Here is a 55,833-nt window from a genome sequence, read left to right on the forward strand (position 1 = left end):
TGAGACAGCGGATGCCACGCGCTGGCGAAGATCGACGGATAAGGTTGTCGGCATGGGCTCCTCCTTGCCCCATCAACCCCTAGCCGCCCAGCACAGCTTCCGATCGGACGAGCTCCGCTCTAGCGACATCGCTACATAGACTGACTGCACTAGAAGATCGTCTCCTGCGACGAGACGATCATTCCACAGGCGGCCGGAAGCGAGCAAAACCTCAAGACCCGCCTCAACCATCTGATCCGTCACCTCAATCTGACGAATAGGCTCTAATTCCTCGTTCGGCACAACGGAAAAATCCACGCTAAAGTGCTGTGCAGGCTACGCCTTTGGCGCAAAACGTCAATCACGAACCTGCTTTGTCAGGTATATAGTTGGGATTTTTATCGTTGACAGCGGGACGCTGGTTCGGTAGAAGGTACGCACGCTCAAGAAGTGTGGGGGCGGCCGATGCCTAACAAAGCCGGCCACCCGGCCGCATTGCGCGCCGAGGAGCAGCGTCTCCTTCAAGACAAAAGCCTTACCGTCGGGGCCATCGCGCGCCGGCTCGGCGTGCCCGCCGCGACGGTCGCGGGGTGGAACGTGCGCTGCGGCGCGCGTCCGCCGAAGCCCCATCCGCGCACTCTCAAGGAATGGCTTCCGTCGCGCCGGGGGGCGATGTCCCGGCTCCTCGCGGTGCCGGAGATCGACCCCGGCGACGTCGCGGAGGCGGCGGGCTATGCGCGGGACGCGGCGGACATGCTGCTCGCCGCCTTCGGCAAGGCGCCCTGGCGCGAAGCGGACGGCGACGTGGCCGACCCGCCGCACCTGCGGGCGCGGCTGCGGGCGCATATCGGCCGGCAGATCGCCGTGCTCGACGCTGCGCTCTCGGCGCCGGAGCGGCCGGGGCTCGACTCGGCCAAGGTCCTGCGCGACCTCGGCGGCCTCAAGCGGCTGCTGGACGATCTCGATGCCGATGGGGAAGGGGAGGGTGCGGTCCATGACGAGCCGGCCCGTTCCGACGACCCATCCTGTCCCGGCGACCCGGCCGCCCTCCGCGAGGAGATCGCGCGCCGCATTGATCGGTTTGTCGCGGGCGGGGAGGCTCCCTGATTTCCTGGCGGACCTGCCGCCGGACCTGCTGGCCGGACTCGATGCGGATTGGCTCTACCGGGCGCGGGCGGACCAGCTGCCGCCGGAGGACGATTGGACCACCTGGGCGGTGATCGGCGGGCGCGGCTGCGGCAAGACGCGGGCGGGGGCCGAATGGGTCGATGCCCTGGCGCGCGGCGATCCGGCCTTCACCGCCGAGGCCGTGGGGCGGATCGCCCTGGTCGGCGAAACCCTGCACGACGTGCGCGACGTGATGATCGAGGGGGAATCGGGCCTGCTCAACCTGCCCCGCAGGAGACGGGCGCGGCCGGTCTGGTTCCCGAGCCGCCGCAGGCTGGTCTGGGGCAACGGGGCGGTGGCGCAGGCCTTCTCGGCGGAGGAGGCGGATTCCCTGCGCGGCCCGCAATTCGGCGCGGCCTGGTGCGACGAGATCGCCAAGTGGCGGGAGGCGGAGGCCGCCTTCGACATGCTGCAATTCGGGCTGCGCCTCGGGGCGCGACCGCGCAGCCTCGTGACCACGACGCCCCGGCCGGTGCCGCTGATCCGGCGGCTGCTGGCCGACCCGCGCACGATCGTCACCCGGGCTCGGACCCACGACAACGCGGAGAATCTCGCGCCGGATTTCCTGTCGGCGGTGGTCGGGCGCTACGCCGGCACCCGGCTCGGGCGTCAGGAGCTCGACGGCGAACTCATCGCCGACCGGCCGGACGCCCTGTGGACGCGGGAGCGGATCGAGGCGGCCCGCGTCGCGGCGGCGCCGGAGCTGTCGCGGATCGTCGTGGCGGTGGATCCGCCGGCGAGTTCGGGGGCGCGCTCGGATGCCTGCGGGATCGTCGCCGCCGGGCGGCAGGGGGAGCGGGCCTATGTCCTGGCCGATGCGAGCCTGGGCCGTGCCACGCCCGAGGCCTGGGCGGCGGCGGCGCTGGCGCTCTACCACCGGCTCGAGGCCGATGCCCTCGTGGTGGAGGTGAACCAGGGGGGCGAGATGGCGAGCGCGGTCCTCGCCCAATGCGACCCCGCCGTGCCGGTCGTGCCGGTGCGGGCCAGACGGGGCAAGTATCTGCGGGCGGAGCCGGTCTCGCTGCTCTACGCCCGTGGCCTCGTCCACCATGTCGGCCCGCTGCCGGCGCTGGAAGACGAGATGTGCGATTTCGGGCCGGAAGGCCTGTCGAACGGGGCCTCCCCGGACAGGCTCGACGCCCTCGTCTGGGCGCTCACCGACCTCATGCTCGGCGCCCGCGCCGAGCCGAGGATCCGGCGCCTGTGACGGGATCCGCCAGGCGCCGGGTCGCGCTTACTTGGTGTTGCTGCCGCCCTGGGGCACGGCGCGCGACGGCTGGCCCGCATTGCCGCCGGCCGACGAGTTGGTGGTGATCGTGTCGGCGGGGTTGCCGTTCGGCGAGATGGTGGTGGCGCTCGGCGAGCCGGTCGAGCCCGATTGCGGGGCGACCACCGGGGCCGAGGATTGCGGCGCCGCAGGCGCGGTCGTGGCGGACTGCGCCAGGGCGGCGCCGGTCAGGCCGAGCGCGATGGTCGTGGAAGCGATGAGGGTACGGACGAGCATGTAAGCGAACTCTCTGTGCAAGATGTGTCGCTGTCCAACGTCCCCCGGCGTGAAGAGGTTCGCAGAAAAACGGCGCGCCCCGTCAAGGGCGCGCCGTCAGTGGGTCCGTGGTCTCTGGAACGAACCGTATTCCGAATACAGCATCATGCTGCGGCTCGCTGTGGCGAAAGCATCACGCAGGCCGGGCAATGCGTCATTGTTTCGCGCCTAAGTTTTATCGCCCGGCGCGTCGCCTTCCCCCCGCACGAGGCACACCATGCCCAAGCTTCTCGACCGGCTCGTCCGGGCGGCCGGACGCGCGCGCCCGGCCCTCGCCACCAAGGCAGCCCCGCCGGGCTTCGCCCTCTACGCCGATAGCCGGCCGACCTGGACTCCGCGCGATCCGGCCTCCCTCGCGCTCGCGGGCTACCAGCGCAACCCGGTCGTCTACCGGGCGGTGCGGCTCGTGGCGGAATCGGCCGCGAGCCTGCCCCTGGGCGCGGTCTCCGGCGACGGGCGGGGGCTGATGGCGCTCCTCGCCCGGCCGAACCTGCGCGAGAGCGGCGTGCAGCTGCTGGAGACGATCTATGCCGACCTGATGCTCGCCGGCTCGGCCTATCTCGAGGCGGTGAGCGTCGATGGCCGCGTGGTCGGGCTGCAGGTCCTGCGGCCGGAGCGGATGCGGGTGGTGACCGGGCCGGACGGCTGGCCGAGCGCCTACATCTACACGGTGGGCGGGCGCAGCCGCCGCTTCGACCTGATGGACGGGGTCGTGCCGCCGATCCTGGCGCTCAGCCTGTTCCATCCCGGCGACGACCATGGCGGCCTGCCGCCCGTCGCGGCGGCGGCGGCGGCGCTCGACATCCACAACGCGGCGGCGGCCTGGAACAAGGCGCTCCTCGACAACGCCGCCCGGCCCTCCGGCGCCCTCGTCTTCGCGGGTGCCTCCCTGTCCGAGACGCAGTTCGACCGGCTGAAGGACGAGCTGGAGGCAAATTACCAGGGGGCCGGCAATGCCGGGCGCCCGCTCCTTCTGGAGGGCGGGCTCGACTGGAAGCCGCTGGCGCTCTCCCCCCGCGACATGGATTTCGTGGAGGCCAAGAACGCGGCGGCGCGGGAGATCGCCCTGGCCTTCGGGGTGCCGCCCCTGCTCCTCGGCCTGCCGGGGGACAGCACCCACGCCAACTACGCCGAGGCCAACCGCGCCCTCTACCGGCAGACCCTGATCCCCCTCGCGCGGCGCACGGCGCAGACCATCGCCCACTGGCTCGAACCGGCCTTCGGCGCGGTGGAACTGGAACCGGACCTCGACCGGATCGAGGCCCTGGCCTCGGAGCGGGAATCCCTGTGGCGGCGCGTCCAGGCCGCCGATTTCCTCACCCAGGCCGAGAAGCGCGAGGCGGTGGGCTACCCGCCCGAGGCCCCCTCCCTCTGAGCCGTCATCGCGAGCGTAGCGAAGCGACCCAGGGCAGCGGGACGCCTCAAGTGGTGGCGCATCCCTGGATTGCTTCGCTGCGCTCGCAAAGACGGGTGGGTTCGAAGGCTCCCGTCGTCTCCTCAAGCAGGACAATCCCATGGATGGCCTCATCACCGGCTATGCCAGCCTGTTCGGCGTGCCCGATCTCGGCCGCGACGTGGTCATGCCCGGCGCCTTCGCCGGCACCCTGGCCCGGCGCGGGGCGGCGGGCGTGCGGATGCTGTTCCAGCACGATCCCGCCGAGCCCATCGGCCGCTGGATCGCGCTGCGCGAGGATGCGCGCGGCCTCTACGCGGAGGGCCGGCTCAACCTCGCCGTCCAGCGCGCCCGCGAGATCGCGGCGCTGATGCGCGAGGGGTCGCTCGACGGCCTCTCCATCGGTTTCCGCACCCTCAGCGCCCGCCCCGGCGCCGACGGGTCCCGCCGCCTGCAGGGGATCGACCTCTGGGAGATCTCCGTCGTGACCTTTCCCCTGCAGCCGGGGGCGCGGGCGAGCCCGAGCCCCAGCCCCGAGGCCCTGCGCGGCCTCGCCCGGCTCATCGCCCCCGCGCGACCCCTTCCCACCCCCCGCACCGAGGTTTGCCGATGACGTTCCATGCCGCCCTCGAAACCAAGGCCCTCGAAACCAAAGCCGTTTTGCCCCCGCTGGAAAACAAGGCCGCCGAGCCCGCCCCCGTCCGCTCGGCCGTCGATGACGTCGCCGCCGCCTTCGCGGCCTTCAAGGAGACCAACGACGAGCGCCTGCGCCAGATCGAGACCCGCTTCGGCGCGGACGTGGTGACGGAGGAGAAGCTCGCCCGCCTCGACGCCGCCATCGACGCCGCCCGCACCCGCCTCGACCGGATGGGCCTGGAACGCGCCCGCCCGGCGCTCGCCGACCCGCTGACCCGCGACAACGGCGCCGCGCAGGAGCACAAGGCGGCCTTCGACCTCTATGTCCGGGCCGGCGAGAGCGGGGGCCTGAAGCGGCTCGAATCCAAGGCGATGTCGGCGGGCTCCGGGCCGGATGGCGGCTACCTCGTGCCGGACAACCTGGAACGGACGGTGCTGCAACGGCTCGCCGTGCTGTCGCCGATCCGCGCCATCGCCAGCGTGCAGCAGATCTCCGGCGGGCAGTACAAGCGGGCGGTCTCGACCGGCGCTCCCGTCACCGGCTGGGTGGCCGAGACGGCGGCCCGCCCCGGCACCGACGCGCCGAGCCTCGCGCAGCTCGCCTTCCCGGCGGCGGAACTCTACGCGATGCCCGCCGCGACCCAGACGCTCCTCGACGATTCCGTGGTCAACGTCGAGGAATGGCTGGCGGGGGAGGTCGAGACCGCCTTCGCCGAGCAGGAGGGCATTGCCTTCGTCACCGGCAACGGCGTCGGGCGGCCGAAGGGCTTCCTCGCCTCCGACACGGTGGCCAATGCCGCCTGGGCGCCGGGCAAGCTCGGCTTCGTCGGCACGGGCAATGCCGGCGCCTTCGCGGCGGCGAGCCCGTCCGACGTGCTGTTCGATCTCGTCTACGCCCTGCGGGCCGCCTATCGCCAGAACGCCCGCTTCGTGATGAACCGGAGGACGCAAAGCGCCATCCGCAAGTTCAAGGACGCGGACGGCAACTACCTCTGGCAGCCGGCGCTCGCCGCCGACCGCTCCGCGACGCTGATGGGCTTCCCCGTGACCGAAGCCGAGGCCATGCCCGACATCGCGGCGGGCAGCCTGTCCGTCGCCTTCGGCGATTTCCGCCGGGGCTACCTCGTGGTCGACCGCACGGGCCTGCGGGTGCTGCGCGACCCGTATTCCGCCAAGCCCTACGTGCTGTTCTACACCACGAAGCGCGTCGGCGGCGGCGTGCAGGACTTCGACGCGATCAAGCTCCTGAAGTTCGCCTGATCGCAAGCCCGTTCCGGCCGGTGCGCCTCAGCGCCGGCCGGGACGGGCCATCCAGTCGGAGCGGTGGCGGCGGGGCATCGCCTCGCCCGGCTGGACCTGCTCCAGTTCGGCCGCCCGCGAGGCGATCCAGCCGGTATGCTCGGCTACGGGCGTCACGGCGGTGAAGCCGCCGCAGGCAGTGCGGCGCGCGCCCTGCTGGATGGCGCCGCTCGACCAGCTCACCACGCCCGCGATGCGGTAGCCGCCGGGGCCGCCGGTCAGGATCGGCCCGCCGGAATCGCCGAGGCAGGCGCCCGCGCCCGCCGTCTCCGCGAGGCGTCGGCGGTCCGTCACCACGGTGACGCGGTTGGCGACCTGCAGGGAGCCGATCGACACGAGCGGGGCCTGCCGCAACACCCGCGCGCTGCCGCGCCGGTTCTCGGCGACCACGCCGTAGCCGGCGATCTCGACGGTCTCGCCCGTGCCGATGGAGCCCGCGCTGCGCGGATCGAGGGGCATGTAGTCGGCCCCGAGGGGCTGGGCGAGCTTCAGCATGGCGAGATCGACGCCCGGCTGGTCCTCCGGCGTGGTGCCGGGGACGAATTCGGGGTGCATCGTCGCGGCGATGACGTCGACGCGGTGCTGCCGGAAGGCGCGGTCCACGCTCACCACGCGGTAGCCCGCCGGGCGCATCACGCAATGGGCGGCGGTGAGGACGAGATCCGGCGCAATCAGCGTGCCGGAGCAGATCTCGCCATCCGTGCTCTCCACGCGCACGACGAAGGTGCGGGTGCCGTTCGGATCGCGGGCCACCTCGCCCTGGATCACCGCCCGCGCCGGGGGCACCGACCCGAGGGTCAGGCCGGCGAAGGCCGCGAGCCCGGCGAGGATCTGGCCGGTCGTGCGGGGCAAACGGGCGGGCATCGGGGACTCCGGGGAAAGGCCAGCGCGACGCGATGCGAACCGTGCCCAGACAACGGTAGTTCAGACAAACCGGCCGGCCAAGCTGCGGTTCCGCAAGACGTCCCGCCGGGCAGGGTCGTCCAAGAGAATTCTAGGGTGTCCAACGGGCCTGGACGTTCCATCCGCCGAGGGTGCGGTCGATCCAGTCGCGCTGCGGGCCGAGGCGCATCGCCTGGGTCAGCCCGCCGCAGGCTCCGCCGATCCAGGCTGACACCGCCAGCACCGACCCGTCCGCCGCCGTCACCGGGCCGCCGGAATCGCCCTGGCAGCCGCCGGCGCCCTTGTTGCCTTGGAGCCAGACGAGGATCCCGCTCGGGCCGTAGGGCTCCACCACGGGGACAACGACGCTGCGATAGGTGCCGGTGGAGCGCGGGTCACCCGGCCGCGAGGCGCCGTACCCCGAAATCGTCAGGCTCTCGCCCGCCCGCGCCTCTTGCAGGCCGAGGGTCGCCGGGGCGAAGCGCGGCGGCAGGGGCTCGGCGGTGCGCACTAGCGCGAGGTCGATGGAGCGGCGGCGCTTGGCCACGGCGCCCGGATCGTAGCCCGGATGCACCGCCCGGGCCGCGACCTCGACGAGGACCGGCGCCCCGTCTGGGCCCCGGTAATGCACCCGCAGGGCGTGCGGGCCGGCGACGCAATGGCCGGCGGTCAGCACGGCGTCGGGGGCGAGCACGACGCCCGTGCACACGCCGCCCGCCGCGTTCAGCACCATCACGGCGCTCCCTGCGGGGGCGTCGGCCCCGCCCACGATGGCCGCAGCGGGCCAAGCCGGCAGCATCAGGCAGAGGGCGAGCACGGCTCTGGGCAATGGCATCGAACGTCCTGAAGGAGACCCGCGCGATGACCCCGATACGCGCCGCGACGCCCCCCGTCGAGCCGGTGAGCGTCACCGACCTGCGCCTGTACCTGCGCCTCGACCCCGACGACGGCGGCGTGGAGGATGCGCTCCTGGCGCAACTCATCGCCGGTGCGCGGGCGAGTCTGGAGAGAGAGGCGCGCCGGATCCTGGTGCCGGGCCGCTTCCGCATCGCCCTGCCGGGCTGGCCGCCGGAGGGCTGGCTGCCCGTGCCGCTGAGCCCCCTCGTCGGGCTGGTGCGGGCAGGGCTCTCGGCGCCGGACGGAAGCGTCACCGACCTTCCCGCAGGCCTCGTCAGCCTCGGGCCGGACCCGGTGGAGGCGCCGGCCCTGTGCTTCTCCGGCACGCTGCCCGACCTCGGCACGGCGACCCTCGTGATCGAGGTGAGCGCCGGCTACGGCGGCGACGGCCCGCCGCTGCCGGATGACCTTCGGCTCGCGATCCTTCGCCTCGCCGCCGCCCGCTACGAGCACCGGGGCGACGAGGTGGACGACATCCCCGCCGACGCACGCCGCCTCGCCGCGCCCGCGCGCCGCCTGCGGCTGTAGAGCCTGACCGACACGGTTCACCCCCCTCTCCCCGCCTGCGGGGAGAGGGCCGCGACGACCCCGTCGTCGGCGCGGCGAGGCGGCAGCCGAGGGTGAGGGGGCGCGCCGGACGGGACTCCTCCGGTGGCCCCCTCACCGCCGCTCCGGCTCCGCCTCTCGCGTCCCGCCGACACCGCCACCCGACACCCGGAGCCCGCCATGGCATCCCCCGACCGCCGCCCGTCGCTCGGCGCGCGGCGCCGCCGCTTCGTGCTCGAAGAGCCGGTGGAGCAGCCGGACGGGTTCGGCGGCGTGCTGCGCCGCTACGTGGCCGGCCCCACCCTCTGGGGCGCAATCGCGACAATCGGCGCCGTGGAACGCCTCGGCGGCGGCCGGGCCGACAGGCTCGTCACCCACCGCGTCACCCTGCGCGCCCGCACCGACCTGACCCCGGCCATGCGCCTCAGCGCGGGCACGCGTCGCTTCGCCATCCGCGCCGTCTCCGACCCGGACGCGCGCGGCCGCGATTGCGTCTGCGACGTCGAGGAACTGGTGCCGGAGGCCACCCCATGAGCGACCCGAGCCCGCTGCTGGCCTTCCGCGCCGGCCTCCTCACGCGCTTCGCCGCCGACGCCGCCCTTGTGGCGCTGCTCGGCGGAAGCGTCCGCCTCTACGACGAGCCGCCGCGCGGAGCCACGCCGGTCTATGCGCTGTTCGGCGCGGCCGAGATCCGCGACGATGCCGTCGACGGCGCCGCGCGGCATACCCACCGCCACGAGGTCGCGGTGATCGCCAAGCCCGGCTCCGTGCGCACCGCGCTGGATGCCGCCGCGCGGATGGCGGCGCTCCTGACCCAACCGGACATGCCGCTCCAGGGCTGCCGCCTCGTCACCCTGCGGGTGAGCGCCCTGAAGGCGAGCCGCGAGGAGCGCACGGGCGAGGCCCGCGCGACCCTGACGGTCGAGGCCGTCACCGAAGCACTTTGAAGGAGGATGAGATGGGCGCGCAGGCGGGCAAGGACCTGTTGATCCGGGCGAGCGACGGGGCCGGGGGGTACGTCGCGGTGGCGGGCCTGCGGGCGCGCCAGTTCACCCTCAATGCCGAGGCGGTCGATGTGACCAACGCCGATTCCGCCGGCCGCTGGCGGGAATTGCTCGCCGGGGCCGGCGTGCGCCGCGCCTCGGTCTCCGGTTCCGGCGTGTTCCGGGACCAAGCGTCGGACATCCGCCTGCGGCAGATGTTCTTCGATGGCCAGATCGCGGCCTTCCAGATCGTGATCCCCGCCTTCGGGACGATGGAGGGGCCGTTCCAGATCGCGAGCCTCGAATATCGCGGCGAGCATTCCGGCGAAGTCACCTTCGACATGAGCCTGGAATCGGCCGGCGCCATCGCCTTCACGGCGGCCTGAGGGAGGACGCCATGGCCAATCGCAGGCGCGGCGAGGTGCCCCTCGCCCTGGGCGGGCGCCGCTACACCCTCTGCCTCACCCTCGGGGCGCTGGCCGACTTGGAGGACGCCCTGCGCGCCGGCGACCTCGCCGGGCTCAGCCAGCGCCTCGCCGCCGGCCGCCCCCGCACCGTCGACCTGATCGCCCTCCTCGGCGCCGCCCTGCGCGGCGGCGGCCACGCCCTCACCGACGAGGACGTGAGCGCCTTGCCACTGGCCGGCGACATGGACGCGCTGGTCGAAGCCCTCGCCGCCGTGCTGGAGGCGGCCTTCGGCGCGGGGCCATCGGAAAATCCTCGTCCGCATCCTGAGGGACAGGCCGGAAAGGCAGCTTTATCCCGCTCAGGACCTCATCCTGAGGTGCCGCGGAGCGGCCTCGAAGGAGGGCTCCAGACGGCGCCGCGACCCATGGAGGCCTCCTTCGAGGCCTCCGCTCCGCTCCGGCACCTCAGGATGAGGTCGAGTGTGAAAGAACCACAGACTTCTCGGTCAGACACTCAGGATGAGGACGAGGGTAGGATCGGGACCGGGGAGCGTGTTTCGCAACGATCCCCCACCCCTCCACGGCCCTTCCCCTGGGATGACGCGCTCTCGCTCGCCCTCGGCCCGCTCGGCTGGCGCCCGGCCGATTTCTGGGCGGCGACGCCCCGTGAACTCGCCGCCGCCCTCGGACGGTCGGGCGTCCCCGAGGCGCTCGGCCGGGCCGAGTTCGAGCGGATGCTCGCGGCCTATCCCGATCCCCCCACCAGCAGGAGCGCCCCATGAGCGCCGAGACCGAGACCGACCGGCAGAACAATGCGCGGGCCGCGCAACTCGCGAATCTCGACCGGCTCTCCCAGAGCTTCGGCCGCAGCCTGAACGGCGCGCTCTCGCGCAGCGCCACCTCCGGGCGCGGGCTCGACGGGGTGCTGAGCACGCTGGGCGCCCGCCTCGCGACGCTGGCCGCCAAGGCCGCCGTCACGCCCCTGCGGAACGGCTTCAAGAGCCTGTTCGAGTCCTCGGACGGGCCGGATGCGGAAGACTCCAGCCCGACCTTCGCCAAGGGCGACGCCTTCCGGGGCGGGCGGGTCACGCCCTTCGCCTCCGGCGGGGTCGTGGCGGCACCGACCTACTTCCCAATGACGGGCGGCGCCGGGCTGATGGGCGAGGCGGGGCCGGAGGCGATCATGCCGCTCCGTCGCGGATCGGACGGAAAGCTCGGCGTCGCGGCGGGGGCCGCCGCCCGGCCGGTCTCGGTGAACGTCACCATCGCGACGCCGGACCCCGCCGCCTTCCGCCGCTCCGAGGCGCAGGTCGCCGCGACCCTGGCGCGGGCGGTCGCCCGTGGCCAGCGCGCCCTCTGACCCGGAGAGCGCCATGGCCGAGGACTTCCACGAGGTGCTGTTCCCCCTCGACGTCGCCCTGCGCGGCAGCGGCGGCCCGCAGCGGCTGACCGAGATCGTCACGCTGGCCTCGGGGCGGGAGCACCGCAACGGCCGCTGGGCCGATTCCCGCCGCCGCTACGATGCCGGGTTCGGCATCCGCAGCCTCGACGCGCTCCACGTGGTGATCGCCTTCTTCGAGGAAAGGCGCGGGCGCCTCTACGGCTTCCGCTACCGCGACAGGGTCGATTTCCGCTCAGGCCCGCCGGGGCAGGCGCCGGGGCCGTTCGACCAGGTGATCGGGCGGGGCGACGGCGCGACCACCGCCTTCCCCCTCGCCAAGACCTATGGCGGCGGCTTCGCGCCCTACCGAAGGGCCATCGCGAAGCCGGTGGCGGGCAGCGTGCGGGTGGCGGTGGCGGGCACCGAACTGGCGCCCGCCGCCTTCGCCTGCGACCCGGCGACGGGCCTCGTGACTCTCGCCCGCGCCCCCGCCGCGAACGCCCCCGTGACGGCGGGCTTCGCCTTCGACGTGCCCGTCCGCTTCGACACCGACGACCTCACCATCGACCTCGCCGCCTTCACGGCGGGGGAGATCCCGAAAGTGCCGCTTGTGGAGATCGTGCCATGAGGGACCTGCCCCCCGCCTTCGCCGCCCATTGCGCAGGCGGCGTCACCACCCTGTGCCGCTGCTGGTCGCTCCGCCGCCGCGACGGCGTCGCCCTCGGCTTCACCGACCATGATCGCGACCTGACCTTCGCCGGCCTCGTCCACGCCGCCCGCACCGGGCTGGAGGCGGCCGAGGCCAGCGCGGAGGCGGGCTTTTCCGTCTCCGGCGGCGACGTGGCGGGGGCGCTGTCTTCGCTCGGGCTCACCGAGGCCGACATCGCGGGCGGCCTCTACGATGGGGCGAGCGTCGAGACCTGGCTCGTGAACTGGGCCGATCCCGAGATGCGCCTCCTCCTCGACATCGGCACGATCGGCGAAATCCGCCGCGAGGACGATGCCTTCGTGGCCGAGCTGCGCGGGGTCGCCGCCCGCCTCGAGGCCGAGATCGGGCGCAGCTACCGCGCGACCTGCGGCGCCGATCTGGGAGATCGGCGCTGCCGGGTGGATCTCGCGGCGTGGCGGGGCGCGGGCCGCGTCCTCGCGCTGCCGGAGCCCGCGACCCTGCGCGTGGCTCTGGATGGAAGCTTCGCGGACGGGCTGTTCACGGGCGGGCGCCTCGCCTGGACCGGGGGCGCCAATGCCGGGCTCTCCGCCGACCTGCGCCTGCAGGCCGGGGACCTCGTGGAATTGTGGGAGACGCCCCCACGCCAGGTGGCCCCGGGGGACACGTTCACGCTCACCGCTGGCTGCGACAAGCGCCTCGCCACCTGCCGCGACCGCTTCGCCAACGCGGCGAACTTCCAGGGCTTCCCGCACATGCCCGGCAACGACACGCTGCTGCACGGCGTGCCGGGCTCCGAGCCCGTCCTCGACGGCGGGAGTTATTTCCGATGATCGGCGAGGAGGCCGTGGCGCAGGCGCGCCTCTGGCTCGGCACGCCCTATCGTCATCAGGCCTGCCTGCGCGGCGTCGGCTGCGATTGCCTCGGCCTGCTGCGCGGGGTCTGGCGGGGGCTCTACGGCGACGAGCCGGAGCGCCCGCCGACCTATTGCGCCACCTGGGCGGAATCGGCGCCCGCCGGCACCGACCCGTTCCGCGAGGCCGCTGCCCGCCATCTCCTCCCCGTCGAGGAGCCGCTGCCAGCCTACCGGCCCGCACCCGGCGACGTGCTGCTCTTCGCCTTCCGCGCGCATCTGCCCGCGCGCCACTGCGCCATCGCCACCGGGCCGGGCGCGATGATCCACGCCCATGACCGGGCGGAGGTGACGGAAGTCGCCCTCACCCCCTGGTGGCGGCGGCATCTCGCGGGGGCGTTCCGCTTTCCGCCGCGCCCCTGAAACATCCGCGCTGACCCGCTTCGGAGCCGTGCATGGCGACCCTGGTCCTCTCCACCATCGGCAATGCCATCGGTTCGGCCATCGGTGGCCCCATCGGCGGGGCGATCGGGCAGGCGGCCGGGTCGGCGCTCGGCGGCGCGTTGTCGGGCTCCGGCCGCAAGACGCGTTTCGTCGAGGGGCCACGCCTGTCCGACGTCGCGGGGCTGACCTCCACCGAGGGCGACCCGATCCCGCGCGTCTACGGCCGCGCGCGGATCGGCGGGTGCCTGATCTGGGCGACGCGGCCCCTGGAGGTCCCCAACACAACGGTGGAGCGCGCGGCCTCGCCATCGAAGGGGTCGAGCGGGCCGCGCACGGTGCGCACCACGTACGCCTATTACGCCAACGTCGCGGTGGGGCTGTGCGAGGGTGAGATCGCCTATGTCCGCCGGATCTGGGCGGACGGGACCGAGATCGACCGCACGCGCCTCACGCTGCGCGTCCACACCGGCGCGGCGGATCAGGCGCCCGATCCGCTGATCGTCGCCAAGGAGGGCGCGGAGAACGCGCCCGCCTATCGCGGCCTCGCCTACGTGGTGTTCGAGGCCCTGCCGCTCGCCGATTACGGCAACCGCGTCCCGCAATTTACCTTCGAGGTGGTGCGGCCGGTCAACGGCCTGTGCCCGTTGATCCGCGCCGTCGATCTCATCCCCGGCGCGGGGGAATTCGTCCTCGATCCCGCCGCCGTCACCGTCGATCTCGGCTGCGGGCGCACGCAGGCCGCCAACCGCCATCAGCAGACACATGCCAGCGACGTGCTCGCCTCCCTCGACGCGCTCCAGGCGCTCTGCCCCAACCTGCGCCGGGTCGCGGTCGTGGTGGCGTGGTTCGGGGACGACCTGCGCGCCGGCCGCTGCCGCATCGCACCGAAGGTCGAGACCGCGCCCAAGACGACGACGGGCGACGTGTGGAGCGTCGCCGGCCTGTCGCGCGAGGCGGTGGGCACCGTCTCGCGTCTGCCGGACGGCACCACCCCCGCCTATGGCGGAACGCCGTCCGATGCCGGGCTCGGGCGGCTCGTCGCGGAACTCTCCGCGCGAGGGCTCGACGTGGTGCTCTACCCCTTCGTGATGATGGACGTGCCGCCCGGCAACACCCTGCCGGATCCGCGCAACCCCGATGCCCGCCAGCCGCCCTATCCCTGGCGCGGGCGCATCACCTGCGATCCCGCCCCCGGTGTGAGTGGAAGTCCGGATGGCACGAAGGCCGCCGAGGCGCAGGTCGCGGCCTTCTTCGCCAACGGCTACCGCACCCTCGTCCTGCACTACGCCGACCTCGCCGCCGGGTGGATCGGCGCGGGCGCGCGGATCGCGGGCTTCCTGATCGGCAGCGAACTCCTCGGGCTGACGCGGGTGCGGGGCGCCTCCGGCTACCCGGGCGTCGCCGCCCTGCGCGACCTCGCCGCCGAGGTGCGGCGCCGGCTCGGGGCCGGCGTGCCCCTCGTCTACGCCGCCGACTGGACGGAATACGGCGCCCATGTCCGCGACGGCGGGGCGACGATCCGCTTCCCCCTCGACGACCTGTTCGCGGATGCCAACATCGCGGCGGTCGGCATCGACTGGTATCCGCCCTTCACCGACTGGCGCGACGGGCCGGGTCATGCCGACCTCGCGCTGGCGGGCGATATCCACGACCGCGCCTATCTCAAGGCGGCCGGCGCCTCGGGCGAGGCGTTCGACTGGTACTACCCGGACGCGACGGCCCGCGCCGCGCAGGACCGCCGCCCGATCACCGACGGCGCCTCCGGCAAGCCGTGGATCTACCGGCCGAAGGATCTCGTCGGCTGGTGGTCGAACCGCCATGTCGAGCGCGACAACGGCGTCGAGACCCGCGCTACCGCCTGGGTGCCGGGGGGCAAGCCGATCTGGCTCACGGAGGTGGGCGTGCCGGCGGTCGACAAGGGCACGAACGGCCCCAACGTCTTCCCCGATCCGAAATCCATCGAGAACGCCGTCCCGCCCTTCTCGCGCGGCGTGCGCGACGACCTGATCCAGCTCCGCGGCCTGGAGGCGGTGCTCACACGGTTCGACCCCGCCGCGCCGGGCTTCTCGGCCTCGGACAACCCGATCTCGCCGGTCTATGGCGGGCGGATGGTCGATCCGGCCCGCGTGTTCGTCTGGTGCTGGGACGCGCGCCCCTTCCCGGTCTTCTCCGACATGACCGCGACCTGGGCGGACGCGCCGCAATGGGGCCTCGGCCACTGGATCACCGGCCGGATCGAGGGCTGCGACCTCGACCTCCTGATCGCGCGCATCCTCGCCGAGTTCGGGTTCGACGCGCCCGTCACGGTGGAGGCCTCCGCCTTCTGCGACGGCTACGCCATCGACCGGCCGCTCACCGCGCGCGGCGCCCTCGAACCCCTGGCGCAGGTCTACGGCCTCGACGTCAGCGCCACAGGCGGCACCCTGCGCCTGCGTGGCCCCCGGCGGGACGGACCCCTCGCCCTCGCGGAGGCCGATCTCGTCCGGACCTCGGAGGAGGCGACGATCCTGCGCCGCGTCCGCGCCGAGGAGAGCACGCTTCCCCTCAGCGTCGGCATCGCGATCACCGACGCGGAGAGCCTCGATTACCGCCGGGCCGACGCCGCCGCGAGCCGGCCCGTCGGCGGCCGACGCGGCCAGACAAAGCTCGACACCGCCCTCGTCACCCGGCGGGAGCTGGGCGATTCCCTCGCGGAGGAGTGGCTCGACCGGCTGATCGCCGCCCGCGACAGCGCGGTTCTGACGCTGAGCCCGAGGCGGCAGGAGGTGGAGCCCGGCGATGTCCTCGCCCTGCCGGGGGACGGGACGATCATGCGCGTCGAGCGCATCGACGACAGCCCGGCCGGGCGGCGGATCGAGGCGAGCCGGGTGCCGCCCCGCGCCGGCCCGTCCCGCGCCCTGGCGCGACGCCGCGCGGCATCCCTGCCGGTGGCGTCCCCCGCGCCGGGGGCACCGTTCGCCGTCGCGTTGGACCTGCCGGTCGATCGGGGGAGCCCGACCGCTCTGCAATACCTCGCCGTCGCCGCCGAGCCCTGGCCGGGTTCGATGGTCGTCTGGCGCGCGGAGGGCGAGGGCGCCTTCGCCGTCCAGGGCAGTGTCGATTTCCCCGCCTGCCTCGGGCGCCTCCTCGCGCCCCTGCCGCCGGGGCCGCTCTGGCGCCTCGACCGGAGCACGCGCCTGCCGGTGATGCTGCGGCGGGCGGGGGCGCTCGCGTCGGTGCCGCTGCCCGCGATGCTGGCGGGCGGCAACCTCTTCGCCGTCGTGGCGCCGGACGGGACGGTGGAGATCCTGTCCGCCGCCGGGGCCGAGGCGACCGGCGCCGACACGTTCCGGCTGACGAGCCTGCTGCGCGGCCTCGCGGGCAGCGAGGCGGCGGCGGGCAGGGGCGCGCCGACGGGAAGCCTCATCGTGCGCCTCGACGACGGCGCGGCGATCCCCCTTGTGGACCGGCTCGACGAGGCGGGCCGCGCCTTCCGCTACCGGATCGGCGCGGCGGGGCTCGATCCGGCCGATCCGGCCATGGCCTCGCTCTCGGCGACGGCCGGGCTCGCGGCCTTGCGGCCCCTGCGGCCGGTGCAGCTTCGGGCCCGGCGGGTCGGCGGCGATGTCCGCCTCACCTGGATCCGCCGGGCGCGGCGCTCGGCCGATGCCTGGGAGCCGGCCGACATCCCCCTGGACGAGGCCGCCGAGAGCTACGCGGTCACGCTCTATGCCAACGGCGCGGCGATCCGCTCACTCACGGCGACCGGCCCCGCCCTGGTCTATCCAGCCGCCGCCGAGACCGCCGATTTCGGCGGCCCGCAGCGCGCCCTCGACGCCGCGGTGGCCCAGGCCGGGGCCTCCGCCGGCCTCGGACCCGCGACCCGCGCCCTCATTCCCATCCGCACCGCCTGATCCCGGAGGAACCCGGCATGTCCGACGTCACGCCCCGTCTCGGCCTTCCGCTCATCGCGGCGGGGCAGGCGCAGAAGCACGTCACCCACAACGAGGCGCTCACCCTGCTTGATGGCCTCGTGCAGCTCGCCTGCCTGGACAAGGATCTCTCGGCCCCGCCCGCGAGCCCCGCGGAGGGCGACCGCTACCTCGTCACCGCCGCTTCCCCGACCGGCGCCTGGGCCGGCCTCTCGGGGCAGGTGGTCCGCTTCACGGACGGGGTCTGGGTTGGCGCCGTGCCCTCGGTCGGCTGGCTCGCCTACCTGGCCGACGAGAAGCTCATCTACGCTTTCGACGGGAGCAGCTGGGCGGTGCTGTCGACCGTCGCCACGGCTCCGACGAACGTGGCCCGGTTCGGGGTGAACACGCAGCCCGATGCCACGAACCGGCTCGCGGTAAAGGCCGACGCCGCCCTGTTCTCCTGGGACGACGCCACGCCCGGCTTGGGCGACATGCGGATCACCGTGAACAAGAAGGCGGCGACCAGGGATGCGGGCTTCGTCTTCCAGACGGGCTTTTCCACCCGCGGCCTGTTCGGCACCCTCGGCAGCGACGATGTCGTGCTCAAGACTTCGGCGGACGGGCAGACCTTCCGCACGGCGCTCACGGCGAAGGTGGCCACGGGCGTGGTGGCCTTCGACGCGAGCCCCACCGCGCCGACCCCCTCGCTGGGCGACAATTCCACGAAGCTCGCGACGACGGCCTATGTCGATGCGGGCGCGGCGGCCTCGACGGCGCGGACGCAGGTGTCGGACGCCGCCTTCACGATCCGCGCGGGCGACCGCACCGTCGCGGTCATCCAGCTCACGGCGCCGCGCACGCTCACCCTGCCGGCGGCCTCGGCCTATCCGCGGGGCACGGTCCTCACCGTGATGGACGAGAGCGGCGCCTGTTCGCCCGCTCGCGCCGTCACCGTCGCCGCGCAGGGCAGCGACACGATCAACGGGCTGTCCGCCGCCGCCCTGGTGACACCCTATGGAAGCCTCGCGCTGCAGAGCAACGGCTTCAACAAATGGACCCTGGCCAGCCAGTCTCCGGCGCGCGTCGATCGCACCTTCGTGGACGTCATGGCCGTGCAGGCCGGGCAGGCCATCGGCGGCAGCTTCACCCGCATCCAGTTGCCACGGGTGAACAGCGATGCCGGCGGCAACTGGAGCACGACCGACAACTGGTACACGTGCCCCCGCAAGGGCATCTACCAGATCAACGCCACCGTGCGGCCGCGCGACGGAGCGGCGGCGGGTACGCAATACGGCGTCGGCGTCTACACCTCCGAGGTGGATGGGTCTTGGTTCCTGTGGCACGCCATGGGGGCTTCGCCGTCCACGCGCTCGACCTACCCCTACAGCCGGCTGAGCCAGCAGAACGCCGGCGACCGGCTGCGGATCTACAGCTACTCGGACCAGGGCATCACCCTGGACACGATCGGCCTACAGATCTGCCTCGTCGCGGACGTGGCCTGACCCATGGCGCGGACTTCCACTCCCGGCGCCTCCGCCGATCCCTTCGCGGCGCGCTGCGCCCGCCTCGGCCCGGCGCTGATGCGCGCCCTCGCGCTGACGGATGTCCAGGCCGCCGGCCTCCTCGGCAACCTCGGCCACGAGACCGGCGGCTTCCGCCACCTCCAGGAAATCGCCCCCCTCACACCCGGCTCGCGCGGCGGCTGGGGCATCGCGCAATGGACCGGCCCACGCCGGGTCGCGATGGAGGCATGGTGCCGGGAGCGGGGGCTCGATCCCGCCTCGGACGCCGCGAACGACGGCTACCTCGTCGCCGAGCTGCGCGGGCCGGAGGCCGCCGCCCTCGAAGCCCTGCGCCGCTGCCGAACCCTGGACTCGGCGACCGACACCGTCTGCCGCCTGTTCGAACGCCCCGCCATCCCCGCCCGGGCGCGCCGCCTCGCCTTCGCGCGCAAGGCCCTCGCGGTGCTTCGTCCCGACACCCTTTCCCACCCGCAAGGAGGTTCGCATGACACGCATCCCGCTCACCCTCGCCCTGGTCTGCGCCGCCGGTCCCGCCCTCGCGGACGCGTCGGGCACCGTCGCCGTTCCCTGGGGTGACTGGCTCACCTCGGCGCTGTCCGCCGCCTCCTCGGCCCTCGTCCCCGTCGCGGCGGCGGCGGTCACGGCCGGCATCGCCCGCACCGCCCCCTGGGCCAGCTCGATCCTCACCCGCGAGCGGGTCGAGGCGGCGATCCGCGCAGGCGTCGATTACGGCCAGAACGCCGTGGCCGGGGCGGTGCGCGGCCGCAGCGTCAGCGTCGCCGTCGCTCCGGCGGTGGTGGCGGCCGGCACACGGCACGTCCTCGCCACCGCTCCGTCCCGCGTCGTGCGCGGTGCGGGCGGGGCGGAGGGCGTTGCGGCGCGGATCTTCGGCGCGCTGCCCCTCGACGCGCAGGGCAGCGCCGAGACGGTCCTCGAACCGGCGCTGCGCCTCCTGAAGGCCGATCCGCCCCGCCGGGGCTGAGCACGGGCCGGGGGATCGGCCATCGGTCGGAGGAGATGCGATGACGGCCCGTTCCCCCGACCCACCGGAGGTCCCGGCGCACTGGCACGCATGGGCCGCGCGCCAGAGCGAGCAGAGGCTCGCCCTGCTCGACGAGATCGTCGACGAGCGCATCGAGCGGCGGGCGCTGCGCGCCGTCCTGCGCCGCCTGAAACACGCCATCGTCGCCGCCTTCCTCGGCGCGGCGGCGGTGGCGCACTGGTTCTCGGACCAGGCGGCCTGGATCGCCGAGCGGCTGCCGGCGCTCCGGCTGCTCTGGCACCTCGTGACGGGAGGGCATTGATGCAGGATAGGGCCGACCGCTTCCTCACCCGCCTCTGGCTCGCCGTCGCGGCGCCCCTGGTCCTGGCGGTGAGCCTCCATCTCGGAGCCGTGTTCGGCGCGGGGCTTCGTCCCCAGCCGGCGATGGAACCGGCGGCGAGCTCGACCGTCATGGTCTGCGGCCGACGATTCACCCATGAGAAGTTCTGCCTCCTCCCTGTCGAGAACTGAGACCCGCCGGGCAATCCCTGGTATTCAGGGCGCATTCAGTGCCTGGAGCACAAAGCTCGGCCCAATGCGCCACGCCATCGCCCTTGCTGCCATCTGCCTGACCGTCGCGGCCTTCGTCGCGGGCGGGATCGGCTCCATGGCCGAGGACGCTCCGGCGACGCAGACCGCCCAGGCCGCCCTGTCGCCGGCCCCCCGGGTCGAGACCTGCCTCTCCCCCGCCGACATGCGCGAGGAGGTGGGCGAGCGCCGGGTGATCGAGCCCATCGCCGCCATCCGCGCCGCGCGCACGGTGATCCCGCGCGCCGAGATCCAGCGGGCCAGCCTCTGCCGGCACGAGGATGGGCTCGTGTACATGCTGACGGCCTTGCGCCGGGACGGACATTTCGTGCACGTCATCGTGGACGCGCGTACCGGCAAGGTCGCGGGTCAGTACTGACGGGGTGCCGCCCGCCCCAAGGGACCCCAAGGGAGATGTGACGTGCGTCTGCTCGTCGTCGAGGATGACAAGGACATCAACCGGCAGGTCGTGGCCGCGCTGGAAGAGGCGGGCTACGTCGCCGACAAGGCGTATGACGGCGAGGAGGGCGGCTATCTCGGCGAGAGCGAGCCCTACGACGCCATCATCCTCGACATGGGCCTGCCTAAGGCGGACGGCGTCACCGTGCTGCAGAAGTGGCGCCGGGCCGGGGTGAAGACGCCCGTCATCATCCTCACCGCCCGCGACCGCTGGTCGGACAAGGTCGACGGCTTCGATGCCGGCGCCGACGACTACGTCACCAAGCCCTTCCACATGGAGGAGCTGATGGCCCGCGTGCGCGCCCTGCTGCGCCGCGCCGCCGGCCACGCCTCCAGCCAGATCACCTGCGGGCCCGTGACCCTCGACACCCGTTCCGGCAAGGTCTTCGTGGACGGCGCCCAGGTGAAGCTGACGAGCCACGAATACCGGCTGCTCTCCTACCTGATGCACCATACCGGCCGGGTCGTCTCCCGCGCCGAGCTGACCGAGCATCTCTACGACCAGGATTTCGACCGCGACTCGAACACGATCGAGGTCTTCGTCGGGCGCCTGCGCAAGAAGCTGGCGGTGGATCTCATCCAGACCGTGCGCGGTCTCGGCTACCTCGTGGACCCGAACCAGCCGGCGGCGCGGGTGTGAGGCGTTAGAGCTTTCACCGAATGCTTGCATCGTTCTTTGCGGGCAGCCACCATCGCGCGTGACGACGCTTGAGGGTGGCTCGCGGAGCGGTGATTACTTCGAAACATGCATACTACTACGCGTTGAAGACTGCCTCCAGGGAGGCGGTGGCGCGCAGTATGACGGCGAAGATCGGCGCGAGCCCGGGGGGCAGCGCCTGGGCCGGCGTGACCTTCGCCTCGATCGACGTGGCAGCGACCGACCATGCCAGGCTCGAATGGCCCCGATACTATTCCGAACGGACGCATCTGGGCTTCAGGGAGAGCTGGGAATCGCTCTGCCGGAGATTCCAGCCGATCCCGTCGTATTTCGATCTCGCGATTTGGCAGCGGATCGAGGGCAGGGATGTCCTGCAGGGTCTGGCGCTCGGAAAGCCGTCCGATGGAAAGACCCACCTGACCGTCAATTGGGTCGAGCGGTCCTTCGCGCCGACATACCTCGCCGGGGGCATCCTCCTGCCGATCCTGGCCTGCGCGGAAGAATACGCCAAGCTCCTCGGGTGTCGTCGGGTCCTCGTCAAGAACCCCGTTGACCCTTCAAAATACCAGCGATACGGCTATCGTTCGTACGCGTTACGCCGCGTCCGCGCGGCCTACCTGTGCAAGGAATTGTGACATGGCCAATCGAGACATGTCCAACCCCGACATGGCCACCAATGCGCCGAAGCCTGAGGCGACCATCGCCGTGCGCGACGAGATGACGGCCGCCCTCGATGCGGGCTTCGCCCATGCCGCGGCGTTCTATGCGGCCGGTCGCGACACGCTGATCGACCGCATCGCGCAGGACGAGTGGGCCGTGTGGGACGGCCGCGACGAGATGGCCCTGGTCACCGATCCTGATGGGGTCGATCTGACCGATGAGATGGTCCGCGATCTTGCGGCATAGGCCGTGACGGCACCCCTCGCGCGTCGGCCCCGCCACGGCGGGGCTTTTTGTTGCGGGCAGCCACGCCGGGACTAGCATGCGCCGCCTCATCGACCTCCTGGCCCTGCGGCGGCGCTCCATCGCCGTGCGCCTTGCCGTCTCGGCTTTCCTGTCGAGTTCGGCGATCCTGCTGATCGCGGCCTGGATCCTCACGACCCTCTACCGCGAGAACACCGAGCGCGCCTTCGACAGCCGGCTCCTCGTCTTCACGAACAACCTCGCCACCGACCTCGTCACCCCGAACGATCCCGAGAGCCGCACCTTCTCGCTGGGCGATCCGCGCTTCGATCTGCCCCTGTCCGGCTGGTATTGGCAGGTCGGCAAGCCCGATGCGAAGCCGCGCGACATCCGCACTTCGCGCTCCCTCGTCGGCGTGGCGCTGCCGCCGGCCACCGACGCGGACGGCAAGGTCGGCGTCGGGCAGATCCGCCAGGGCTACGGCAAGGGGCAGGATGGGCGGCTCCTGCGCATCATGGAGCGCGACGTCGATCTCGGCGACGAGGGCCGCTACACGGTGCGCGTGGCCGGGCCGGCGGACGAGATCGTCAACGACGTCGATCGCTTCCGCAACGCCCTGTACATGACCTTCGCGCTCCTCGGGGCGTCGCTGGCCTTGACCACGCTGCTGCAGATCCGCTTCGGCCTCGCGCCCTTGAAGAAGATGCGCGCGGCGCTCGGCGCCGTCCGCCAGGGCGAGGCCGACCGCATCACCGGGACTTATCCCCGCGACATCGCGCCGCTGACTGGCGAGGTGAACCTGCTCATCGAGACCAACCGGGAAATCCTGGAGCGCGCCCGCACCCAGGTCGGCAACCTCGCCCACGCCCTGAAGACGCCGCTCTCGATCATCGTCAACGAGGTGGGCTCGTCCGACGCCCCGGAGGACCTCGCCCTGAAGATCCGCGAGCAGGCGGCGGTGATGCGCGATCAGGTGAACTATCACCTCGACCGGGCGCGGGCGGCGGCGCTGGCGGGCACGCTGGGCACCTCCACGGAGATCGAGCCGGCGCTGGCCGGCCTCGTACGCACCTTCGGCAAGATCTACCGCGACAAGGACATCGCCTACGAGGTCCACGTGCCGCCGGGCGTCCGCTTCCGGGGCGAGCGGCAGGACTTCGAGGAGATGGTCGGCAACCTTGTCGACAACGCCTCGAAATGGGCCCACGGCCGGGTGGCGATCCGGGCCGAGGTGACGGCGCGGGACGGCTATCCCCTCCTCGTCGTCGCGATCGAGGATGACGGCCCCGGCCTGCCGCCGGAGGCACGGCAGGCGGTGCTCGGGCGCGGGCGGCGCCTCGACGAATCGAAGCCCGGCTCGGGGCTCGGCCTCTCCATCGTGGCCGACCTCGCCGCCCTCTATCGCGGGCGCTTCAGCCTCGATCAGGCGGCGCTGGGCGGGTTGCGCGCGGTGCTCGAGGTGCCGGGCGACGCGCCGGCCGGGGTGGCGGCCCATTGAGCGTGCGGCCAAGGTAAGGGTTGTCACCGGACACGAGTTGAGTGACACCGTGCCGCTCGTCCGAGGCATGACGTCGGGTCGGAGCCGCCTCCATATGAAGACCGGACCGGTCCGGTTCGCACGCGGGATCTGATGACGGCGATCTGGTTCATCCTGGCGGGCATGACAGCCCTGGCCGTGTTCAGCCTGCTCTGGCCGATGTCGCGGCGCGTGGCCGATACGCGCGGCGAGGAGCCGGACGCCCTCGTCGCCACCGAGACGGCCTTCTACGAGGATCAGCTCGCCGAGATCTCCCGCGACGTCGAGCGCGGGCTCATGGCGCCGGACGAGGCCGAGGCCGCCCGCGCCGAGGCCGCCCGCCGCCTGCTGCGCGCGAGCCGCGAGGCCGGCAAGGCCGAGGATGCGCCGACGCTCGCCGAGCCGCGCCTGCGCCGCCGCCGGGCGGCCTCCGCCTTCGCCCTCTCCACCATCCCCCTCGTCGCGCTCATCGCCTACGGGCTCTACGGCTCGCCGGAATTGCCCGCGCAGACCGAGGCCGACCGAACGGCGGCGCGCGGCGGCACCGACGAACTCGCCAAGGCGGTGGCCCAGATCGAGGCGCGGCTGTCGCGCGATCCCGACGACGCGCGCGGCTGGCAGGTCCTGGCGCCGGTCTACATGCGCACCGGCCGCTTCGACGACGCGGCCCGTGCGTACGGGCAACTGGCCCGGCTCAAGGGCGATTCGCCTGACATCCTGGCCGATTGGGGCGAGGCCCTGACGGCGGCGGGAGACGGCACCGTCTCCCCCGAGGCCAAGGGCCTGTTCGAGCGGGCGCTCGCCAAGGATCCGAAGGCCGCCAAGGCCCGCTTCTACGTCGCCCGCGCCGCCGAGCAGGCCGGCGACACCGGCGAGGCCATCCGCCAGCTCACCACCCTCGAAGGTATGAGCGCCCCCGATGCCCCCTGGCTCGGGGTCGTCCGCTCGACGCTGGCCCGGCTGAAGGGCGAGCCCGCCCCGCCGCCCGTCGCGCCCGCTGGGCCGCCCACCATCCCCGCCGAGCAGCAGGCCGCCATTCGCGGCATGGTCGATGGGCTCGACGCGCGGCTGAAGACCGGCACCGGCACCCCGGACGAATGGGTGCGGCTCATCCGCTCGCGCACCGTGCTCGGTGAACGCGATCAGGCGATGGCGGCGCTGGCCCGCGCCCGCACGGCGCTCGCCGCCAACCCTCAGGGCCTCTCGCAGGTCGAGGCGGCGGCCGGCGAGCTCGGCCTGGCCCAGGGTCAGGGCAAACCCGCCGCCCCCTCGCCGGAGGCGCGGGCCGACACCGAGGCCGCGATGGCGGCGGTGCGGGCGATGCCCCCGGCCGAGCGGGACGCGGCGGTGCGCGGCATGGTCGAGGCCCTGGACCGGCGCCTCGCGGCCAAGGGCGGCAGCGCGGACGAGTGGATGCGCCTCGTGCGCTCCTACAGCGTGATGGGCGAGCGGGATCAGGCGTTGAAGGCGCTCGACCGCGCCCGGATGGCGATGGCCGCCAACGCCGAGGCGGTGGCGCGGATCGACGGCCTCGCCCGAGACCTCGACCTCACGACCCCTGTCGCCAAAGGTCGCCCCTGAGGGCCGGACGGCCTTCCGCCCTTGACCGGGAGGCCGCCGCGTCCGACACCCCTAGGTCATAATTGGGGGAACGATCCGTCGTGACGCGCAAGAAGCGCCGCCTGATCCTGATCGCCGCCTGCGGCAGCGTGCTCGCGCTGGCCGTGGGGCTGATCCTGTTCGCGATGAGCGGCTCCATCGTCTTCTTCAAGTCGCCCTCGGAGATCGAGGCGCAGGCGATCCCCGCCGGCACGCGGCTGCGGCTCGGCGGCCTCGTGCAGGACGGTTCGCTCAAGCGCGGCCCGGACCAGACCATCGACTTCGCCGTGACCGACCACGGCGCCACCATCGCCGTGCAGTACAAGGGCCTGCTGCCGGACCTCTTCCGGGAGGGCCAGGGCGTGGTGGCCGAGGGCGTGCTGGAGCCGGGTAACCGCTTCCGTGCCGATACCGTGCTCGCCAAGCACGACGAATCCTACATGCCCCGCGAAGTCGCGGACGCCCTCAAGAAGCAGGGCCGGTGGCAAGAGGGTGGCCCGCAGGGCCAGGCTCCCGCTCCCTCGGCCTCGGCCGGCGGCACCCTTGGGCCGCGCAGCGAACGGTGAGGCGCAGTTGATCGTCGAGACCGGACATTTCGCCCTCGCCCTGGCGCTCGCGCTCTCGCTCGTCCAGATGGCCATGCCGATCTGGGCAGCGCGCTCGGGCGACCCGACCCTGCGGCAGGCCACCTTCCAGGCGGCGCTCGGCGCCTTCGCCTGCGTGCTGTTCGCCTTCGCGGCCCTCACCTGGGCGCATGTCACGTCGGACTTCTCGGTCCAGAACGTGGTCGAGAACTCGCACACGCAGAAGCCGCTGATCTACAAGATCTCCGGCGTGTGGGGGAACCACGAGGGCTCGATGCTCCTCTGGGTGCTCATCCTCACCCTGTTCGGCGCCTGCGTCGCCGCCGCGCGCAATTCCGTGCCGCCGAAGCTCAGGGCGAACACGCTGGGCGTGCAGGGGCTCATCACCTTCGTCTTCCTGCTGTTCATCATCACGACCTCGAACCCGTTCACCCGCGTGGTGCCGGCGCCGTTCGAGGGCCGCGACCTGAACCCGCTGCTGCAGGATCCCGGCCTCGCGATCCACCCGCCGCTCCTCTACCTCGGCTATGTCGGCTTCTCGATCACCTTCGCCTTCGCCGCCGCCGCGCTGATCGAGGGGCGGATCGACGCCGTCTGGGCGCGGGCCGTGCGGCCCTGGACCCTCTCCGCGTGGTGCTTCCTCACGCTCGGCATCGCGATGGGCTCCTACTGGGCCTATTACGAGCTCGGCTGGGGCGGCTGGTGGTTCTGGGATCCGGTGGAGAACGCCTCCCTGATGCCGTGGATCGCTGGTACGGCGCTGCTCCATTCCACCGTGGTGATGGAGAAGCGCGATGCCCTGAAGGTCTGGACGGTGCTGCTCGCCATCCTCACCTTCTCGCTCTCCCTCGTCGGCACCTTCATCGTCCGTTCGGGCGTGCTGACCTCGGTGCATTCCTTCGCCACCGATCCGACGCGCGGCGTGTTCATCCTCGCCATCCTCGTCCTGTTCATCGGCGGGTCGCTCGCGCTGTTCGCGTGGCGGGCGCCGCTGCTGCGGCAGGGCGGGTTGTTCGCGCCGATCTCCCGCGAGGGGTCGCTCGTCCTCAACAACCTGTTCCTCGTCGCGGCCTGCGCGACGGTGTTCACGGGTACCCTCTATCCGCTGCTTCTGGAGATGCTGACCGGCGACAAGATCACCGTCGGCCCGCCCTTCTTCAATTCCACCTTCGTGCCCCTGGCGATCCCGCTGCTGCTGATCGTGCCCTTCGGTCAGGCCCTGGCCTGGAAGCGCGGGGATCTGCACGCCGCGACGCAGCGCCTGTTCTTCGCCCTCGCCCTGGCGCTCGCCGCCGGGCTCGCGGTGCTGGCGTTCCATTCGGGCGGCCCCTGGATGGCGCCGGTCGGCATCGGGCTCGGCGCCTACCTCATCATCGGCTCCGTGCTGGAGATCGTCGGCCGCGCCCGGGGTTACGGCACGCGGCGGACCCGGGCCGCCGGCGAGATCGCCCGACGGGCCATCGGCCTGCCGCGCTCGGCCTGGGGCACGGCGCTGGCCCATGCCGGCGTCGGCGTGGTGGTGATCGGCATCGCCGCCCAGGGCTGGGCGAGCGAGGGGCTGGCGAGCCTCAATCCCGGAGGCACGCTCACGGTCGGCCCCTACGTGGCGACGCTGGATTCCGTCGCCCCGCGCCAGGGCCCGAACTACGAGGAGGCGGGCGCCTTCCTCACCGTGCGCAACCGCGAGGGCGATGAGATCGGCAAGGTCGAGACCGGCCGCCGCTTCTACCCGAGCCGCCAAATGACGGTGACGGAGTCCGGCCTGCTCACCATCGGCGCAAGCCAGGTCTATGCCAGCCTCGGCGAGGTCGGAAAGGACGGCGCCATCGGTCTGCGGCTCTACTACAAGCCGCTGGTGCTGCTGATCTGGATCGGCGCCGTCGTGATGGCCTTGGGCGGCGGCCTGTCCCTCACCGACCGCCGGATGCGCGTCGGCGCTCCGGCCAAGGCGAAGACCCGCGCCCTTCCCGCCAGCGCGGTTCCTGCGGAATGACCCACAGTATGTCGGATAGGCGAACCGCCATGGTTGGCCGCACCGTCATTGCGAGCGGAGCGAAGCAATCCAGCGGCGCCACGCTGGGCAAGGTCGCGCTGCCCTGGATTGCTTCGCTTCGCTCGCAAAGACGAAGTGCCCGGGGCGGTCTGGTTGCGATCATGCTCCTCGCCCCGCTCCCGGCGCTCGCCGTGCAGCCGGGCGAGGTGATGAAGGACCCCGCCCTGGAGCACCGGGCGCGGGAGATCTCCGAGGGGCTGCGCTGCCTCGTCTGCCAGAACCAGTCGATCGACGATTCCGACGCGCCGCTCGCCAAGGATCTTCGCCTGCTGGTGCGCGACCGCCTCGCGAAGGGCGACAGCAACCAGGCGGTGCGGGACTACATCGTCGCCCGCTACGGTGAGTTCGTGTTGCTGCGCCCGGTCTTCGCCCTCCACACCCTCATCCTGTGGCTGACGCCCGCGCTGGCGGTGGGGCTCGGCCTGTTCGGTCTGTGGCGCCTCTCGCGCCGCCGTCCCGCCCCGGAGCGCCGCCTTTCGCCCGCCGAGGAGGCGGAGGTCGCGGCGCTGATGAGACGGGAGTAGGCTCTCTCGCATCGGCCTGATTCGCCCCTCCGGACCGTTCGGCACGAGTCTTGGATCTCACGGCGGAACATCCGAAGCCGGAGGGGACGATGACCGTCGCGACGCTGACCATCTCCAGCCGCAACTATTCCTCCTGGTCTCTGCGGGGCTGGCTGATCTGCCGGATGGCGGGGCTCGACTTTTCCAGCGAAGTCCTCTCCGGTGACGACACGACCAGCCGGGCGGAGCTGCTGCATCTCTCGCCCTCCTTCCTCGTGCCCCGGCTGCGCCACGGCGACATCGTGGTGTGGGACACCCTCGCCATCGCCTCCTACCTGAACGAGACCTTTCCCGAGGCCGGGCTGCTGCCCCACGGGCGGGCCGAACGGGCGCATTGCCTCTCCATCGCGGGCGAGATGCATGCGGGCTTCGTGAACCTGCGCTCGGCCCTGCCGATGAACCTGAAGGCGTTCCACCCCGATTTCCGGCTGTTCAACGGCGCCAAGGCCGACATCGAGCGCATCGTCACGATCTTCGACGATTGCCTGGATCGCTACGAGGGTCCGTTCCTGTTCGGGAAGACGCCCTGCCTCGCGGATGCAATGTACGCCCCCGTCTGCACCCGCTTCCGCACCTACGATGTGAAGTTGCCGCCGGGTGCCGCCACCTACCGCGACACGATCCTCCATTGGCCGCTCATGATCGAGTGGGCCGAGACCGCCGCCCTGGAACCCGAGGAGATCGAGGAACTCGACATGGAGTTCTGACAGGGTGCATTTTTTTGCATGTCTCCTGCCGTGTTCAACAGCCGATCGCTGTGATCGACCGGCCCGGGACACCGGCAGAAACGCCCTGGAAAGGTTTCGTTGAGAGGGACGCTCTCTGGTGCGGCGCACAAATCGGTCGCCCGCAAGGTAACAGTTCGACAGACGTCCTTTGTCAGGCAACCGGACAGCGCGATTGAAGCGCACCTGCAATTCTGTTCCACTTCGATCTTAGAACAGGAACAGACTGGGCAGGAAACCTATGCCGCGTCACGAGCCCTGGAGCCACGAGCGGGCCTCGGGCATCATCGCCGAGCACAGCCATCTCGAAGGCGCCACGCTGCCGATCCTGCACGCACTGCAGGAGACGTTCGGCTACGTGGATCACGGCGCGATCCCTCTGATCGCCGATGCCCTGAACATGTCGAACGCCGAGGTGTTCGGCTGCGTCAGCTTCTACCATGACTTCCGCAAGGCGCCGGCTGCCGGCCGCCACGAGGTGAAGCTCTGCCGCGCCGAGGCCTGTCAGGCGATGGGGTCGGACTCCCTGCACCGCGAGATCCTCGGCCGCCTCGGCTGCGATTGGCACGGCACCGCCACCGACGGCTCCGCCACGGTGGAGCCGGTCTACTGCCTCGGCCTCTGCGCCAACGGCCCGGCGGCCCTGGTCGATGGCGAGCCCGTCGCGCATCTCACCGCCGACGCCCTGGAAGCCGCCCTGACGGAGGTACGCCAGTGAGCGTCACGCTTTACGTCCCCCGCGATGCCGTGGCCCTCGGCCTCGGCGCCAACAAGGTCGCCCGCGCGCTGTTCGCGGGCGCCGAGCGGCGCGGCCTGGACGTCGCCATCGTCCGCACGGGCTCGCGCGGCCTGTTCTGGCTGGAGCCGATGGTCGAGGTGGCCACGCCCGAGGGTCGCGTCGCCTACGGGCCGGTGACCCTGAAGGACGTGGATGCCCTCCTCGATGGTGGTCTCCTGACCGGCGGCGAGCACGCCCTGCGCCTGGGCGACCCGGAAAAAATCCCGTTCCTCGCCAAGCAGCAGCGCCTGACCTTCCACCGCTGCGGCGTCATCGATCCGGTCTCCGTCGAGGATTACCGGGCCCATGGCGGCTATCGCGGCCTTGAGGCGGCGCTGAAGCTCGATGCCGAGGGCATCGTGACGGCGGTGCGCGAGTCGGGCCTGCGCGGGCGCGGCGGCGCCGGCTTCCCGGCGGGCATCAAGTGGAACACGGTGATGCTGGCCAAGGCGGACCAGAAATACGTGGTCTGCAATGCCGACGAGGGCGATTCCGGCACCTTCGCCGACCGGATGATGATGGAGGGCGATCCCTTCAACCTTATCGAGGGCATGACCATCGCCGCCGTCGCCACGGGCGCAACACGGGGCTACATCTACCTGCGCTCCGAGTATCCGCAGGCCTTCGAGACCCTGAAGGAGGCCATCGCCAACGGCGTGAAGGCGGGGGTGCTCGGCGAGAACATCCTCGGTTCGGGCAAGGCATTCCATCTGGAAGTCCGCCTCGGGGCCGGCGCCTATATCTGCGGCGAGGAGACCTCGCTGCTGGAGAGCCTGGAGGGCAAGCGCGGCATCGTGCGGGCCAAGCCCCCGATCCCGGCGCTCAAGGGCTTCCTCGGCAAGCCGACGCTGGTCAACAACGTGATGACCTTCACGGCCGTGCCGTGGATCCTCGAGAACGGCGCCAAGGCCTATGCCGATTACGGCATGGGCCGCTCGCTCGGCACCCTGCCGATCCAGCTCGCCGGCAACATCAAGCATGGCGGCCTGATCGAACTGGCCTTCGGCATCACCCTGCGCGAGGTGATCCAGGAGTATGGCGGCGGCACCCGCTCGGGCCGTCCGGTCCGGGCCGTGCAGGTCGGCGGGCCGCTCGGGGCCTATTTCCCCGATCACCTCCTCGACACGCCCCTCGATTACGAGGCGATGGCGGCCAAGAAGGGCCTCGTCGGCCATGGCGGCATCGTCGTGTTCGACGACACCGTCGACATGGCCTCCCAGGCCCGCTTCGCCTTCGAGTTCTGCGCCACCGAATCCTGCGGCAAGTGCACCCCCTGCCGCATCGGCGCGACGCGCGGCGTCGAGACGATGGACAAGGTGATCGCCGGCATCCGGCCCGAGGCGAATCTCAAGCTGGTCGAGGACCTCTGCGAGGTCATGACCGACGGCTCGCTTTGCGCCATGGGCGGCCTGACGCCGATGCCCGTGATGAGCGCCATCACCCACTTCCCCGAGGATTTTCGCCGCGCGGGCTCGCTGCCTGCGGCGGCTGAGTGAGGAGGCTTCCATGGCCCTCATCAAAGAGATCGACTACGGCACCCCGATCCGGGTCGCCGAGCAGACGGTCACGCTGACCATCGACGGGATGGAGGTCACGGTCCCGGCCGGCACCTCCGTCATGGCCGCCGCCATGACCGCCGGCACGCAGATCCCCAAGCTCTGCGCCACTGACAGCCTGGAGCCGTTCGGCTCCTGCCGCCTCTGCCTCGTGGAGATCGAGGGCCGTCGCGGCACGCCGGCCTCCTGCACCACGCCGGCCGAGAACGGCATGGTCGTGCGTACGCAGACCGACAAGCTCGCCAAGATGCGCAAGGGGGTGATGGAGCTCTACATCTCCGACCACCCGCTGACCTGCCTCACCTGCGCCGCCAACGGCGATTGCGAGTTGCAGGACATGGCCGGCGTCGTGGGCCTGCGCGACGTGCGCTACGGCTACGAGGGCGACAACCACGTCGTGCCGAGCGCCGAGAAGTACCTCCCGAAGGACGAGTCCAACCCGTACTTCACCTACGATCCGTCGAAGTGCATCGTGTGCAACCGCTGCGTGCGCGCCTGTGAGGAGGTGCAGGGCACCTTCGCGTTGACCATCGCCGGCCGGGGCTTCGACAGCCGCGTTGCCGCCGGGCCGACCAACTTCATGGAATCGGAGTGCGTGTCCTGCGGCGCCTGCGTCCAGGCGTGTCCCACGGCCACGTTGCAAGAAAAATCGATCCACGAGTTCGGCCAGCCCGAGCACGCGGAGGTCACGACCTGCGCCTATTGCGGCGTCGGCTGCTCGTTCAAGGCGGAGATGCAGGGCACCCGCGTGGTGCGCATGGTCCCCTACAAGGGCGGCAAGGCCAATGAGGGCCATAGCTGCGTGAAGGGCCGCTTCGCCTACGGCTACGCCACCCACAAGGACCGCATCACTAAGCCGATGATCCGCGAGAAGATCACGGATCCGTGGCGCGAGGTCTCCTGGGAGGAGGCGATCGGCCGGGCGGCTTCCGAGTTCAAGCGCATCCAGGCGACCTACGGTAAGGACTCGGTCGGCGGCATCACCTCGTCGCGCTGCACGAACGAGGAAGCCTACCTCGTCCAGAAGCTGGTCCGCGCCGCCTTCGGCAACAACAATGTCGACACCTGCGCCCGCGTCTGCCACTCGCCGACCGGCTACGGCCTGATGTCCACGCTCGGCACCTCGGCCGGCACGCAGGACTTCAAGTCCGTCGAGCATTCCGACGTGATCCTCGTGATCGGCGCCAACCCGACCGACGGCCATCCGGTCTTCGGCTCGCGGATGAAGAAGCGCCTGCGCCAGGGTGCGAAGCTGATCGTCGCCGATCCGCGCAAGATCGACCTCGTGAAGTCGCCCCACATCAAGGCCGACTTCCACCTGCCGCTGAAGCCCGGCTCCAACGTCGCCTTCATCAACTCGATGGCCCATGTCATCGTGACGGAGGGCCTGATCGACGAGGCCTACGTCCGCGAGCGGTGCGACCTGCCGGAGTTCGAATCCTGGGCGCGTTTCGTCGCCGAGGAGCGGCACTCGCCGGAGAGCCAGGAGCAGTTCACCGGCCTCGACCCGCAGGCCGTGCGCGGCGCGGCGCGGCTCTACGCCAAGGGCGGCGCAGCCGGCATCTATTACGGGCTGGGCGTCACCGAGCACAGCCAGGGCTCGACGATGGTCATGGGCATGGCCAACATCGCCATGGCCACCGGCAACATCGGCAAGCTCGGCGCGGGCGTGAACCCGCTCCGCGGCCAGAACAACGTGCAGGGCTCCTGCGACATGGGCTCGTTCCCGCACGAGCTCACCGGCTACCGCCACGTCTCGGACGATGCCACCCGCGAGAGCTTCGAGGCCCTCTGGGGCGCAAAGCTCGACAACGCGCCGGGCCTGCGCATCACCAACATGCTGGACGAGGCCGTCGATGGCGCGTTCAAGGGCATGTACATTCAGGGCGAGGACATCGCGCAGTCGGACCCCGACACGCACCATGTCACCGCCGGCCTGATGGCGATGGAATGCATCGTCATCCAGGACATCTTCCTGAACGAGACGGCGAAATACGCCCACGTCTTCCTGCCGGGCGCGTCGTTCCTCGAGAAAGACGGCACCTTTACCAATGCCGAGCGCCGCATCAGCCGCGTGCGCAAGGTGATGCCGCCGCTGGGAGGCTACGGCGACTGGGAGGGCACGATCCTGCTCGCGAAGGCGCTCGGCTACGAGATGCACTACGATCACCCGTCGCAGATCATGGACGAGATCGCGAGCCTCACCCCGAGCTTCACCGGCGTGTCTTACGCCAAGCTCGATGAGCTGGGCTCGATCCAGTGGCCGTGCAACGAGAAGGCGCCGCTCGGCACCCCGATGATGCACGTCGACCGCTTCGTGCGCGGCAAGGGCCGGTTCATGATCACCGAGTTCGTGCCGACCGAGGAGCGGACGGGGGCGAAGTTCCCGCTCATCCTCACCACGGGCCGCATCCTGTCCCAGTACAATGTCGGCGCGCAGACCCGGCGCACCGAGAACTCGCGCTGGCACGAGGAGGACGTGCTGGAGATCCACCCGTTCGACGCCGAACTGCGCGGCATCGTGGACGGCGATCTCGTCTCCCTGGAGAGCCGTTCGGGCGACATCGCCCTGAAGGCCAGCGTGTCCGAGCGGATGCAGCCGGGGGTGGTCTACACGACCTTCCACCACGCCAAGACCGGCGCCAACGTCATCACCACCGACTATTCGGATTGGGCGACCAACTGCCCCGAATACAAAGTGACGGCGGTGCAGGTGCGGCGGACCAACCGGCCCTCCGACTGGCAGGCGAAGTTCTACGAGGAGGACTTCTCCCTCACGCGGATCGCTCAGGAAGCGGCGGAGTAGGCGCGATGTCGGCGGCGACCCAGGAAGACAAGCTCCTGCGCATGGCGAACCAGATCGCCTCGTTCTTCCGGTCCTACCCGGACGACGAGGCGGTGGCGGGCGTCCACAAGCACATCGAGGCGTTCTGGACGCCGAAGATGGTCCATAAGCTCGAAGCGGCCCTGCCGGGCTTCGGCGAGAAGGCGGACATCCTCGTCCGCCGGGCGATGCAGATCGACGAGCCGGTGGCCGAGAGCCCGATCCGCGCGGCCACCCGCGATCCGCAGAAGCTCGGTGACGGCGCCAGCGACGCGGGCTGACGCGTCTCGTACGACTGGTCCGACACGCTCATCGTCATTGCGTGTAACGCGAAGCAATCCAGGGGATCGGCCACGTCTTGAGACGTCCCGCTGCCTCGGATTGCTTCGCGTTGCTCGCAAAGTCGGGGCATTCGGGAGGCCCTCGCCCCGGCTCGCGCACAATGGTGCACAGGTTCTGCGCCGGAAAAATGCGCAGCCGCGCCTATTCTCTAGCCACTGCTTTCGCGCTTCGGTAAATGAATTCCTGATGCAGACCCAAGCAACGGGTCGCGTTGGGAGGTCATTCCATGAGTTCTGGGTTCGCAGGTGCGGTCGCGCCTGACGTTTCACATGGCCTGTTGTCGCGTGAGCGTATCGTCGCGAAGCCTGGTTTCAACCGTTGGTTGGTTCCGCCTGCAGCCCTCGCCATTCATCTTTGTATCGGCATGGCCTACGGCCTGTCGGTGTTCTGGCTGCCCCTGAGCCGCGCGCTCTCGGTCGGTAAGACGGCGGGCGCCGCCTGTCCCGACATGGGCGTGATGACCGCCCTGTTCACCACCACCTGCGACTGGCGGGTGAGCGACCTCGTCACCGTTTTCTCCATCGGCATCGTGGTGCTCGGCCTCTCGGCGGCCCTGTTCGGCGGCTGGCTGGAGCGGGCGGGCCCGCGCAAGGCCGGGCTCGTGGCGGCCCTGTGCTGGGGCGGCGGCTTCCTGCTCGGCTCGCTCGGTGTCTACATCCACCAGCTCTGGCTGGTCTGGCTCGGCATGGGCCTGATCGGCGGCATCGGCCTCGGGCTGGGCTACATCTCCCCGGTCTCGACGCTCATCAAGTGGTTCCCCGACCGGCGCGGCATGGCCACCGGCATGGCGATCATGGGCTTCGGCGGCGGCGCGATGATCGGCTCGCCCCTCGCCGACCTCCTCATCAAGACCTTCCGCACCCCCGACACGGCCGGCGTCTGGCAGACGCTGGCGGTGATGGGCGTGGGCTACCTGCTGTTCATGATGGCCGGCGCCTTCGGCTACCGCGTCCCCCCGGCCGGCTGGAAGCCGGAGGGATGGACGCCGCCCGCCGCCTCCACCAACGCGATGATCGCCGCCGGGCACGTCCACCTGCGCGACGCGCACAAGACCTTCCAGTTCTGGATGATCTGGCTGGTGCTGTGCCTCAACGTCTCGGCGGGCATCGGCGTGTTGGCGCTGGCCTCTCCGATGCTGCAGGAGATCTTCGGCGGGGCGCTCATCGGCCAGCCGGGCACCGCGCTCTCGGCGCTGGACGGCGGCCAGAAGGCGCAGGTCGCGGCCATCGCGGCGGGCTTCGTCGGGCTCCTGTCCCTGTTCAACATCCTCGGCCGGTTCTTCTGGGCCTCCCTCTCCGACCGGATCGGCCGGAAGGCCACCTACGCCACGTTCTTCCTCCTGGGCGCCCTGCTCTACGCCGCCGCGCCCTCCGCCGCGACGGCCGGCTCGCAGGCGCTGTTCGTGGCGATCTTCTGCGTCATCCTCTCGATGTATGGCGGCGGCTTCGCCACCATCCCGGCCTACCTCGCCGACATCTTCGGCACGCAGTTCGTGGGTGCCATCCACGGGCGGCTGCTCACGGCGTGGTCGACGGCGGGCATCGTCGGGCCGTTCGTGGTGACGAAGATCCGCGAGGTCCAGGCGGCCTCCGGCGTGCAGGGCGCCGACCTCTACGGGCGGACCATGTACGTGCTGGCGGGCTTCCTCGTGGTCGGCTTCGTCTGCAACCTCGCCGTCCGGCCCCTGGCCCGGCGCTGGTTCATGGCGGATTCGGAGGTGGCGGCGTTGAGCGCCGCCCCCGGCACGCGGCAGGTGCCCTCGGGCTCGTTCGGTATCGGCCGGGGCGGGTTCAGCCTCGGGGCGCTGCTCGCCTGGGCGGTGGTCGGCATCCCGATCATCTGGGGCATCGGCATCACGCTGTCGAAGGCGTTGATCCTGTTCCGGTGACGAGGCCGGCGCCCGGATTGTGCGAAGGCCGCCGGGCGCTTACCTCAGCTTGTCACGAGGGTCGGGAATGACGGCGTGATCGACAAGCTCGACTTCCTGCTCGCGCTGGCCCGCGAGCAGCATTTCGGCCACGCGGCCGAGGCCTGCGGCGTCACGCAGCAGACGCTCTCGGCCGGGGTCAAGCAGCTGGAGAACCGCTTCGGCGTGCAACTGGTGCTGCGCGGCTCGCGCTTCCAGGGCTTCACGCCGGAGGGCGACCGGGTGCTGGCCTGGGCGCGGCGGATCGTGGCCGATGCCCGCGCCATGCACGAGGAGGTCACCGGCCTGCGCCGGGGCCTCACGGGCCACCTGCGCATCGCCGCCATCCCCACCGCCCTGCCGATGGTCGCGCGGCTGACCACGCCCTACCGCGAGCGCCACCCGGACGTGCGCCTGACGATCGAGTCCGCCACCTCGACCGACATCTTCTCCCTGATCGAGAACCTGGAGGCTGATGCGGGCCTCACCTACCTCGACAACGAGCCGCTGGGCCGCGTCGTCTCGGTGCCGCTCTACCGGGAATACTATCGCTTCGTGACGGCGGTGGGCGGGCCCTACGACGGACGCGATTCGGTGACCTGGGCCGAGACCGGCCAAGTGCCCCTCTGCCTGCTGACGCCGAACATGCAGAACCGGCGTATCATCGACCAGCAGATCCGGGCGGCGGGGGGCGAGCCCGCCGCGACCCTCGAATCGAATTCGATGATCGTGCTGATGAGCCACGTGCGCACCCTGCGCTGGGCGTCGATCATGCCGGCGGTGCTGGTGGATGCGCTCGGCGCCATCGATGGGCTGCAGGCGATCCCGATCACCGCCCCCGATGTCGTCCACACGATCGGCCTCGTGGCCCCCCGGCGGGAGCCCTCGACGCCGATGGTGACGGCCCTCGTCTCGGTCGCCCGCCAGGTGGCCCAGACCATGGCGGGGGAGGGCAGCGGGCCTCGCATATAGCCGCCCCGTCCCTGCGGGCGCCAACAAAAAGGCCGCCCGGAGGCGGCCTTTTGCGTCGCGCTGCGGAGCGCTTACTTGATCTTGCTTTCCTTGAACTCGACGTGCTTGCGCGCGACCGGGTCGTACTTGCGCGCCGTGAGCTTCTCGGTCTGCGTGCGGGAGTTCTTCTTCGTGACGTAGAAGTAGCCCGTGTCGGCGGTGGAGACGAGCTTGATCTTGACGGTGACGGCCTTGGCCATGGCGGTTGCTCCTGAGCGGGTGGCATTCCGCCGCTTGAGCGAAACGCAAAAGGGCCGGGGAGGCCCGGCCGAATACGGCGGGTGGCATGCCCGATCGGGGCGGTCAGGTCAAGGGGAGCGCCGCCTCAGGCTCCCCGCCATGGGCAGGGCGTAGGCCAGGAATAGCGCGAGCAGCGCGTAGGCGAACCCGTCCGGCGGGATCAGGTCGAGGCCGCCGCCGATGACCGGCGGGCCGAGGATCAGGCCGACATTGTACAGCACCACGAAGGTCGCGTTGGCGCCCGCCAGATCCGACGCCGAGACCCGCGCCCCGAGGGCGGCGAGCCCCACCGTGTAGAGCGTGCCCGCGAGCCCGCCCCACAGGACGAGGAGGATCGCGAAAGCGGTCGCGGACCCGGAGGCCGCCGGGATCAGCGCCGAGCCCACGGCGCAGCCGAGGCTGGTGCCGAGGAGAACGACCGACCGGTCGAAGCGGTCGGCGAGCCAGCCGAAGGGAATCTGGAACAGCACGTTGCCGAGGGCGATCAGGCTCACGAGCCCCGCCGCCCCCTGCGCGTCGTAGCCGATGCGCAGCCCGTAGAGGGGCAGGATCGCGAAGATGCCGGTCTCGACGGCGCCGTAGAGGAGGGCCGCGCACAGGGCGGCGGGGGCAAGGCGGACATAGCCGACGACCCCGCGCCCGGTTCCGCCCTCGACGGCGGGCGACAGGCCGCGCGCGAGCAGCACCGGCAGGAGGCCGGCGAGCACGAGGAGCGAACCGGTCAGGTAGGGCCAGAGCCCTGTCGTGCCGACGAGGGTGATCAGCACCGGCCCGGTGGCGAAGCCCAGCGCCAGCACGGTGGTGTAGATGCCGAGGACGAGGCCCCGCCGCTCCGGGGGCGCCGCCGCGTTGATCCAGTATTCCGACAGGACGAACAGCGCCCCGAGCCCCGCCGAGAACACGAAGCGCAGGGGGAACCACGGCCACAGGCCGGGTAGCAGTGGGAACGCGACGAGGCTTGCCGCCGAGACGACGAGCGACAGGGTCAGCAGGGGCACGACCCCGATCCGGGACGCCACGCGCGGCACGAAGGGCACGACCAGAATGCTGCTGATGCCGGCCATCGCCGTGTTGAGGCCGATCAGGGTGCTCGACGCCCCCCGCCGTTCCATTTCGAGGGAAAGGAGCGGGATCGACAGGCTCAGCCCGATGCCCACCACCGCGACGCAGGCGATGGCCGCCGCGATGGCCGCGACGCGCTCCCGCTCGGTCGGCATCCAGCCGCCGCGCCCTCCGGCCGCCGCGACGGGGCCGGATCCATTGAACTGTGTCACAAAAACTCCCGCTCGCGGCGGCCGTAGCGCTCGAAATGAAAGGGGATCTGCCGGTGGGGCGCGAAGTCCACGGCGATCTGCGCCTCGAGCTCGTCGAGGATGGCACGGGTAATATAGGGCAGGTCGAGCTTGCGCGCCGCGTCGAGGCGCACCCAGGCGAGTTCGGTGAACTCGGTGTCCGCGTTCACCCGGCCGGCTTCCTCGACGGCGACGCCGGTGCGGTCGACGGCGAAGAAGCGCGTGTCGAACCTCCGCACGCGCTTCGGCGGCGTGATCGCGCGGGCGACGAGGTGCAGGGCTTCGAGGTCCGGCAGCACGCCGTGGTGCCGGAAGGCCTCCCAGCCGGCGGGGACGTCCTCCGGCGGGCCGTACTCGGCGGTGCCGAGCATCAGGCCGGTCTCCTCGTAGGTCTCGCGGATCGCGGCGAGCGCCAGGGCGCGGCCGAGATGGTGCGGCGGGCGGGAGATGCGGCGGGCCAGGGCGGCCTCGGCGTAATCAGGCAGGGCGCCGGCCACGGACATGGAGCGGTCGCCGAGTTCGATGCGGCCGCCGGGGAACACGAACTTGCCGGGCATGAAGGCGAGGCGGGCGTTGCGCCGGCCCATCAGCACCTTCGGTCCGCCCCGCCCCCGGCGGTCGAGGACGATCATCGTCGCGGCGTCGCGGGGGCGCAGGCTCGCGGCGGGACGGGAGGCCTCAGGTGCGGCTTGCGGGGGCGCCGGGTCCGGCTGGGGCAAGGCGTGTCTCCTCCGGCCCCGGTGCGGGGCGGGCCTGCGGTAACGCGGCGAAGCCGTGCATGCCAAGGGCGTATTGCAGGCCGACGACCGCCCCCTTCACCGGCTGCAGCAGCCCCAGGGCGAGCGCCAGGGTGACGACCGGCCAGACGCCCATCTCCACCCACAGGGGCACGTCGTAGGCGCTCTCGGTCTCGAGGATCAGGTAGCCGATGACGTGGGCGACGATGAAGATCACCACGTAGGGCGGCAGGTCGTCGGCGCGGTGGTGGTGCAGTTCGAGGCCGCACGCCTCGCAATGCGGCCGCACCTTCAGGAAGCGGCCGAACAGCTTGCCCTCCCCGCAATGGGGGCAGCGGCCGATGAAGCCGCGCGCCGGGGAGCGGATCAGCCCCGTGCGGGCTGGCGTCTGCGTCGTGGGCATCGTGCTATTCCCTCTCCGTCATTGCTTCGCTGACGCTCGCAATGACGACAGTGCTTACCGCCGCGAGCCGCGATGGCGCGTGCCGGAATTGCGGATGCCGGCGGGGCGTCCGGGCGGGGCCGCCTTGAACGGCCGTCCGGGCGCCTTGCTCGTCCCGCCGCCGCCCCTCTTCCTGCCCTCGCTCAGCAGCTCGAAGCGCAGCGCCCCGGCCACGGGCGCGGCCTCCACGAGGCGCACCTCCACCCGGTCGCCCAGGCGGAAGGTCTCGCCCGTCCGCTCGCCGACGAGGGCGTGGCGGCCCTCCTCGTGGCGGAAGTAATCGGCGCCAAGCTGCGAGATCGGCACGAAGCCGTCCGCCCCGGTCTCGTCGAGCTTGATGAACAGGCCGGCGCGGGTCACGCCGGAGATCTGCCCGGCGAAGGTCGCGCCGACGCGGTCCGCGAGATGGCCCGCGATGAGCCGGTCGATGGTCTCGCGCTCGGCGGCCATGGCCCGGCGCTCCGTGGCGGAAATGCTTTCGCCGATGGCAGCGAGGTCCCCCACCGACACGTCGGAGGACAAACCGCCCGATCCGAGCCTGCAGGCCGAGATAAGCGCCCGGTGGACGATGAGGTCGGCGTAGCGCCGGATCGGCGAGGTGAAATGCGCGTAGCGGCGCAGGTTCAGGCCGAAATGGCCGAGGTTCTCGGAGGCGTAGACCGCCTGGGCCTGCGAGCGCAGCACGACCTCGTTGATGAACACCGCGTGCTCCGTCTCGGCCACCGAGCGCAGGATGCGGTTGAACAGGTCGGGCCGCAGCGCGCCCTCCTTCGGCAGCTTGATGCCGACGGAGGCCAGCACCTCACCGAGCGCCCGCACCTTCTCCACCGCCGGCTCGTCGTGGACACGGTAGATCAGCGGGTGCTTGGCCGCTTCCAAAGTCTCGGCGGCGGCGACGTTCGCCTGGATCATGAACTCCTCGATCAGCCGGTGGGCGTCGAGGCGTTGGGGCACGATCACCCGGTCGACGCCGCCCTCCGGCGTCAGCAGTACCTTGCGCTCGGGCAGGTCGAGGGCCAGCGGCCCACGCCGGTCGCGCGCCGTCCGCAGGGCCGCGTAGGCGGCCCAGAGGGGCTTGAGGGCCTTGTCGAGGAGTGGCCCGGTCTTCTCGTCGCCATGGCCGTCGATGGCGGCCTGGGCTTGCGCGTAGGAGAGCTTCGCCGCCGAGCGCATCATCACCCGGTGGAACGTGTGCTTGCGCTTCGTCCCGTCGGCGGCGATCAACATGCGCACGGCGAGCGCCGGGCGGTCCTCGCCCTCGCGCAGGGAACACAGGTCGTTCGAGATGCGCTCGGGCAGCATCGGCACGACGCGATCGGGGAAGTAGACCGAGTTGCCCCGCTCCAAAGCCTCCCGATCGAGGCTGGTGCCGGGGCGGACGTAGGCCGCCACATCCGCGATGGCGACCGTCACGACGAAGCCGCCGGCATTGGCGGGGTCCTCGTCGGGCTCGGCCATCACCGCGTCGTCGTGGTCCTTGGCGTCGGGCGGGTCGATGGTGAGCAGCGGCCGTTCGCGCCAATCCTCGCGGCCCTTCAGCGTGGCGGGCTTCACCGCGTCGGCCTCGGCCAGCGTCGCGTCGGCGAAGACGTGCGGGATGCCGTGGATGTGCAGGGCGATGAGGCTCACCGCCTTCTCGGAGCCCAGCGAGCCCAGCCGCTCCTTCACCCGGCCCTTGGGCAGGCCGAAGCGGGTCTCGCGTTCGAGCGTGACGCTCACGAGGTCGCCGTCGCGGGCCTCGCCTTCCTCGCCGGGCGGGATCAGGATTTCCTTGCCCTGGCCCTTCTTCTCGACGGGCACGATCCGCCCGCCCTGGGCGCCCGCCCGGTAGACGCCGATGATCTCGGCCTTGTTCTTCCCGATGACCTTGACGATCCGGCCGGAATAGCCGCCCTCCGCGTCGCGCTCGACGCGGATCAGGGCGCGATCACCGATGCCCGGCGCCGGGCGCTTGGCGCCCCGCCCGCCGCGCACCGGCATCAGCACGATGGAGGGCGGCTTGCCTTCGCCGGTCCACTCCACCGGCACCGCCAGGAAGTCGCCGTGGCGGTCGCGGGAGCGGATGTCGGCGAGCACGACCGGCGGCAGGCGCCCGGCCGCCGCGAGGCCGCCGCGCCCGCGCTCCAGGGCGCCTTCGCCCTCGATCTCCTTGAGGATCGCCTTCAGCTCGATCTTCGCCGCGCCGCCCTTCACGCCGAAGGCCTTGGCGATCTCGCGCTTGCCGACGCGTTCCTTCGATTCGGCGACGAAGGCGAGGATCTGCTCGCGCGTGGGGAGCGTCTGGGGGAGGGCGGTGTCCGCCTTCGCGCGGGTGCGGGGTGCCAAAGATCCGTGCCGTGTCTGGAGAAAGGACGAGCGGGCCGTGCGGCCCGCGCTTCCCCCCGAAGGTGGTGGCGCAGACGGCGCACGGCAACGACTCATCCGTGTTCGTCAACAGATGCCGCAGGTTGGCTCCGGTCAAGGGTTGGAGGAGGGCGTTCGCGGCGGCACCCTCGCATTCGCCCTCCGTCTTTGCGAGCGAAGCGAAGCAATCCAGGGACACGCTACGGTCGGACAAGTCTCGCTGCCCTGGATTGCTTCGCTGTCGCTCGCAAAGACGGGGGAGGGGAATGCCGGTCCGAGAAACCTTCTACCCCGTCGAGGCCGACTTGCGGATCGTCTCCACCGCCCCGTCGATGTCGAAGCCCGGTGCCAGCAACGCGTCGAGGGCGAACGGGCATTGGCGTGGCAGCGTCAGGTTCACCTGTCCCTCCTCGTCGACGAGGTCCGGCGACTCGGCCTGCTGGACGGCGAGCGTCCAGGCGCCGTCGATTCGGACATGGGCCGGGTCCGGCGGGTTCGCGGCCAGCGCTTTCAGCCGGGCGGCCCCTTCCTCTCGGCAGGCGAGGCTCTTGGCGTCGTCCGAGAGCAGGGCCGCCTTGACTAATTCGGCCAGGGCATCCCTGACCCGCTCCACATCCGCGTTCATGCCTTGTCCCGGTGAGTGACTCCTGCGACGGACTGGCAAGGGCGGTGCCAGCCGCCTCGGCTTCCCTCGCGGGCCGCCGGGTGTAGAACGCGCGGCATGATCCCGGTTCTCACCCGCACCGCCGACGCGGTTCCCCTCTACGAGGCCGCCTGCGCCGAACTCCTCGCGCGCGGCTTCGCGGGCGACCTGTCGCTGACGCCGGCCGACCGGACGGTCTTTTCCACCGACAACTCGATCTATCAGGTCGAACCCGGCGCCGTCGCCTTCCCGCGAACCCGCGACGACCTCGTGCGGATCGCCCGCCTGCTGGACAATCCGCGCTTCACGGAGATCGTCATCCGCCCGCGCGGCGGCGCGACGGGGACCAACGGCCAGTCGCTCGGCCATGGCCTCGTGGTCGACACCTCCCGGCACATGAACCGCATCCTGGAGATCGATGTCGCGAACCGGGTGGTTCGCGTCGAGCCCGGCGTGGTGAAGGACCAGCTCAACCGCGAGTTGGCTAAGCACGGCCTGTTCTTCGCCCCCGAACTCTCGACCTCGAACCGCGCCACCCTCGGCGGCATGATCTCCACCGATGCCTGCGGCCAGGGCTCCTGTCTCTACGGCAAGACCCGCGATCACGTTCTGGCGCTGACCTGCGTGCTCACCGACGGCACCGTCTGGACGGCCGAACCCCTCGACGCCGAAGGTCTCGCCGCCGCCAAGGCGCAGCCGGGCCGGGTCGGGGACATCCACCGGACGGTGGATACGGCGATTTCCGAGTACGCCGCACTCATCGCCGAGCGCTTCCCCAAGCTCAACCGCTGCCTCACCGGCTACGACCTCGCCCATGTCCGCGACGGGGAGGGGCGGTTCGACCTGAAGAGCCTGATCTGCGGCTCGGAGGGGACGCTGGCCCTCATCGCCGAGGCGCGGCTCAACGTCCTGCCGATCCCGAAGGCGGCGGCACTGGTCGCCCTGTCCTACGTCGATTTCGACGCGGCGCTCCGGGACGCGCAGGCGCTGATGCCCTTCGGCGCGGCCTCCGTCGAGACCATCGATTCGACGGTGCTCGGCCTCGCCCGCAAGGACCCGATCTGGGCCGAGGTGCGGGCCTTCTTCCCCGACGATCCGGCGGGCCGCACCGTCGAGGGCATCAATCTCGTGGAGTTCGTCGGCGACGACGAAGGGGCCGTCGCGGCGGCCTTGAGCCGGCTCACGACCGTCCTCGACGCGGAGCGCGAGAGCCACGGCAAGCGCCTCGCCTACACGGTGGCGAAGGGCGCGGCGATCGAGCGGCTGTGGACCATGCGCAAGAAGGCGGTGGGCCTGCTCGGCGCGGCGAAGGGCGAGGCGAGGCCGATCCCCTTCGTGGAGGACACGGCGGTGCCCCCCGAGGTGCTGGCCGATTACATCGCCGAGTTCCGCGCCCTCCTCGATGCCAAGGGCCTGCGCTACGGCATGTTCGGCCATGTCGATGCCGGCGTGCTCCATGTCCGCCCGGCCATCGACCTGAAGGACGAGCGCCAGGCCCCCCTGATCCGCGAGGTGACGGAGGGCGTCGTCGCGCTCACCAAGCGCTACGGCGGGCTGCTCTGGGGCGAGCACGGCAAGGGCTTCCGCTCGGAATTCGTGCCCGAGACCTTCGGGCCGCTGGTGCCCGTGCTGGAGATCGTGAAGCGCGCCTTCGACCCCGGCGACCGGATGAACCCCGGCAAGATCGCCTCCGCCGCCGGCCGGCCGCTCACGCGGATCGACGGCGTGCCCCGCCGGGGCGAGGCCGACCGGACGATTCCCATCCCCGTCCGCGCCGCGTTCGATGCGGCGCTCCATTGCAACGGCAATGGCGCCTGCTTCTCCTACGACACCGACGAGGCCATGTGCCCGTCGTGGAAGGCGACGCGCGAGCGGCGGCATTCGCCGAAGGGCCGCGCCTCGCTGATGCGGGAATGGCTGCGGCTCGCCACGGCAGCTGGGGCGGACCCCGCCGCCGCGCTCAAGTCCGAACGCCCGAACTGGCTCGCCGACCTGATGCGCAGCCTGCGCCCCGCCGGCAACCGGGACGACTTCTCCCACGCGGTGAAGGAGGCGATGGATGGCTGCCTCGCCTGCAAGTCCTGCACGGGCTCCTGCCCGATCAAGGTGGACGTGCCGAGCTTCCGGGCGAAATTCCTGGCGCTCTACCACCAGCGCTACCCGCGTCCGCTGAAGGACCATCTGATCGCGGCCCTCGAACCGCTGCTGCCCCTGGCGGCGCGGGCGCCGCGGCTCGGCAACGTGATCGCCGCAAACCCCCTCGCCCGCTCGGTGATGGCGCGGCTCGGGCTGGTGGCGATTCCCGCCCTCTCGACCTTCGATCTTGCGGGGGCGCTGGCGAGGCTCGGCGTCGCCACCGCGACCCCGCTGGCCCTGCGCGGTCTTGGCGCGGAGGAGCGCAAGAAGTCCGTGGTGATCGTGCAGGACGCCTTCACCACGCATTTCGAGGCGGAACTCGTCGCCGACCTCTGCGCCCTGTTGGTGGAACTCGGCTTCCGGCCCTGGCTCGCGCCCTACCGGCCGAACGGCAAGCCGCTCCATGTCCACGGCTTCCTCGCCCGGTTCGGCCAGGTCGCCGCCGAGGGTGCGGCCTCCCTGCGGGCCCTCGCGGCAGAGGGTGTGCCGCTGATCGGCATCGACCCGTCGATGACGCTCACCTACCGTTCGGAATACGCCGCCGCGCTGCCTGCCGGGGCGGTGCCCAAGGTCGAGATGGTGCAGGAATGGCTCTCCGGCCGGCTCGGAGAGATCGCCCCGCGCGACGGCGGGGGCCGCTACCGCCTGCTGCCCCATTGTACCGAGCGCACCAACGCACCCGGCGCGGTGAAGGACTGGCAGGCCGTGTTCACCCATCTCGGCCTGAGCCTCGACGTGCCGGCCTCCGGCTGCTGCGGCATGGCCGGGACCTACGGCCACGAGGCGAGCCATCGCGCCACCTCCGAGACGATCTACCGGCAGAGCTGGGCGCACCACGTCGCCGCGTCGGCGGGGGATCTCCTGGCGGATGGCTATTCCTGCCGCTCCCAGGCGAAGCTCGTGGACGGCATCCGCCTGCGCCATCCGGTGCGGGCGCTCCTCGACCATGTGCGGACGAGCGCCGTCGCGGCGACCCGGAAGGCGGCGGCATGAGCGAGGCCCGCACGATGCGCGTCGCCGTGATGGGAGCAGGGGCGGTCGGCTGCTATTACGGCGCCGTGCTGGCCAAGGCCGGGCATCCGGTCACGCTGATCGGCCGTCCGGCCCTCGCGGAGGCCGTGGCCGAACGGGGCCTCGTCCTCGACACCGCGCGGGGACGCGAAACCATCGCGCTCAACGTCGTCACCGGGCCGGAGGGCGTGGCCGGGGCGGATTGCGTCCTGGTTTGCGTGAAGTCGGGGGATACGGAGGAGGCCGGGCGGTCGATGCGGCCGCATCTGGCGCCCGGGGCCGTGATCCTCAGCCTGCAGAACGGCGTCGACAACGGCGAGCGGCTGGCCTCGATCCTCGGGCGGCCGGTCGTGCCGGTGGCGGTCTACGTCGCCACCGCCATGGAGGGCGCGGGCCATGTCCGCCATCACGGGCGGGGCGATTTGATCCTCGGTCCGGGCGGCGAGAAGATCGCGGATCATCTGAACGCGGCCGGCATCCCGGTCACCGTGTCCGAGCGGGTGCGGGATGCCCTCTGGGCGAAGCTCACGATCAACTGCGCCTGGAACGCCCTCTCGGCGCTGGGCGGCCAGCCCTACGGGCGCCTCTTCGCCGGCGAGGGCGTCGCGGCCGTGCTGGCGGACGTCACCGCCGAATGCCGCGCGGTGGCGGAGGCCAGCGGCGTGCGCCTGCCGGAGGACATGCTGGATCAGGTCCGCGCCATCGCGGCGACCATGGCGGAGCAGCGCTCTTCCACGGCCCAGGATCTCGCCCGGGGGCGCCGGACGGAGATCGACCATCTCAACGGCTTCATCGTCCGCGCGGGCGAGCGGCTGGGCATCCCAACCCCGGCGAACCGGGTGCTGCACACGCTCGTGAGGCTGGTCGAGCCCTAACTGGCAGTCACGCCTTCGCCGCGTTCGCCTTGCGCGTGGCGGCGGCCTTCTTGGCCGAGGCCGAGCGGTCGGCGGCGCTACGCTTCGAGGAAGCCGCGCCCCCGGCCTTGCCGCCCTTGTGCGCCGCCGGGTGGCCGGTCTCCTTGGCCCGCCCCGACCCGCCGGGATGCTTGCCGCCGCCGTCGTCCTTGTTGACGGTGGCCCAGGCGCGGGCCTCGGCTTCCTTCTCCGGAACGCCCCGGCTCTCATAGGACTCGGCGATGTGCTCGGCCTTGCGCTTCTGCTTGTCCGTGTATTTCGACTTGTCGCCCTGGGACATGGCGCGTCCTCCCGACGGAAGCGGCGGCCTCACCCGACTCCGGTGGGACCGTCGAGGATAGCCCGCACCCGCCGGATCAGCTCCGTGCGGCGATAGGGCTTGTTCAGAATGTCGAATTCCGAACCCCCCACATCGGTTCGCTCCAGGCTCGCCTCGGCGTAGCCGGTGGCCAGCAGCACCTTCAGGCGCGGCTGGCGGCGGCGGGCCTCGCGGGCGAGCACCACGCCGTTCATGCCGCCGGGCATGATCATGTCGGTGAAGAGCAGGTCGATGCTCTCGCTGGAATCGAGGATCTCCAGCGCCTCCTTGCCGCTCCCGGCCATCAGCACCGTGTAGCCGAAGTCGCGCAGGATCGTGCGGGCGAGCTCGGCCACGTCCTGACGGTCGTCCACCACGAGGACCGTCTCCGTGCCCGGCCGCTCGACGGTGCGCAGGGCGACCTTGGCGGGCATGGCCTGCTCGCCCTCCACCGCCGGAAAGGACAGCTTGACCGTCGTGCCGGACCCGACGGCGGATTCGATCTGCGCCGCCCCGCCGGATTGCTTGGCGAAACCGTAGACCATGGAAAGGCCGAGCCCGGTGCCCTTGCCCTCTTCCTTGGTGGTGAAGAACGGGTCCATCACCCGCGCCAGCACGGCGGGCGGGATGCCGGTGCCGGTGTCGCTGACGGCGATGGAGGTGTAGCGCCCCTCGCGCAGGGGGCCGACCTCGTGGTCGGCATTCACCGTCACCGTGCGGTTGGCGGTGGCGATGCGCACGGTGCCGCCGCCCGGCATCGCGTCGCGGGCGTTGATGAGGACGTTGAGGAGCGCGACCTCGGCCTGGGTCGGGTCGACGCGGCAGTTCCAGAGGTCCTCCGCGAGGTCGAACTCCACCTGCACCGCGTCGCCGACCGACCGGTCGATCATGTCCCGCATCCCCTCCACGAGGGTGTTCAGGTTCACCGAGCGGCCTTCCAGGCGCTGCTTGCGTGCGAAGGCCAGGAGCTGCTGCGTGAGGGTGGTGGCGCGCTCGGCCGCCTGCCGGATGTTGTCGGTGGCCCGCCCGAGCCGCGCCCGGTCGGCATCGGGCTTCTCCAGCCCGGCGGCGAGGATGTCGACGTAGCCGACGATCACCTGCAGCAGGTTGTTGAAGTCGTGGGCGATGCCGCCGGTCAACTGGCCGAGGGCCTCCATCTTCTGCGCCTGGCCCAAAGCCTCCTCCGCGTCGCGGCGGCGGGAGACGTCGAGCTGCGAGCCGAAATAGTAGACGAGCTCCCCTTCCGTGTTGTGCACGGGCGAGACGAACAGGGCGTTCCAGAAGGTCGAGCCGTTCTTGCGGTAGTTCAGGATCTCGGTGGCGAATTCCCGCCGCTCGACGATGGCCGCGCGCACCTGGGCGATGGTTTCCCGGTCGGTCTCGGGTCCCTGGAGGAAGCGGCAGTTGCGGCCGACCAGTTCCTCCGGCGTGTAGCCGGTCATCGCCAGGAAGGCGCGGTTGGCGAAGATGATCGGGTTGTCGGGCTGGCGCGGGTCCGTGACGATCATCGGCATCCGCGTCGTCTCGACGGCGGCGAAGAAGATCTCGCTCCTGGGGTCGGAAACCTCCGCCGGGGCGTCGTCGTGGACGCGTGTCCCTTGGGACTCGGACATCACTTGGGTCTCACGCTCCCGCCGAGGGCCGGCGACGGGGGGAATCGCACTACCGACATCAACGGTTCCCCCTAGCTTGGGCGGAAATCTGCGCAAGTGCGAAAGGGAACGCCGGCCCTCAAGCGAGGGCCAGTGCGGGTTCCTGCGGCGCCGGCTTGGCCAGGGCGGGCGCGGGCTGGGGCGCCCGGCTCGCCGCCAGCGCGGTGGAGAGGGCATCGCTCAGCGAGGTGACGAGGTAGTCCGCCGAGGTCGCCCGGCGCAGGCGGGCGAGGCTCGCCGGGTCGCGCTCGCGCCAGAAGCCCACGAGCACCTTCACGCCGGGGATGGCGGCGCGGGCCTGCCGCACGGTGAAGCGCACCTGCGAGAGGCTGACGGGTTCGAGGTAGGAGAAGCACACCATCGCGATGCCCTCCTGCTCCTCCGGCCGCTCGCCCGCGCGGATCGCGGCCATGGACAAGGTCTGCGAGGCGAGGCCGTGCCGGGCGAGGACCTGGCTCAGCATCAGCGTCGCCGCCTCGTCGAACGGCCCCCGGCTGGACACGCACAGCACCGGCTTGGCGCCGCGCCACGCGGGGGCGAGATCCTCGCGCCCGAGCACGATGGCCGCCTCCTGCCGGTCGGGGCCGACCGCGTCGAGGGCTGCCGCCGTCTCGGTGTCGGCGCCCCGGCTGGTCTTGCGCCGCGCCCGCCGGGCGACGGGGAGGGTGCCGAGCCGCGCGACCACGGCGCGGATCGCGGCGCCGACCTCCTCCTGCCGCTCGCGCACCAGGGTCCCGCGCGACAGGTCCTCCTGCGCCATCAGCAGCCCCGCCTGCACGACCTGATCGTAATAGGTGACGAGGGCGCGCTCCTTCAGGAATTGCCGCCCCTGCTCGATGGCCTCGGCGGGGTCGTTGGCGAGCATCCGCTGGTAGAAGATTTCGGAGGGCGCCAGCGCCGGCCGGTCGCCGAGCAGCACGTCGAGGTACCAGAGCCGGTCGACATGGCGGCCGAGCACCACGAGGCAGACGGTGAGCGGCGTCGCCAGGACGAGTCCGATCGGCCCCCACAGGAAGGTCCAGATCGTCGCCGAGAGAATCACCGCGATGGGCGAGATGCCGGTGGAATGGCCGTAGAGCAGCGGCTCGATCACATGGCCGCAAAGGGGCTCGACCACGAGGAACAGGGCGACGGTGGAGATCACCATCGACCAGCCGGGGTCCACCGCCGCTGCCAGGATCACCGGCAGCAGGGCGCTGATCGCCGCGCCGATATACGGCACGAAGCGCAGGATCGCCGCCAGCACGCCGAACAGGGTCGGGCTCGGCACGCCGATGAAGCGCAGGCCGAGTCCGATCACCACGCCGAAGGCGATGTTCAGGGCAAGCTGCGCCAGGAAGAACTTGGAAAGCCGGCTCGTGGCGTCGTCGATGGCGGCGGTCGTCCGGCGCAGGTCGCCGGGGCCGATCAGGCGGATCGCGCGGTTCCGCAGATCCTCCCGCTGCATCAGGATGAAGATCGTGAAGATCAGGATCAGGCCGGTGGTGGCCAGCGGATGCAGCACCGGGCCGGCGAAGGTCTGGAGCGTGTCGAGGACGCTCGCCCGCGCCGGGCTCAGCTCCACCGTCAGCGGATGGGTGGGGGAGCCCGGCTCGCCCTTGTACTCGGCGGCCGGCGGCGGCGAGATCGCCGCGCCGAGGTCCTGCACCATGTCCACGAGGCGCGAGAGAGAACTCGACCCGTCGGTGGCCCCGCGCAAGTCGCGGATCTTGTCGCGCATCGTCAGGGTGTAGCGGGGCAGGTCGGAGGCGAGTTGCGAGGCCTCGCTGGCGATGAGGCTGCCGATCCCGAACAGGGCGCCGAACACGATCACCACGACGAGCATCACGGCGGGCGCGCGCGGCACCCGCGCCCGGCGCAGCAGCCGCACGAAGGGCGCGAGCACGAAGCTCAGGAGGATCGCCAGGGTGACGGGCACGAGGATCTCGCGCCCGAAATACAGCGCGGCCATCACCCCCACGACGAGGAGGAAGGAGGCGAGCGCCACCATGATCGGCAGGCCCTGCTTCAGGCGCTGCGCCGTGACCGGATCCTCGCTCACTGATACGCTTCCTTCACCCGAAACCCCTCCATGCGAAGCCGTTGTCAGCCGGTCTGCGCCGTCTCGCCGAGGGCCGTGCTGATCTGGCTGAGCAGCTTCGAGAAATCGACCGGCTTCGGGTGGTAGTCGTCGCAGCCGGCCTGGATCGCCTTGTCCCGGTCGCCGGACATGGCGTGGGCGGTCAGCGCGATGATCGGGATGGTGCGGGTATCCGCCCCGGCCTTGAGGGCACGGGCGGCGGACCAGCCGTCGAGGACGGGAAGGTTCATGTCGAGGAGAATCACGTCCGGCTGTCCGGCGCGGGCCTGCCGCACGCCGGCCTCGCCGTCATGGGCCAGGATCACCTCGTAGCCCCGCCGCTTGAGGCGCCGGGACAGGAAGTCCCAGATCTCCTCGTGATCTTCGACGAGCAGTATCTTCGCCATCCCCATCCCCCATCGCCCCGTTCCTGCTCTGCGCCATCGCGCGGCGATGCACAATGCTCCGACCAGTTCCAACGCCCGCCGGGCCGTTCCGGTCCCTCCCTCCGTGACGGTTCCGTGTGCATGAATTGATTATTCAACGGACAGAGGAGTATCCGGCATCCCCCAGGATCCCGTGGCGGCGATCTGCGGCGCGGGTTCCGGGGCGCTCCAGCGGAAGGGCAGGGCGCCCGGCCGATGCCAGCCCTGGGCGATCTCGAAGCGCCAGGAGCGCTCGGCCCCCGCGAAGCCGGAGGCTGCGGTTCCACTCCAGTCGACCTCGGCACGGCCCTGGAGGACGAGGAGGTCGCCGGTCTCGAAATCCGGGATCAGCAGGGCGGCGCGCGGGTCGCCGAGCAAGTTGCCGAACGTGTTGAAGAAGCGGTTGCCGGAAAAGTCCGGCACGCACAGCCCATCGCCCTCCACGCGGACGAAGCCCGGCCGTCCGCCCCGGTGGGAGATGTCCACCCCCCCGGCCAGACCCTCGCGGGACCGGCTGGCGATGAACAGCGTGTCGGCGGCCCCGATGATCGCGCGGGCGGCGGCGTCGAGGCCGGTGAGCGGCGCGCTCCGGCCCGTCCGCCGCAGGAGCGGGCTCGCCTCCCGGCGCTGGATGTATTTCGGGCAGTTGCCGAAGCTCTCCGCGACTTGAACCGTGAACCCGTCCTCGTCCCGGCCGGTGATCGTGCCGTTGGCGCGGTTGCGGCGGCGGTTCGACAGGTCGATCCCGAGCAGGCCGACCGGGCGTCCCGCCACGAGATGGCGGCCGGCCGGGTCGTCGGGGGCCGGGGTATCGGCGATGCGCAGATGCGTCGCGTCGGGCGAGTGGATGAAGCCCGGCGTGCCCGTCGCCACCGTGGCGACGGGCCAGCCCGTTTCGTCGAGGGTCCCGACGAACAGGTAGGGGAGCCCGGCGAAGAAGGTCCGGTGCTGATCCGGCATGAAGGACCGGATCGCCGGGATGTCGCCGAGGACGTGGCCGGCCAGAGCCTGCGCCGCGCGCTCGTCGTCGTGGAAGGTGGCCATGGCTCTCACTCCTCCGGGATGGGCGAGGCCGGCATGGCGACGAAGTCCGGCAGGGCCTCGATCCGGCCGATCCAGGCGCGGATCGCCGGATAGGGCGCGAGCGAGACGCCGCCCTCCGGCGCATGGGCGACGTAGGAATAGCAGGCGATGTCGGCGAGCGTCGGGTGGTCCGCCGCGAGGAAGGCCCGGTCCGTCAGGTGCCCGTCCATGAAGGTCAGGACACGCTTGGCCGTCGCGTGGACGGTCTCGCGATCCGCCTTGGCGCCGAAGACGATCATCAGCCGGGCGAGCGCCGGGCCGGTGCGCACCTCCCCCGATGCGATCGACAGCCAGCGCTGCACGGCGGCGGCCCCGACGGGATCGGCTGGCATCCAGTCGCTGCCGGGAGCGTAGCGGGCCGCGAGATAGACGAGGATGGCATTGCTGTCGGAGACGACGACCTCACCATCCGTGAGCACCGGCACCTGCCCGAGCGGGTTGAGGCGGCGCAGCTCCGGCGTCGGCGGCAGGGCCTGCACGAAGCGGTAGGGCAGGCCGAGCAGCGACAGGAACAACTCGGCGCGGTGCGAGTGACCCGAGAGGCGCAGGCCGTAGAGGGTGATATCGGGATCGGACATGGTGGATTCTCCTTCCACCGGTAAGATCGCCCTTGCACGCGCCGCCCGAAACCGGGTCTCTTCGGCATTCAGAATTTCAGATCCCGCAACGATCATGGACCGCCTGGACGAATTGGCCCTCTTCGTTGCGATCATCGACGCCGGCAGCCTCGCCGGCGCGGCGCGACGCCTGAACCGTTCCGCTGCGGCGGCGACGCGGGCGCTCGCCGCGCTGGAGGCGCGGGTCGGGACGCGACTCGTGGCGCGCACCACCCGGCGCCTCGCGCCCACTCCGGCGGGGCTGGCGCTGGCCGAACAGGCGCGGGGGCTCGTCTCTGGCTACGAAGGAGCGATCCTCGGGGCGGGCGAGGGGCTGGTGCGGGGCCTCGTGCGGATCACGGCCCCGGTCCTGTTCGGGCGGCGGCACATCGCGCCGGTCGTCGCCTCCTTCCTCGATGCCTACCCCGAGACGCAGGTCGAGCTCGTTCTGGCCGACCGCAACGTCGATCTCGTGGAGGAACGGCTCGACGTGGCCCTCCGCATCGGGGCGCTCGCCGAATCGCGCCTCGTCGCCCGCCGGGTGGGCCAGGTCCGCCGGATCCTCGTGGCGAGCCCGGATTACCTCGCCGCCCGTGGCGCCCCGCAGAAGCCGGCCGATCTGGCTGCCCACGACACGATCCTCGGCCAGGTCCGCTCCGGTCCTCTCGAATGGCTGTTCGGCCGCACCCGCGTGCGCCTCACCCCGCGCCTCATCGTCAACGAGGTCGAGGCCGCGCTCACAGCGGCGCGGGCCGGGCGGGGCATCGCCCGCGTCCTGTCCTATCAGGCCGCCGAGGACATCGCGGCAGGCCGGCTGGTGCGCCTTCTCCCCCGCCACGAGCCGCCGCCGGTGCCGGTGCAACTCGTCACCCCCGGCGCCGATCACCGCCCGGCGCGGGTGAACGCCTTCCTCGACCACGCGAGCGCGGCCCTGCGGGCGCTGCCCGTGCTGCACAGCGAGGGAGGGAACAGCGGGGCGGGGATGTCCTGACTCCCGGGCGATGTGTGCCGCAGCACACTTTTGCTCCCCGCGCTGGCATGCCAAGGCGGCCCACGCGCTTTCGCCGGATCCCGCTGCGATGTCCGCCCCCTCCGCCTCGGCCGATCCGATCCCGAGGCTCATCGTCGTCCTCGCCTGCGCCGGATTCGGCAGCACCTTCGCGCTCCGGTCGTTCGAGCCGCTGGTCGGCGTCATCGCCCGCGATCTCGGCGGCGATCCCCACCGGGTCGCCCTGCTCTCCACCGCCTTCGCGCTGCCCTACGCCCTCATCCAGCCGATCCTCGGCCCGGTGGGGGATGCGCTGGGCAAGGCGCGGGTGATGACGGGGTGCCTCGCGGTGCTGTGCCTCGCGCTGGCCCTCTGCTTCGTCGCGCCGGACCTGACCTGGCTCTTCGCCCTGCGGATGCTCGCCGGGGCGGCGGCCGGCGGCTGCATCCCCCTCTCCCTCGCCCTGCTCGGCGACGGGGTGCCGATGGCGGGCCGACAGGTCGCCATCGGGCGGTTCCTCGTGGCGGTAATCCTCGGCCAGCTCTCCGGCTCGACCGTCGCGGGGTTGATCGAGACCTCGATCGGCTGGCGGGGCGTGGCGGGGGTGACGGCCATCGTCGCCGGCCTCGCCTGCGCCGCCGTGGCGTTCGGCTTCCCCGCCGGGGATCGCGTCCCCGCCCGCCGCCCGGCCTTCGGCGCGGCGCTCACGAATTACCGGACGATCCTCGCCAACCCGCGGGCGCGGGTGCTGTTCAGCGCCGTCTTCGTCGAGGCCATCGCGATCTTCGGCGTGTTCCCCCACCTCGCCCCCCTGCTCGAAGCGCGGGAGGCCGGAGGCCCGCGCGAGGCGGGTCTGGCGCTCGCGGGCTTCGCCGTCGGTGGGCTGGTCTACGCGGCCCTCGTCGGCGTGATGGTGCGCCTGCTCGGCATGGCGCGGATGCTGATCGTCGGCGGTATCGTCTGCGCCGTCGCCCTGCTGATCATCGGCGCCGCCGGATCGTGGCAGGCGGATTGCGCAGCCCTGACGGTGATGGGGCTCGGCTTCTACATGCTCCACAACACCTACCAGACGCAGGTCACCGAGGTCGCGCCCAAGGCGCGCGGCTCGGCGGTGGCGCTGCACGCCTTCTCCTACTTCTGCGGACAGGCGGTCAGCGTCGCCATCGTCGGCGAGGGATTGCAAGTCTTCGGCCAGTTCTGGGCGCTCGCCGCCTGCGCGGCGACCATCGTTGCGCTGGGCTTCACCACCGCCACGCTGTTGTCGCGGCCGGTGGTCAGCCCCGTCCCATCGCCAGCGCCTTGAGATCGAGGGCCGGGTCGGCGGCCTGATCGGGGGTGAGGGGCGTGCCGGCGCTCAGGAGGCGCCGGGCGATCATGTGGTCGCCCGCCCGGTTGATGGATTCGACCGCGCTCAGCCGCCCGTCCCGGAAGCGG

General features: G+C 71.6%; 56 protein-coding genes and 1 pseudogene (1 of these 57 only partly in view). 41 read left to right on the forward strand and 16 right to left on the reverse strand.

Translation table 11 applies throughout. The annotated features are described in order from the left end of the window. Positions 1-444 precede the first annotated feature (444 nt). Together ACS5Q7_RS18975 and ACS5Q7_RS18980 are read left to right on the forward strand one after the other, a co-directional pair. Positions 445-1,086: a hypothetical protein gene (locus ACS5Q7_RS18975; protein ID WP_478340836.1), complete on the forward strand. Its 642-nt coding sequence runs from the start codon at positions 445-447 to the stop codon at positions 1,084-1,086. Further along, positions 1,061-2,353: a DNA-packaging protein gene (locus ACS5Q7_RS18980; RefSeq protein ID WP_478341127.1), complete on the forward strand. Its 1,293-nt coding sequence runs from the start codon at positions 1,061-1,063 to the stop codon at positions 2,351-2,353. The genes ACS5Q7_RS18975 and ACS5Q7_RS18980 overlap by 26 nt, the downstream gene beginning before the upstream one ends. A 27-nt stretch (positions 2,354-2,380) precedes the next feature. On the opposite strand, the gene ACS5Q7_RS18985 is transcribed toward ACS5Q7_RS18980, so the two are convergent. Continuing rightward, a complete protein-coding gene (locus ACS5Q7_RS18985; protein WP_478340837.1) occupies positions 2,381-2,650 on the reverse strand; it encodes an immunoglobulin domain-containing family protein in 270 nt (89 codons plus the stop codon). 256 nt (positions 2,651-2,906) lie between these two features. On the opposite strand from ACS5Q7_RS18985, the gene ACS5Q7_RS18990 reads away from it, so the two are divergent. The 3 genes from ACS5Q7_RS18990 (at position 2,907) to ACS5Q7_RS19000 (ending at position 5,978) form a co-directional block, all read left to right on the forward strand. Further along, positions 2,907-4,064: a phage portal protein gene (locus ACS5Q7_RS18990; protein WP_478340838.1), complete on the forward strand. Its 1,158-nt coding sequence runs from the start codon at positions 2,907-2,909 to the stop codon at positions 4,062-4,064. A gap of 139 nt (positions 4,065-4,203) precedes the next feature. Further along, on the forward strand, positions 4,204-4,695 hold the full coding sequence (locus ACS5Q7_RS18995) for an HK97 family phage prohead protease (protein WP_478340839.1): 492 nt from the start codon (positions 4,204-4,206) through the stop codon (positions 4,693-4,695). Beyond that, positions 4,692-5,978 (forward strand): phage major capsid protein, encoded by a 1,287-nt coding sequence (locus tag ACS5Q7_RS19000; protein ID WP_478340840.1) that lies wholly within the window; start codon positions 4,692-4,694, stop codon positions 5,976-5,978. Before ACS5Q7_RS18995 ends, ACS5Q7_RS19000 begins: the two co-directional genes overlap by 4 nt. Positions 5,979-6,005: 27 nt before the next feature. Here ACS5Q7_RS19000 and ACS5Q7_RS19005 read toward each other — a convergent pair whose 3' ends face one another. Next, on the reverse strand, positions 6,006-6,881 hold the full coding sequence (locus ACS5Q7_RS19005; protein WP_478340841.1) for a S1 family peptidase: 876 nt from the start codon (positions 6,879-6,881) through the stop codon (positions 6,006-6,008). A 130-nt stretch (positions 6,882-7,011) separates the two neighbouring features. Next, positions 7,012-7,734 carry a S1 family peptidase gene (locus tag ACS5Q7_RS19010; RefSeq protein ID WP_478340842.1) on the reverse strand — a complete coding sequence of 241 codons (723 nt, stop codon included), beginning with the start codon at positions 7,732-7,734 and terminating at the stop codon, positions 7,012-7,014. A gap of 26 nt (positions 7,735-7,760) precedes the next feature. Between ACS5Q7_RS19010 and ACS5Q7_RS19015 the strand changes: the two genes are divergently transcribed. From ACS5Q7_RS19015 to ACS5Q7_RS19170, 32 genes and pseudogenes are all read left to right on the forward strand, one after another. Further along, positions 7,761-8,324, forward strand: a complete 564-nt coding sequence (locus tag ACS5Q7_RS19015; RefSeq protein ID WP_478340843.1) for a head-tail connector protein — start codon at positions 7,761-7,763, stop codon at positions 8,322-8,324. A 198-nt stretch (positions 8,325-8,522) separates the two neighbouring features. Beyond that, positions 8,523-8,876 (forward strand): head-tail adaptor protein, encoded by a 354-nt coding sequence (locus ACS5Q7_RS19020; RefSeq protein WP_478340844.1) that lies wholly within the window; start codon positions 8,523-8,525, stop codon positions 8,874-8,876. Next, complete coding sequence (gene gp17, locus ACS5Q7_RS19025) at positions 8,873-9,289, forward strand: tail completion protein gp17 (RefSeq protein ID WP_478340845.1); 417 nt, start codon at positions 8,873-8,875, stop codon at positions 9,287-9,289. Before ACS5Q7_RS19020 ends, gp17 begins: the two co-directional genes overlap by 4 nt. Positions 9,290-9,300: 11 nt before the next feature. Further along, on the forward strand, positions 9,301-9,711 hold the full coding sequence (locus ACS5Q7_RS19030; protein WP_478340846.1) for a phage major tail protein, TP901-1 family: 411 nt from the start codon (positions 9,301-9,303) through the stop codon (positions 9,709-9,711). A gap of 11 nt (positions 9,712-9,722) precedes the next feature. Beyond that, positions 9,723-10,046: pseudogene (locus tag ACS5Q7_RS19035) on the forward strand (gene transfer agent family protein); the annotation flags it as partial. Positions 10,047-10,202: 156 nt separating this feature from the next. Beyond that, positions 10,203-10,514 carry a phage tail assembly chaperone gene (locus tag ACS5Q7_RS19040; protein ID WP_478341128.1) on the forward strand — a complete coding sequence of 104 codons (312 nt, stop codon included), beginning with the start codon at positions 10,203-10,205 and terminating at the stop codon, positions 10,512-10,514. Next, entirely contained in the window at positions 10,511-11,092 is a 582-nt protein-coding gene (locus tag ACS5Q7_RS19045) for a phage tail tape measure protein (protein WP_478340847.1), read from the forward strand. The genes ACS5Q7_RS19040 and ACS5Q7_RS19045 overlap by 4 nt, the downstream gene beginning before the upstream one ends. Before the next feature lie 13 nt (positions 11,093-11,105). Beyond that, a complete protein-coding gene (locus ACS5Q7_RS19050; protein ID WP_478340848.1) occupies positions 11,106-11,741 on the forward strand; it encodes a phage distal tail protein, Rcc01695 family in 636 nt (211 codons plus the stop codon). Then, positions 11,738-12,613, forward strand: a complete 876-nt coding sequence (locus tag ACS5Q7_RS19055; protein ID WP_478340849.1) for a DUF2163 domain-containing protein — start codon at positions 11,738-11,740, stop codon at positions 12,611-12,613. The genes ACS5Q7_RS19050 and ACS5Q7_RS19055 overlap by 4 nt, the downstream gene beginning before the upstream one ends. Further along, complete coding sequence (locus ACS5Q7_RS19060) at positions 12,610-13,056, forward strand: NlpC/P60 family protein (RefSeq protein ID WP_478340850.1); 447 nt, start codon at positions 12,610-12,612, stop codon at positions 13,054-13,056. Before ACS5Q7_RS19055 ends, ACS5Q7_RS19060 begins: the two co-directional genes overlap by 4 nt. Before the next feature lie 32 nt (positions 13,057-13,088). Then, positions 13,089-16,970 carry a baseplate multidomain protein megatron gene (locus ACS5Q7_RS19065; protein ID WP_478340851.1) on the forward strand — a complete coding sequence of 1,294 codons (3,882 nt, stop codon included), beginning with the start codon at positions 13,089-13,091 and terminating at the stop codon, positions 16,968-16,970. 17 nt (positions 16,971-16,987) lie between these two features. Then, positions 16,988-18,472 carry a DUF2793 domain-containing protein gene (locus tag ACS5Q7_RS19070; protein ID WP_478340852.1) on the forward strand — a complete coding sequence of 495 codons (1,485 nt, stop codon included), beginning with the start codon at positions 16,988-16,990 and terminating at the stop codon, positions 18,470-18,472. A gap of 3 nt (positions 18,473-18,475) precedes the next feature. Then, on the forward strand, positions 18,476-19,069 hold the full coding sequence (locus ACS5Q7_RS19075) for a phage tail tip lysozyme (RefSeq protein WP_478340853.1): 594 nt from the start codon (positions 18,476-18,478) through the stop codon (positions 19,067-19,069). Then, the gene (locus ACS5Q7_RS19080) at positions 18,978-19,475 is read left to right on the forward strand and encodes a hypothetical protein (RefSeq protein ID WP_478340854.1); all 498 of its coding nucleotides are present in this window, start codon (positions 18,978-18,980) and stop codon (positions 19,473-19,475) included. The genes ACS5Q7_RS19075 and ACS5Q7_RS19080 overlap by 92 nt, the downstream gene beginning before the upstream one ends. Before the next feature lie 40 nt (positions 19,476-19,515). Next, positions 19,516-19,797, forward strand: coding sequence for a hypothetical protein (locus ACS5Q7_RS19085; protein ID WP_478340855.1), 282 nt, complete (start codon positions 19,516-19,518; stop codon positions 19,795-19,797). Continuing rightward, entirely contained in the window at positions 19,797-20,006 is a 210-nt protein-coding gene (locus tag ACS5Q7_RS19090; protein ID WP_478340856.1) for a hypothetical protein, read from the forward strand. The genes ACS5Q7_RS19085 and ACS5Q7_RS19090 overlap by 1 nt, the downstream gene beginning before the upstream one ends. A gap of 64 nt (positions 20,007-20,070) precedes the next feature. Next, positions 20,071-20,442, forward strand: coding sequence for a PepSY domain-containing protein (locus ACS5Q7_RS19095; protein WP_463847643.1), 372 nt, complete (start codon positions 20,071-20,073; stop codon positions 20,440-20,442). Between the two features lie 42 nt (positions 20,443-20,484). Then, entirely contained in the window at positions 20,485-21,162 is a 678-nt protein-coding gene (locus ACS5Q7_RS19100; RefSeq protein ID WP_478340857.1) for a response regulator transcription factor, read from the forward strand. 74 nt (positions 21,163-21,236) lie between these two features. Then, positions 21,237-21,815 (forward strand): hypothetical protein, encoded by a 579-nt coding sequence (locus ACS5Q7_RS19105; RefSeq protein ID WP_478340858.1) that lies wholly within the window; start codon positions 21,237-21,239, stop codon positions 21,813-21,815. 1 nt (position 21,816) lies between these two features. Then, complete coding sequence (locus ACS5Q7_RS19110; protein ID WP_478340859.1) at positions 21,817-22,086, forward strand: hypothetical protein; 270 nt, start codon at positions 21,817-21,819, stop codon at positions 22,084-22,086. 76 nt (positions 22,087-22,162) lie between these two features. Then, complete coding sequence (locus ACS5Q7_RS19115) at positions 22,163-23,581, forward strand: ATP-binding protein (protein ID WP_478340860.1); 1,419 nt, start codon at positions 22,163-22,165, stop codon at positions 23,579-23,581. Between the two features lie 132 nt (positions 23,582-23,713). Then, a complete protein-coding gene (gene ccmI, locus ACS5Q7_RS19120) occupies positions 23,714-25,180 on the forward strand; it encodes a c-type cytochrome biogenesis protein CcmI (protein ID WP_478340861.1) in 1,467 nt (488 codons plus the stop codon). Positions 25,181-25,260: 80 nt separating this feature from the next. Continuing rightward, a complete protein-coding gene (ccmE, locus tag ACS5Q7_RS19125) occupies positions 25,261-25,764 on the forward strand; it encodes a cytochrome c maturation protein CcmE (RefSeq protein ID WP_478340862.1) in 504 nt (167 codons plus the stop codon). A 7-nt stretch (positions 25,765-25,771) separates the two neighbouring features. Then, positions 25,772-27,775 carry a heme lyase CcmF/NrfE family subunit gene (locus ACS5Q7_RS19130; protein ID WP_478341129.1) on the forward strand — a complete coding sequence of 668 codons (2,004 nt, stop codon included), beginning with the start codon at positions 25,772-25,774 and terminating at the stop codon, positions 27,773-27,775. A gap of 161 nt (positions 27,776-27,936) precedes the next feature. Then, a complete protein-coding gene (locus ACS5Q7_RS19135; protein WP_478341130.1) occupies positions 27,937-28,359 on the forward strand; it encodes a cytochrome c-type biogenesis protein in 423 nt (140 codons plus the stop codon). A gap of 89 nt (positions 28,360-28,448) precedes the next feature. Continuing rightward, on the forward strand, positions 28,449-29,105 hold the full coding sequence (locus ACS5Q7_RS19140; RefSeq protein ID WP_478340863.1) for a glutathione S-transferase family protein: 657 nt from the start codon (positions 28,449-28,451) through the stop codon (positions 29,103-29,105). A 259-nt stretch (positions 29,106-29,364) separates the two neighbouring features. Then, a complete protein-coding gene (locus ACS5Q7_RS19145; RefSeq protein ID WP_463847652.1) occupies positions 29,365-29,841 on the forward strand; it encodes a formate dehydrogenase subunit gamma in 477 nt (158 codons plus the stop codon). After that, positions 29,838-31,397, forward strand: coding sequence for a formate dehydrogenase beta subunit (locus ACS5Q7_RS19150; protein WP_478340864.1), 1,560 nt, complete (start codon positions 29,838-29,840; stop codon positions 31,395-31,397). Before ACS5Q7_RS19145 ends, ACS5Q7_RS19150 begins: the two co-directional genes overlap by 4 nt. Before the next feature lie 10 nt (positions 31,398-31,407). Next, positions 31,408-34,263: a formate dehydrogenase subunit alpha gene (gene fdhF, locus ACS5Q7_RS19155; protein WP_478340865.1), complete on the forward strand. Its 2,856-nt coding sequence runs from the start codon at positions 31,408-31,410 to the stop codon at positions 34,261-34,263. 5 nt (positions 34,264-34,268) lie between these two features. Beyond that, positions 34,269-34,562, forward strand: coding sequence for a formate dehydrogenase subunit delta (locus ACS5Q7_RS19160; protein ID WP_478340866.1), 294 nt, complete (start codon positions 34,269-34,271; stop codon positions 34,560-34,562). Between the two features lie 287 nt (positions 34,563-34,849). Then, positions 34,850-36,511, forward strand: a complete 1,662-nt coding sequence (locus ACS5Q7_RS19165; protein ID WP_478340867.1) for an OFA family MFS transporter — start codon at positions 34,850-34,852, stop codon at positions 36,509-36,511. Positions 36,512-36,586: 75 nt separating this feature from the next. Continuing rightward, positions 36,587-37,501, forward strand: a complete 915-nt coding sequence (locus ACS5Q7_RS19170; RefSeq protein WP_478340868.1) for a LysR family transcriptional regulator — start codon at positions 36,587-36,589, stop codon at positions 37,499-37,501. A 71-nt stretch (positions 37,502-37,572) separates the two neighbouring features. On the opposite strand, the gene rpmG is transcribed toward ACS5Q7_RS19170, so the two are convergent. The 6 genes from rpmG to ACS5Q7_RS19200 all read right to left on the reverse strand — a co-directional run bounded on the left by rpmG (position 37,573) and on the right by ACS5Q7_RS19200 (position 43,219). Continuing rightward, positions 37,573-37,740 (reverse strand): 50S ribosomal protein L33, encoded by a 168-nt coding sequence (gene rpmG, locus ACS5Q7_RS19175; RefSeq protein WP_243959144.1) that lies wholly within the window; start codon positions 37,738-37,740, stop codon positions 37,573-37,575. 108 nt (positions 37,741-37,848) lie between these two features. After that, positions 37,849-38,997, reverse strand: coding sequence for an MFS transporter (locus ACS5Q7_RS19180; RefSeq protein WP_478341131.1), 1,149 nt, complete (start codon positions 38,995-38,997; stop codon positions 37,849-37,851). A gap of 53 nt (positions 38,998-39,050) precedes the next feature. Then, a complete protein-coding gene (locus tag ACS5Q7_RS19185) occupies positions 39,051-39,791 on the reverse strand; it encodes an NUDIX hydrolase (protein WP_478340869.1) in 741 nt (246 codons plus the stop codon). After that, a complete protein-coding gene (locus ACS5Q7_RS19190) occupies positions 39,751-40,212 on the reverse strand; it encodes a DUF983 domain-containing protein (protein WP_478340870.1) in 462 nt (153 codons plus the stop codon). Before ACS5Q7_RS19190 ends, ACS5Q7_RS19185 begins: the two co-directional genes overlap by 41 nt. A gap of 54 nt (positions 40,213-40,266) precedes the next feature. Beyond that, positions 40,267-42,576 (reverse strand): ribonuclease R, encoded by a 2,310-nt coding sequence (gene rnr, locus ACS5Q7_RS19195; protein ID WP_478340871.1) that lies wholly within the window; start codon positions 42,574-42,576, stop codon positions 40,267-40,269. Positions 42,577-42,880: 304 nt separating this feature from the next. After that, on the reverse strand, positions 42,881-43,219 hold the full coding sequence (locus ACS5Q7_RS19200; protein WP_478340872.1) for a hypothetical protein: 339 nt from the start codon (positions 43,217-43,219) through the stop codon (positions 42,881-42,883). A 96-nt stretch (positions 43,220-43,315) separates the two neighbouring features. Here ACS5Q7_RS19200 and ydiJ point away from each other — a divergent pair, with 96 nt between their 5' ends. After that, on the forward strand, positions 43,316-46,366 hold the full coding sequence (gene ydiJ / locus ACS5Q7_RS19205) for a D-2-hydroxyglutarate dehydrogenase YdiJ (protein ID WP_478340873.1): 3,051 nt from the start codon (positions 43,316-43,318) through the stop codon (positions 46,364-46,366). After that, positions 46,363-47,259, forward strand: a complete 897-nt coding sequence (locus tag ACS5Q7_RS19210; protein ID WP_478340874.1) for a ketopantoate reductase family protein — start codon at positions 46,363-46,365, stop codon at positions 47,257-47,259. The genes ydiJ and ACS5Q7_RS19210 overlap by 4 nt, the downstream gene beginning before the upstream one ends. 7 nt (positions 47,260-47,266) lie before the next feature. Here ACS5Q7_RS19210 and ACS5Q7_RS19215 read toward each other — a convergent pair whose 3' ends face one another. The 6 genes from ACS5Q7_RS19215 to ACS5Q7_RS19240 all read right to left on the reverse strand — a co-directional run bounded on the left by ACS5Q7_RS19215 (position 47,267) and on the right by ACS5Q7_RS19240 (position 53,393). Further along, positions 47,267-47,578 carry a plasmid stabilization protein gene (locus ACS5Q7_RS19215; protein ID WP_478340875.1) on the reverse strand — a complete coding sequence of 104 codons (312 nt, stop codon included), beginning with the start codon at positions 47,576-47,578 and terminating at the stop codon, positions 47,267-47,269. Positions 47,579-47,607: 29 nt separating this feature from the next. Continuing rightward, entirely contained in the window at positions 47,608-49,209 is a 1,602-nt protein-coding gene (locus tag ACS5Q7_RS19220; protein ID WP_478340876.1) for a hybrid sensor histidine kinase/response regulator, read from the reverse strand. A 118-nt stretch (positions 49,210-49,327) separates the two neighbouring features. After that, the gene (locus tag ACS5Q7_RS19225) at positions 49,328-51,289 is read right to left on the reverse strand and encodes an AI-2E family transporter (protein ID WP_478340877.1); all 1,962 of its coding nucleotides are present in this window, start codon (positions 51,287-51,289) and stop codon (positions 49,328-49,330) included. A gap of 44 nt (positions 51,290-51,333) precedes the next feature. After that, a complete protein-coding gene (locus tag ACS5Q7_RS19230; protein WP_243959128.1) occupies positions 51,334-51,714 on the reverse strand; it encodes a response regulator in 381 nt (126 codons plus the stop codon). Positions 51,715-51,843: 129 nt separating this feature from the next. After that, positions 51,844-52,776 carry a pyridoxamine 5'-phosphate oxidase family protein gene (locus tag ACS5Q7_RS19235; protein ID WP_478340878.1) on the reverse strand — a complete coding sequence of 311 codons (933 nt, stop codon included), beginning with the start codon at positions 52,774-52,776 and terminating at the stop codon, positions 51,844-51,846. Between the two features lie 5 nt (positions 52,777-52,781). Further along, positions 52,782-53,393: a glutathione S-transferase family protein gene (locus ACS5Q7_RS19240; RefSeq protein WP_478340879.1), complete on the reverse strand. Its 612-nt coding sequence runs from the start codon at positions 53,391-53,393 to the stop codon at positions 52,782-52,784. Between the two features lie 94 nt (positions 53,394-53,487). On the opposite strand from ACS5Q7_RS19240, the gene ACS5Q7_RS19245 reads away from it, so the two are divergent. Together ACS5Q7_RS19245 and ACS5Q7_RS19250 are read left to right on the forward strand one after the other, a co-directional pair. After that, entirely contained in the window at positions 53,488-54,402 is a 915-nt protein-coding gene (locus tag ACS5Q7_RS19245) for a LysR family transcriptional regulator (RefSeq protein ID WP_478340880.1), read from the forward strand. Between the two features lie 88 nt (positions 54,403-54,490). Next, entirely contained in the window at positions 54,491-55,702 is a 1,212-nt protein-coding gene (locus tag ACS5Q7_RS19250; RefSeq protein WP_478340881.1) for an MFS transporter, read from the forward strand. Here the strand turns inward: ACS5Q7_RS19250 and ACS5Q7_RS19255 are convergent. Then, positions 55,674-55,833: the final stretch of an NAD(P)/FAD-dependent oxidoreductase gene (locus tag ACS5Q7_RS19255; protein WP_478340882.1), read on the reverse strand. It continues 1,079 nt past the right edge of the window; 160 of the gene's 1,239 nt are visible here — the last part of the coding sequence; the start codon falls outside the window, past its right edge; it ends in the stop codon at positions 55,674-55,676. The two genes, ACS5Q7_RS19250 and ACS5Q7_RS19255, sit on opposite strands and share 29 nt — an antisense overlap.

This window comes from Methylobacterium sp. Gmos3 (assembly GCF_056430985.1).

Bases quoted from the DNA above. Each gene is read 5' to 3' on its own strand.
- ACS5Q7_RS18985 (WP_478340837.1), bottom strand. From the start codon at position 2,650: ATGCTCGTCCGTACCCTCATCGCTTCCACGACCATCGCGCTCGGCCTG.
- fdhF (WP_478340865.1), top strand. From the start codon at position 31,408: ATGGCCCTCATCAAAGAGATCGACTACGGCACCCCGATCCGGGTCGCC.
- ACS5Q7_RS19135 (WP_478341130.1), top strand. From the start codon at position 27,937: ATGCTCCTCGCCCCGCTCCCGGCGCTCGCCGTGCAGCCGGGCGAGGTG.
- ACS5Q7_RS19095 (WP_463847643.1), top strand. From the start codon at position 20,071: ATGCGCCACGCCATCGCCCTTGCTGCCATCTGCCTGACCGTCGCGGCC.
- ydiJ (WP_478340873.1), top strand. From the start codon at position 43,316: ATGATCCCGGTTCTCACCCGCACCGCCGACGCGGTTCCCCTCTACGAG.
- ACS5Q7_RS19070 (WP_478340852.1), top strand. From the start codon at position 16,988: ATGTCCGACGTCACGCCCCGTCTCGGCCTTCCGCTCATCGCGGCGGGG.
- ACS5Q7_RS19075 (WP_478340853.1), top strand. From the start codon at position 18,476: ATGGCGCGGACTTCCACTCCCGGCGCCTCCGCCGATCCCTTCGCGGCG.
- ACS5Q7_RS19230 (WP_243959128.1), bottom strand. From the start codon at position 51,714: ATGGCGAAGATACTGCTCGTCGAAGATCACGAGGAGATCTGGGACTTC.
- ACS5Q7_RS18990 (WP_478340838.1), top strand. From the start codon at position 2,907: ATGCCCAAGCTTCTCGACCGGCTCGTCCGGGCGGCCGGACGCGCGCGC.
- ACS5Q7_RS19080 (WP_478340854.1), top strand. From the start codon at position 18,978: ATGACACGCATCCCGCTCACCCTCGCCCTGGTCTGCGCCGCCGGTCCC.
- ACS5Q7_RS19215 (WP_478340875.1), bottom strand. From the start codon at position 47,578: ATGTCCCAGGGCGACAAGTCGAAATACACGGACAAGCAGAAGCGCAAG.
- ACS5Q7_RS19065 (WP_478340851.1), top strand. From the start codon at position 13,089: ATGGCGACCCTGGTCCTCTCCACCATCGGCAATGCCATCGGTTCGGCC.
- ACS5Q7_RS19000 (WP_478340840.1), top strand. From the start codon at position 4,692: ATGACGTTCCATGCCGCCCTCGAAACCAAGGCCCTCGAAACCAAAGCC.
- ACS5Q7_RS18975 (WP_478340836.1), top strand. From the start codon at position 445: ATGCCTAACAAAGCCGGCCACCCGGCCGCATTGCGCGCCGAGGAGCAG.
- ACS5Q7_RS19090 (WP_478340856.1), top strand. From the start codon at position 19,797: ATGCAGGATAGGGCCGACCGCTTCCTCACCCGCCTCTGGCTCGCCGTC.
- ACS5Q7_RS19015 (WP_478340843.1), top strand. From the start codon at position 7,761: ATGACCCCGATACGCGCCGCGACGCCCCCCGTCGAGCCGGTGAGCGTC.
- ACS5Q7_RS19190 (WP_478340870.1), bottom strand. From the start codon at position 40,212: ATGCCCACGACGCAGACGCCAGCCCGCACGGGGCTGATCCGCTCCCCG.
- ACS5Q7_RS19055 (WP_478340849.1), top strand. From the start codon at position 11,738: ATGAGGGACCTGCCCCCCGCCTTCGCCGCCCATTGCGCAGGCGGCGTC.
- ACS5Q7_RS19045 (WP_478340847.1), top strand. From the start codon at position 10,511: ATGAGCGCCGAGACCGAGACCGACCGGCAGAACAATGCGCGGGCCGCG.
- ACS5Q7_RS19050 (WP_478340848.1), top strand. From the start codon at position 11,106: ATGGCCGAGGACTTCCACGAGGTGCTGTTCCCCCTCGACGTCGCCCTG.
- ACS5Q7_RS19005 (WP_478340841.1), bottom strand. From the start codon at position 6,881: ATGCCCGCCCGTTTGCCCCGCACGACCGGCCAGATCCTCGCCGGGCTC.
- rpmG (WP_243959144.1), bottom strand. From the start codon at position 37,740: ATGGCCAAGGCCGTCACCGTCAAGATCAAGCTCGTCTCCACCGCCGAC.
- ACS5Q7_RS18995 (WP_478340839.1), top strand. From the start codon at position 4,204: ATGGATGGCCTCATCACCGGCTATGCCAGCCTGTTCGGCGTGCCCGAT.
- ACS5Q7_RS19180 (WP_478341131.1), bottom strand. From the start codon at position 38,997: ATGCCGACCGAGCGGGAGCGCGTCGCGGCCATCGCGGCGGCCATCGCC.
- ACS5Q7_RS19020 (WP_478340844.1), top strand. From the start codon at position 8,523: ATGGCATCCCCCGACCGCCGCCCGTCGCTCGGCGCGCGGCGCCGCCGC.
- ACS5Q7_RS19110 (WP_478340859.1), top strand. From the start codon at position 21,817: ATGGCCAATCGAGACATGTCCAACCCCGACATGGCCACCAATGCGCCG.
- ACS5Q7_RS19165 (WP_478340867.1), top strand. From the start codon at position 34,850: ATGAGTTCTGGGTTCGCAGGTGCGGTCGCGCCTGACGTTTCACATGGC.
- ACS5Q7_RS19235 (WP_478340878.1), bottom strand. From the start codon at position 52,776: ATGGCCACCTTCCACGACGACGAGCGCGCGGCGCAGGCTCTGGCCGGC.
- ACS5Q7_RS19240 (WP_478340879.1), bottom strand. From the start codon at position 53,393: ATGTCCGATCCCGATATCACCCTCTACGGCCTGCGCCTCTCGGGTCAC.
- ACS5Q7_RS19030 (WP_478340846.1), top strand. From the start codon at position 9,301: ATGGGCGCGCAGGCGGGCAAGGACCTGTTGATCCGGGCGAGCGACGGG.
- ACS5Q7_RS19010 (WP_478340842.1), bottom strand. From the start codon at position 7,734: ATGCCATTGCCCAGAGCCGTGCTCGCCCTCTGCCTGATGCTGCCGGCT.
- ACS5Q7_RS19145 (WP_463847652.1), top strand. From the start codon at position 29,365: ATGCCGCGTCACGAGCCCTGGAGCCACGAGCGGGCCTCGGGCATCATC.
- ACS5Q7_RS19210 (WP_478340874.1), top strand. From the start codon at position 46,363: ATGAGCGAGGCCCGCACGATGCGCGTCGCCGTGATGGGAGCAGGGGCG.
- ccmI (WP_478340861.1), top strand. From the start codon at position 23,714: ATGACGGCGATCTGGTTCATCCTGGCGGGCATGACAGCCCTGGCCGTG.
- ACS5Q7_RS19085 (WP_478340855.1), top strand. From the start codon at position 19,516: ATGACGGCCCGTTCCCCCGACCCACCGGAGGTCCCGGCGCACTGGCAC.
- ACS5Q7_RS19245 (WP_478340880.1), top strand. From the start codon at position 53,488: ATGGACCGCCTGGACGAATTGGCCCTCTTCGTTGCGATCATCGACGCC.
- ACS5Q7_RS19220 (WP_478340876.1), bottom strand. From the start codon at position 49,209: ATGTCCGAGTCCCAAGGGACACGCGTCCACGACGACGCCCCGGCGGAG.
- ACS5Q7_RS19140 (WP_478340863.1), top strand. From the start codon at position 28,449: ATGACCGTCGCGACGCTGACCATCTCCAGCCGCAACTATTCCTCCTGG.
- gp17 (WP_478340845.1), top strand. From the start codon at position 8,873: ATGAGCGACCCGAGCCCGCTGCTGGCCTTCCGCGCCGGCCTCCTCACG.
- ACS5Q7_RS19250 (WP_478340881.1), top strand. From the start codon at position 54,491: ATGTCCGCCCCCTCCGCCTCGGCCGATCCGATCCCGAGGCTCATCGTC.
- ACS5Q7_RS19060 (WP_478340850.1), top strand. From the start codon at position 12,610: ATGATCGGCGAGGAGGCCGTGGCGCAGGCGCGCCTCTGGCTCGGCACG.
- ACS5Q7_RS19160 (WP_478340866.1), top strand. From the start codon at position 34,269: ATGTCGGCGGCGACCCAGGAAGACAAGCTCCTGCGCATGGCGAACCAG.
- ACS5Q7_RS19040 (WP_478341128.1), top strand. From the start codon at position 10,203: ATGAGGTCGAGTGTGAAAGAACCACAGACTTCTCGGTCAGACACTCAG.
- ACS5Q7_RS19200 (WP_478340872.1), bottom strand. From the start codon at position 43,219: ATGAACGCGGATGTGGAGCGGGTCAGGGATGCCCTGGCCGAATTAGTC.
- ACS5Q7_RS19115 (WP_478340860.1), top strand. From the start codon at position 22,163: ATGCGCCGCCTCATCGACCTCCTGGCCCTGCGGCGGCGCTCCATCGCC.